47 protein-coding genes and 1 tRNA gene (1 of these 48 only partly in view) are annotated in these 56,979 nt (G+C 72.0%); 21 read left to right on the top strand and 27 right to left on the bottom strand.

Features of this window, described 5'->3' with window-relative positions:
• A protein-coding gene (locus L3K22_RS10945; protein ID WP_263311424.1) for a DUF1206 domain-containing protein crosses the window boundary here: on the top strand, window positions 1-790 show its 3' portion. Its footprint begins 65 nt before the window's first position; 790 of the gene's 855 nt are visible here — the last part of the coding sequence; the start codon falls outside the window, past its left edge; it ends in the stop codon at window positions 788-790.
• A gap of 403 nt (window positions 791-1,193) precedes the next feature.
• Here L3K22_RS10945 and L3K22_RS10940 read toward each other — a convergent pair whose 3' ends face one another.
• The 5 genes from L3K22_RS10940 to L3K22_RS10920 form a co-directional block, all read right to left on the bottom strand.
• On the bottom strand, window positions 1,194-2,483 hold the full coding sequence (locus tag L3K22_RS10940) for a D-arabinono-1,4-lactone oxidase (protein ID WP_263311423.1): 1,290 nt from the start codon (window positions 2,481-2,483) through the stop codon (window positions 1,194-1,196).
• Between the two features lie 318 nt (window positions 2,484-2,801).
• Window positions 2,802-4,310: an L-arabinose isomerase gene (gene araA / locus L3K22_RS10935; RefSeq protein WP_263311422.1), complete on the bottom strand. Its 1,509-nt coding sequence runs from the start codon at window positions 4,308-4,310 to the stop codon at window positions 2,802-2,804.
• A gap of 101 nt (window positions 4,311-4,411) precedes the next feature.
• A complete protein-coding gene (locus L3K22_RS10930; RefSeq protein WP_263311421.1) occupies window positions 4,412-5,131 on the bottom strand; it encodes an L-ribulose-5-phosphate 4-epimerase in 720 nt (239 codons plus the stop codon).
• Between the two features lie 191 nt (window positions 5,132-5,322).
• Window positions 5,323-7,047 carry a xylulokinase gene (locus L3K22_RS10925; protein WP_263311420.1) on the bottom strand — a complete coding sequence of 575 codons (1,725 nt, stop codon included), beginning with the start codon at window positions 7,045-7,047 and terminating at the stop codon, window positions 5,323-5,325.
• Between the two features lie 74 nt (window positions 7,048-7,121).
• The gene (locus tag L3K22_RS10920) at window positions 7,122-8,144 is read right to left on the bottom strand and encodes a LacI family DNA-binding transcriptional regulator (RefSeq protein ID WP_263311419.1); all 1,023 of its coding nucleotides are present in this window, start codon (window positions 8,142-8,144) and stop codon (window positions 7,122-7,124) included.
• 385 nt (window positions 8,145-8,529) lie between these two features.
• Between L3K22_RS10920 and chvE the strand changes: the two genes are divergently transcribed.
• The 7 genes from chvE (at window position 8,530) to L3K22_RS10885 (ending at window position 17,630) form a co-directional block, all read left to right on the top strand.
• A complete protein-coding gene (gene chvE, locus L3K22_RS10915) occupies window positions 8,530-9,681 on the top strand; it encodes a multiple monosaccharide ABC transporter substrate-binding protein (protein ID WP_263311418.1) in 1,152 nt (383 codons plus the stop codon).
• 82 nt (window positions 9,682-9,763) lie between these two features.
• On the top strand, window positions 9,764-11,308 hold the full coding sequence (gene mmsA, locus L3K22_RS10910) for a multiple monosaccharide ABC transporter ATP-binding protein (protein WP_263311417.1): 1,545 nt from the start codon (window positions 9,764-9,766) through the stop codon (window positions 11,306-11,308).
• Between the two features lie 9 nt (window positions 11,309-11,317).
• Window positions 11,318-12,499: a multiple monosaccharide ABC transporter permease gene (gene mmsB, locus L3K22_RS10905; RefSeq protein WP_263311416.1), complete on the top strand. Its 1,182-nt coding sequence runs from the start codon at window positions 11,318-11,320 to the stop codon at window positions 12,497-12,499.
• 247 nt (window positions 12,500-12,746) lie between these two features.
• Window positions 12,747-14,093 carry an extracellular solute-binding protein gene (locus L3K22_RS10900; RefSeq protein ID WP_373318033.1) on the top strand — a complete coding sequence of 449 codons (1,347 nt, stop codon included), beginning with the start codon at window positions 12,747-12,749 and terminating at the stop codon, window positions 14,091-14,093.
• Window positions 14,094-14,256: 163 nt separating this feature from the next.
• A complete protein-coding gene (locus L3K22_RS10895; RefSeq protein ID WP_263311415.1) occupies window positions 14,257-15,222 on the top strand; it encodes a carbohydrate ABC transporter permease in 966 nt (321 codons plus the stop codon).
• Between the two features lie 82 nt (window positions 15,223-15,304).
• On the top strand, window positions 15,305-16,228 hold the full coding sequence (locus L3K22_RS10890; protein ID WP_263311414.1) for a carbohydrate ABC transporter permease: 924 nt from the start codon (window positions 15,305-15,307) through the stop codon (window positions 16,226-16,228).
• A gap of 121 nt (window positions 16,229-16,349) precedes the next feature.
• Window positions 16,350-17,630, top strand: a complete 1,281-nt coding sequence (locus tag L3K22_RS10885; protein WP_263311413.1) for a hypothetical protein — start codon at window positions 16,350-16,352, stop codon at window positions 17,628-17,630.
• Between the two features lie 75 nt (window positions 17,631-17,705).
• On the opposite strand, the gene L3K22_RS10880 is transcribed toward L3K22_RS10885, so the two are convergent.
• Genes L3K22_RS10880 through L3K22_RS10870 form a run of 3 tightly spaced genes read right to left on the bottom strand, consistent with a single transcriptional unit; the run spans window position 17,706 to window position 20,235 of the window.
• Window positions 17,706-18,200, bottom strand: a complete 495-nt coding sequence (locus tag L3K22_RS10880; protein WP_263311412.1) for a dihydrofolate reductase — start codon at window positions 18,198-18,200, stop codon at window positions 17,706-17,708.
• A 35-nt stretch (window positions 18,201-18,235) separates the two neighbouring features.
• The gene (locus tag L3K22_RS10875; protein WP_263311411.1) at window positions 18,236-19,039 is read right to left on the bottom strand and encodes a thymidylate synthase; all 804 of its coding nucleotides are present in this window, start codon (window positions 19,037-19,039) and stop codon (window positions 18,236-18,238) included.
• A complete protein-coding gene (locus tag L3K22_RS10870; protein WP_263311410.1) occupies window positions 19,036-20,235 on the bottom strand; it encodes a LacI family DNA-binding transcriptional regulator in 1,200 nt (399 codons plus the stop codon). The genes L3K22_RS10875 and L3K22_RS10870 overlap by 4 nt, the downstream gene beginning before the upstream one ends.
• Window positions 20,236-20,582: 347 nt before the next feature.
• Here L3K22_RS10870 and arfA point away from each other — a divergent pair, with 347 nt between their 5' ends.
• The 6 genes from arfA (at window position 20,583) to L3K22_RS10840 (ending at window position 28,896) form a co-directional block, all read left to right on the top strand.
• Window positions 20,583-22,100 (top strand): arabinosylfuranosidase ArfA, encoded by a 1,518-nt coding sequence (arfA, locus tag L3K22_RS10865; protein ID WP_263311409.1) that lies wholly within the window; start codon window positions 20,583-20,585, stop codon window positions 22,098-22,100.
• Window positions 22,101-22,292: 192 nt separating this feature from the next.
• Complete coding sequence (locus tag L3K22_RS10860) at window positions 22,293-23,915, top strand: alpha-N-arabinofuranosidase (RefSeq protein WP_263311408.1); 1,623 nt, start codon at window positions 22,293-22,295, stop codon at window positions 23,913-23,915.
• Complete coding sequence (locus L3K22_RS10855) at window positions 23,902-24,918, top strand: dienelactone hydrolase family protein (protein ID WP_263311407.1); 1,017 nt, start codon at window positions 23,902-23,904, stop codon at window positions 24,916-24,918. The genes L3K22_RS10860 and L3K22_RS10855 overlap by 14 nt, the downstream gene beginning before the upstream one ends.
• A 280-nt stretch (window positions 24,919-25,198) precedes the next feature.
• On the top strand, window positions 25,199-26,887 hold the full coding sequence (locus tag L3K22_RS10850) for a ribonuclease J (protein ID WP_263311406.1): 1,689 nt from the start codon (window positions 25,199-25,201) through the stop codon (window positions 26,885-26,887).
• Window positions 26,888-27,316: 429 nt separating this feature from the next.
• The gene (locus L3K22_RS10845; RefSeq protein ID WP_263311405.1) at window positions 27,317-27,871 is read left to right on the top strand and encodes a hypothetical protein; all 555 of its coding nucleotides are present in this window, start codon (window positions 27,317-27,319) and stop codon (window positions 27,869-27,871) included.
• A 167-nt stretch (window positions 27,872-28,038) separates the two neighbouring features.
• Window positions 28,039-28,896: a sugar phosphate isomerase/epimerase family protein gene (locus tag L3K22_RS10840; protein WP_263311404.1), complete on the top strand. Its 858-nt coding sequence runs from the start codon at window positions 28,039-28,041 to the stop codon at window positions 28,894-28,896.
• A 48-nt stretch (window positions 28,897-28,944) separates the two neighbouring features.
• On the opposite strand, the gene L3K22_RS10835 is transcribed toward L3K22_RS10840, so the two are convergent.
• Window positions 28,945-29,112, bottom strand: coding sequence for a hypothetical protein (locus L3K22_RS10835; RefSeq protein ID WP_263311403.1), 168 nt, complete (start codon window positions 29,110-29,112; stop codon window positions 28,945-28,947).
• A 193-nt stretch (window positions 29,113-29,305) separates the two neighbouring features.
• On the opposite strand from L3K22_RS10835, the gene L3K22_RS10830 reads away from it, so the two are divergent.
• Window positions 29,306-29,788, top strand: coding sequence for a hypothetical protein (locus tag L3K22_RS10830; RefSeq protein ID WP_263311402.1), 483 nt, complete (start codon window positions 29,306-29,308; stop codon window positions 29,786-29,788).
• A gap of 14 nt (window positions 29,789-29,802) precedes the next feature.
• Here the strand turns inward: L3K22_RS10830 and L3K22_RS10825 are convergent, their stop codons facing one another.
• The 5 genes from L3K22_RS10825 to L3K22_RS10805 all read right to left on the bottom strand — a co-directional run bounded on the left by L3K22_RS10825 (window position 29,803) and on the right by L3K22_RS10805 (window position 35,310).
• Window positions 29,803-31,302, bottom strand: coding sequence for a hypothetical protein (locus L3K22_RS10825; RefSeq protein ID WP_263311401.1), 1,500 nt, complete (start codon window positions 31,300-31,302; stop codon window positions 29,803-29,805).
• Between the two features lie 115 nt (window positions 31,303-31,417).
• Window positions 31,418-32,071 (bottom strand): hypothetical protein, encoded by a 654-nt coding sequence (locus L3K22_RS10820; RefSeq protein ID WP_263311400.1) that lies wholly within the window; start codon window positions 32,069-32,071, stop codon window positions 31,418-31,420.
• Window positions 32,072-32,078: 7 nt separating this feature from the next.
• Window positions 32,079-32,945, bottom strand: a complete 867-nt coding sequence (locus L3K22_RS10815; RefSeq protein ID WP_263311399.1) for a carbohydrate ABC transporter permease — start codon at window positions 32,943-32,945, stop codon at window positions 32,079-32,081.
• Between the two features lie 73 nt (window positions 32,946-33,018).
• Window positions 33,019-33,969 carry a carbohydrate ABC transporter permease gene (locus L3K22_RS10810; RefSeq protein WP_263311398.1) on the bottom strand — a complete coding sequence of 317 codons (951 nt, stop codon included), beginning with the start codon at window positions 33,967-33,969 and terminating at the stop codon, window positions 33,019-33,021.
• A 69-nt stretch (window positions 33,970-34,038) separates the two neighbouring features.
• Complete coding sequence (locus L3K22_RS10805) at window positions 34,039-35,310, bottom strand: extracellular solute-binding protein (RefSeq protein ID WP_263311397.1); 1,272 nt, start codon at window positions 35,308-35,310, stop codon at window positions 34,039-34,041.
• Between the two features lie 534 nt (window positions 35,311-35,844).
• Here L3K22_RS10805 and L3K22_RS10800 point away from each other — a divergent pair.
• The 4 genes from L3K22_RS10800 (at window position 35,845) to L3K22_RS10785 (ending at window position 40,799) form a co-directional block, all read left to right on the top strand.
• On the top strand, window positions 35,845-37,008 hold the full coding sequence (locus tag L3K22_RS10800; protein WP_263311396.1) for a Gfo/Idh/MocA family protein: 1,164 nt from the start codon (window positions 35,845-35,847) through the stop codon (window positions 37,006-37,008).
• A 5-nt stretch (window positions 37,009-37,013) separates the two neighbouring features.
• Window positions 37,014-38,360, top strand: a complete 1,347-nt coding sequence (locus tag L3K22_RS10795) for a DUF993 family protein (protein ID WP_263311395.1) — start codon at window positions 37,014-37,016, stop codon at window positions 38,358-38,360.
• Window positions 38,357-39,238 (top strand): sugar phosphate isomerase/epimerase family protein, encoded by an 882-nt coding sequence (locus tag L3K22_RS10790; RefSeq protein WP_263311394.1) that lies wholly within the window; start codon window positions 38,357-38,359, stop codon window positions 39,236-39,238. The genes L3K22_RS10795 and L3K22_RS10790 overlap by 4 nt, the downstream gene beginning before the upstream one ends.
• 325 nt (window positions 39,239-39,563) lie before the next feature.
• A complete protein-coding gene (locus L3K22_RS10785; protein WP_263311393.1) occupies window positions 39,564-40,799 on the top strand; it encodes a multidrug effflux MFS transporter in 1,236 nt (411 codons plus the stop codon).
• Window positions 40,800-40,910: 111 nt separating this feature from the next.
• On the opposite strand, the gene L3K22_RS10780 is transcribed toward L3K22_RS10785, so the two are convergent.
• The 6 genes from L3K22_RS10780 to L3K22_RS10755 all read right to left on the bottom strand — a co-directional run bounded on the left by L3K22_RS10780 (window position 40,911) and on the right by L3K22_RS10755 (window position 46,881).
• Window positions 40,911-42,023, bottom strand: a complete 1,113-nt coding sequence (locus tag L3K22_RS10780; RefSeq protein WP_263311392.1) for a LacI family DNA-binding transcriptional regulator — start codon at window positions 42,021-42,023, stop codon at window positions 40,911-40,913.
• Between the two features lie 223 nt (window positions 42,024-42,246).
• Window positions 42,247-43,239 carry a hydroxyacid dehydrogenase gene (locus tag L3K22_RS10775; protein ID WP_263311391.1) on the bottom strand — a complete coding sequence of 331 codons (993 nt, stop codon included), beginning with the start codon at window positions 43,237-43,239 and terminating at the stop codon, window positions 42,247-42,249.
• Complete coding sequence (locus L3K22_RS10770; protein ID WP_263311390.1) at window positions 43,236-44,018, bottom strand: sugar phosphate isomerase/epimerase family protein; 783 nt, start codon at window positions 44,016-44,018, stop codon at window positions 43,236-43,238. Before L3K22_RS10770 ends, L3K22_RS10775 begins: the two co-directional genes overlap by 4 nt.
• A gap of 154 nt (window positions 44,019-44,172) precedes the next feature.
• Window positions 44,173-44,622: a YciI family protein gene (locus L3K22_RS10765; RefSeq protein ID WP_263311389.1), complete on the bottom strand. Its 450-nt coding sequence runs from the start codon at window positions 44,620-44,622 to the stop codon at window positions 44,173-44,175.
• Between the two features lie 187 nt (window positions 44,623-44,809).
• Window positions 44,810-45,544, bottom strand: a complete 735-nt coding sequence (locus L3K22_RS10760; protein WP_263311388.1) for a CE1759 family FMN reductase — start codon at window positions 45,542-45,544, stop codon at window positions 44,810-44,812.
• Between the two features lie 179 nt (window positions 45,545-45,723).
• The gene (locus L3K22_RS10755; RefSeq protein ID WP_263311387.1) at window positions 45,724-46,881 is read right to left on the bottom strand and encodes an LLM class flavin-dependent oxidoreductase; all 1,158 of its coding nucleotides are present in this window, start codon (window positions 46,879-46,881) and stop codon (window positions 45,724-45,726) included.
• A gap of 218 nt (window positions 46,882-47,099) precedes the next feature.
• On the opposite strand from L3K22_RS10755, the gene L3K22_RS10750 reads away from it, so the two are divergent.
• Window positions 47,100-49,139, top strand: a complete 2,040-nt coding sequence (locus tag L3K22_RS10750; protein WP_263311386.1) for a S9 family peptidase — start codon at window positions 47,100-47,102, stop codon at window positions 49,137-49,139.
• Window positions 49,140-49,176: 37 nt separating this feature from the next.
• Here the strand turns inward: L3K22_RS10750 and L3K22_RS10745 are convergent, their stop codons facing one another.
• The 4 genes from L3K22_RS10745 to L3K22_RS10730 all read right to left on the bottom strand — a co-directional run bounded on the left by L3K22_RS10745 (window position 49,177) and on the right by L3K22_RS10730 (window position 52,320).
• Window positions 49,177-50,130 carry a MetQ/NlpA family ABC transporter substrate-binding protein gene (locus L3K22_RS10745; RefSeq protein ID WP_263311385.1) on the bottom strand — a complete coding sequence of 318 codons (954 nt, stop codon included), beginning with the start codon at window positions 50,128-50,130 and terminating at the stop codon, window positions 49,177-49,179.
• 128 nt (window positions 50,131-50,258) lie between these two features.
• Window positions 50,259-50,936: a methionine ABC transporter permease gene (locus L3K22_RS10740; RefSeq protein WP_263311384.1), complete on the bottom strand. Its 678-nt coding sequence runs from the start codon at window positions 50,934-50,936 to the stop codon at window positions 50,259-50,261.
• The gene (locus L3K22_RS10735; RefSeq protein ID WP_263311383.1) at window positions 50,933-51,664 is read right to left on the bottom strand and encodes a methionine ABC transporter ATP-binding protein; all 732 of its coding nucleotides are present in this window, start codon (window positions 51,662-51,664) and stop codon (window positions 50,933-50,935) included. Before L3K22_RS10735 ends, L3K22_RS10740 begins: the two co-directional genes overlap by 4 nt.
• A gap of 107 nt (window positions 51,665-51,771) precedes the next feature.
• Window positions 51,772-52,320: an OsmC family protein gene (locus tag L3K22_RS10730; RefSeq protein ID WP_263311382.1), complete on the bottom strand. Its 549-nt coding sequence runs from the start codon at window positions 52,318-52,320 to the stop codon at window positions 51,772-51,774.
• Between the two features lie 92 nt (window positions 52,321-52,412).
• Here L3K22_RS10730 and L3K22_RS10725 point away from each other — a divergent pair, with 92 nt between their 5' ends.
• Complete coding sequence (locus tag L3K22_RS10725) at window positions 52,413-53,477, top strand: Rv2578c family radical SAM protein (RefSeq protein WP_263311381.1); 1,065 nt, start codon at window positions 52,413-52,415, stop codon at window positions 53,475-53,477.
• Between the two features lie 125 nt (window positions 53,478-53,602).
• On the opposite strand, the gene L3K22_RS10720 is transcribed toward L3K22_RS10725, so the two are convergent.
• From L3K22_RS10720 to L3K22_RS10710, 3 genes are all read right to left on the bottom strand, one after another.
• Window positions 53,603-55,078, bottom strand: coding sequence for a hypothetical protein (locus L3K22_RS10720; protein ID WP_263311380.1), 1,476 nt, complete (start codon window positions 55,076-55,078; stop codon window positions 53,603-53,605).
• Window positions 55,079-55,152: 74 nt separating this feature from the next.
• Window positions 55,153-56,169 (bottom strand): neutral zinc metallopeptidase, encoded by a 1,017-nt coding sequence (locus L3K22_RS10715; RefSeq protein WP_263311379.1) that lies wholly within the window; start codon window positions 56,167-56,169, stop codon window positions 55,153-55,155.
• A gap of 505 nt (window positions 56,170-56,674) precedes the next feature.
• A tRNA-Ser gene (locus tag L3K22_RS10710) sits at window positions 56,675-56,759 on the bottom strand.
• Window positions 56,760-56,979: the final 220 nt, after the last annotated feature.

Below are 56,979 nucleotides of genomic sequence, written 5' to 3'. Positions count from 1 at the left end.
CGAGACCGTGACCGATCATCCCGTCTTCGAGGGCATCGCCCGCGGCGGCTTCGTGATGAGCGGCCTGGCGCACGTGCTCATCGGCTGGTTCGCGCTGCGCGTCGCCCTCGGCGACTCGGGGCAGGACGCCGACCAGTCCGGCGCGCTGAACACCGTCGCCGCCGCTCCCGGCGGGAACGTGCTGCTGTGGATCGGTGGCCTGGCGATGCTCGCGCTGACAGTCTGGCATCTCGCCGAGGCGTACTTCGGCGCGAGATGGGCCGACGACGACCGCCGGCGCCTCACCCATGTCGTGAAGACGCTCGGCAAGGCCGGGGTGTACGGGGCGCTCGGGGTGACCGCGCTGCGCTTCGCCGCGGGCGGCGGCAACGACTCCGGGCAGCAGACCTCCGAGCTCACCGCGGGACTGCTCGGCAGCGCGGCAGGTCGCGGGGCGGTGATCCTGATCGGTCTCGTCGTCCTCGCGATCGGCGGATACCACGTGGTCAAGGGAGCGGGCTGGGGCTTCGAGGACGATCTCCGCCCGCCCGGCGACCAGCGGATCAGCATGGTCGTGATCGTCACCGGCGTGATCGGCTACATCGCCAAGGGCGGCGCGCTGATCGTCGTCGGGATCCTGTTCGGCTGGGCCGCGATCGGCTCGGACCCCGAGAAGGCGACCGGCCTGGACGGCGCGTTCCAGACCATGGCGAGCCTGCCCGCGGGTGCTGTGCTGCTGGTCGTCGTCGGCATCGGGGTGATGCTCTACGGCGTCTACGCGGTGCTGCGCTCGCGCTACGCGCCGCTCTGAGCGGTCCGTGCGCGGGCGGCAGCCCTGCCTGAGCGCCTCGGCGGGCGAGCAGGCGCGCCGGTTGCGTGGCGCCGCGGCGGCCGACGATCACTGCGCCGGCTGCATGCCCTCCAGCACAGTGAGGAGCTCCTGCGCCGTCGCCTGCGCGTCCTTCGACCCGACGTAGAACTCCTGGCTGATCCGGGTGAACTCCTCGCCGAAGCCGACGGCGTCCGCAGGGGTGACCAGCGGCGCGGGGGAGACCTCCGCCTGCAGGTCACGGGCGGCGATGTGGAGCTCGGGGCCCTGGTGACCGCGCGAAGCGTCGTCTTCGGCGTCGTCGCTCTCGCAGCGGGAGTCCTGGCCCTCCTCGGAGGGGGCCTGGCCCTTCTCCGGTCCCGCAGGATCCGCTGACCTCTGCCGCTCACGCCCCGAGCAGCCGGTCCACGTATCCGTTGCGGAACACGCGGCCCGGGTCCAGCCGGTCCCGCAGCGCCCGGAAGCGCTCCAGGTCCGGATAATGCGCCTGCACCACCTCCGGGTCCAGCGTGAACACCTTCCCCCAGTGCGGCCGAGGCGCGAAAGGGGCGAGGCGCTCCTCGATCTCGGGCAGCAGCGCCGCGACCTCGGCGGGCCGCTGCTTCCAGGTGAAGTGCACGCAGGCGCTGTCCCGGTGCTGGGCGGGGGAGAGCCACAGCTCGTCGGCCGCGACGGTCCTCACCTCGGAGGCGTGCAGCAGCGGACGGATCCGCTCCCCGAGCGGCATCACCGCCGCGAGCGCCTCGCCGATCCGCTCACGCGGCACGAAGTACTCCGACTGGATCTCCTCGCCGCTGGACGGGGTGAACTCGAGCCGGAAGTGGGGCAGGCGCTCGTGCGCCGGACCCGGCTCCCCGGTCTGGTCGGTGCAGAAGTCGGCAGGCATCCCCGGTAGCGGGTGCACGGGTCCCGGCGCCCGTCGTCCCCCGAGCCAGTGCTCCGGCAGCGCCGCGTCCTCGTCCACGCGCTGCTTCACCCAGGCCTGGGCGATGTGGCCGTCCCAGTGGTGGAACAGGCTCACGCTCGCGCCCGCCCCGAGCATCTCCGCGAGGCTGCCCTCGTCCATCCGCTCGGCGGGGACGTCGAGGTGGACCGTCTGCCGCATCGGCGCGGCCGGCACCAGGTCGAGGGTCAGGTGCGTGAGGATCCCGAGCATGCCGAGGCAGAGGACCGCCCCGTCGAACACGTCCGGGTCGGCCTCGCGCGAGAGCGTCAGCAGATCCCCGCACGCCGTGACCAGCTCGATCTCCCGCACCGAGGAGGCCAGGGCGCGCAAGCGGTTCCCGGAGCCGTGGGTGCCGGTCGCGCTCGCCCCTCCCACCGAGATGTGCGGCAGCGATCCCATGTTCGGCAGCGCCAGCCCGGCTGCATGGGCGGCGACGGCGAGCTCGCCGTAGCGCACCCCGGCGCCGACGCGGACGGTGCGCGCCTCGGCGTCGATCCCGATCTCCGGCGGCATCGCCGTGAGGGTCACCAGCGGCCCGTCCGACGCCGCGACCTCGGAGAAGGAGTGCCGGGTGCCGAGCGCCCGCAGCCTCGTGCTGCCGGCGACGAGCTGTTGCAGCGCGGCGAGAGAGGTCGGCGCGTGCAGCGGCCCCGGCCCGTAGTCCACGGTGCCCGACCAGCTGAGCCCGGGGGCGTGGAGGGCGGGGTCGGGGGTGCTCGAGGTGGGCATCATCGCTCCGAGGTGTCGAGAGACGTGGTCACGGGGTGCCGGACGGCGCACGGGCCAGGCCGTGCGCGGCGCGGCTGGCGGGCGTGTCGGGCCGGCATGGCAGGAAATGTACCGCCAGGACCCATGGGGGCCTCCGCATGAGTCCTGGCGCCAGCAAAAACTGTTGACCACCGGCCGACGGGGCCCGCCGGCCGGGCCCTGCCGCACGGACGGGGCCGGGCCCGCACGGCAAAAGGGGGCCGTCACCCGGGCCCGCGCGGCCGACGGAACCGGCAGCCCTCCCGTCGGCTGTTCCGCCCGCGCCGTCGGCCGGGGCGCTCAGAACCCCTGGGCGAGGCGGTGGAAGACCTGGTGGGTGCGCAGCTCCTGGGCGAAGGAGCGCACGGTCGTGGACTCCTCGATGATCGCGAGCTCGATGTCCGCGATCGTGGCGAGGTCCTCCCACACCTCCAGGTCCACAGCCGTGGTCATCACGGTGTGGTGGGCGGCGCCGGCGGTCAGCCAGCACTCGGCGGAGGTGGCGAAGTCCGGCTGCGGCTCCCACACGGCGCAGGCGACCGGCAGCTTCGGCAGCTCCTCGTCGGGTTCGACCACCTCGACGACGTTCGCGACCAGGCGGAACCGCTCGCGCATGTCGGACAGCGCCACGACCACCGCGGGGCCCGCGTCGGCCATGAACTTCAGGCGCACCGGGTCCTCGCGGTCCCCGATCCCCAGCGGGTGGATCTCCAGCGAGGGCCTGCCGGTGGTGAGTGTGGGGGAGACCTCGAGCATGTGCGCGCCGAGGATCTTCTCGCTGCCCGGCGTCATGTCGTAGGTGTAGTCCTCCATCAGGGAGGCGCCGCCGGGCAGGCCGTAGCCCATCACTGCGGCGACCCGCACCAGGATCGCGGTCTTCCAGTCGCCCTCGGCGCCGAAGCCGTAGCCGTCGGCCATCAGGCGCTGGACGGCCAGGCCCGGCAGCTCGCGCAGCCCGCCGAGGTCCTCGAAGTTCGTGGTGAACGCGCCGAAGCCGCCGTCCTCGAGGAAGCGGCGCAGGCCCAGCTCCTGCCGGGCGCCGTAGCGCAGCGACTCGTGGCGCTCGCCGCCGCGGCGCAGCTCGGGCACCACGTCGTAGAGCTCCTCGTACTCGGCGACGAGCGCGTCGACATCTCGGTCGTCCACCGCATCTACCACTGCGACGAGGTCGTTGACGCCCCAGGTGTTCACGGAGACTCCGAGCCGCAGTTCGGCCTCGGTCTTGTCGCCCTCGGTGACGGCGACGCCGCGCATGTTGTCGCCGAAGCGGGCGAGCTTGAGGGAGTGCATCTCCGCCCAGCCGGTCGCGGCGCGGGCCCAGCGACCGATCTTGAGCTGCACCGTCTCGTCCGAGGCATGGCCGACCACGGTCTTGCGGTCCACGCCGAGCCGCGTGGCGATGTACCCGAACTCGCGGTCGCCGTGCGCGGCCTGGTTGAGGTTCATGAAGTCCATGTCGATCGTGGACCAGGGCAGCTCCACGTTCGCCTGCGTGTGCAGGTGCAGCAGCGGGGTGGCCAGCGCGTCGAGGCCCTGGATCCACATCTTCGCGGGGGAGAAGGTGTGCATCCAGGTGATGACGCCGACGCAGGCCGGGTCCGCGTTCGCGGCGAGCGCCCTCTCGCGGATCGCGTCGCGGTCGGTGAGCACGGGCTTCCACACGATCCGCACCGGGATGTCGGAGGCGGCGTCGAGGGTCTCGGCGATCTCGCGGGACTGGGCGGCGACCTGCTCGAGGGTCTCGGGGCCGTACAGCCCCTGGCTGCCGGTGAGGAACCAGATCTCGCGGGTCTCGAAGGGGTTGTGCATGGTGCGTCCTCGTCTCTGAGTGGGATCGGTGCGCCCTAAGGGCGGCGGGTCGGTGGGAGAAGGTGGCGCAGGCGGCGGGGCGTACGCCGGGTGGGCCGGTGTCAGCGCTGGCCGTAGACGTTCTGGTAGCGGTCGAAGAGGGAGTCGACGAGCGACTGCTCGATGGGCAGCGGCTCGCCGAGCTGGCGGGAGACGTGCACGGTGCGTGCGACCTCCTCGCACATCACGGCGGCCTTCACCGCGGCGCGGGCGTCCTTGCCGATGGTGAAGGGGCCGTGGTTCTGCATGAGCACGGCGGGGGAGCGGGAGCCCTCCAGCGTCTCGACGATGCCGCGGCCGATGGAGTCGTCGCCGATCACGGCGAAGGGGCCCACGGGGATCGGGCCGCCGAACTCGTCGGCCATCATCGTCAGCACGCAGGGGATCTCCTCCCCGCGCGCGGCCCACGCGGTCGCGTAGGTGGAGTGGGTGTGCACCACCCCGCCCACGTGGTCCATGTGCTCGTAGACGTAGGCATGGGCGGCCGTATCCGAGGAGGGGGAGAGCGCATCGGGGGTGCCGTCGACGATCTTCGCGCCGTCGAGGGTGCACACCACCATCGTCTCGGGGATCAGGTCGTCGTAGGAGACGCCGGAGGGCTTGATGACGAACAGGCCGGGGACGCCCTCCGGCAGATCCGGGACGCGCTCGGAGACGTTCCCGGCGGTCCACACCACCAGCTGATTGCGGGGCAGCTCGGCGTGCAGGGCGGCGACGCGCTCGCGCGTCGCGGCGACGGCGTGCTGGGCGGCGTCGGGCAGGTCGGTCAGGACCAGGGTCATGGGACTTCCTTCCGGTGCGGGGTCGGCAGTGCTGTCAACGTTCACAGATGGAGCCGAGCGCGATGCCGCTCGGTCGGCGGGCGAGGTCGCAGGCTTCCCGACGTGCCGATCTGCTGGGATCGTGAGGCGGTCGTGACGGTCGCGCGGGCGGTCGGCCGACGGGCTGCTCCTGCGCCGCACCGGTCGCCGGATCAGCGAAGCAGGTCCCCGGCCCGGCGGGCGAGCGGGAGCCCGCCGCGGTACGCGTCCAGCCAGGTAGTGTGGCCCTCGCGGCCGGCAGCGTCGGGGGAGCGGGTGGTGATGTCCTGGCCGGCGAAGACGACCTCGTCGAGATAGGCGCTGAGGGACTGCGCGTCACCCGCGGCGGTGGCACCCGATCCGTCGGCCGCTCCGCCGTCTGCTCCGCCGGCGGCCCCGGCGGCCCCGTCGGCCGCGGTGGTGCGGGCGGTGTGTGCGGCGAGCAGCGCCATGCCCCAGGCGCCGCCCTCGCCGGCCGACTCGCCGAGCGCGACCGGCACGCCGAGCGCGTCGGCGAGCACCTGCTGGGCGACGCCCCGGGTGCGGAAGATGCCGCCGTGGGCGTACATCACGTCCAGCCGCACGCCCTCGTCCTTCAGCAGCGCGTCCATCCCCACGGCGAGGGCCCCGAAGGCGCCGTAGAGCTGGGCGCGCATGAAGTTCTCGAGCGTGAAGCGGGCGGACTGCTCGCGCACCAGCAGCGGGCGGCCGGAGGCGACGCCGGTCTGGTGCTCGCCGGAGACGTAGTTGTAGGTCAGCACGCCGCCGGCGTCGGCGTCCCCGTCGGCCCCCGCGGAGAACAGCGTCCCGTAGAGGTCCTCGGCGGACTGCGGTGCGCCGAGGAGCTCCGCGAACTGCGAGAACAGGCCCAACCAGGCGTCGAGGTCGGTGGTGCAGTTGTTCGTGTGGATCATCGCGACCGGGTGGCCCGACGGCGTGGTGACCAGGTCGATCTCCTCGCGCGGCCCGGACAGCGGGCGCTCGAGGACGACCATCGCGAAGGCGCTGGTGCCGGCCGAGACGTTGCCGGTGCGGGGCTCGACGGCCTGGGTGGCGACCATGCCGGTGCCGGCGTCGCCCTCAGGCGGGGCGGTGATGGCCCCGGGCTGCAGCGTCCCCGTCGGGTCCAGGAGGGCCGCGCCCTCCTCTGTGAGGTGCCCGGCGTCCTGCCCGGCGACGAGCACCTCGGGCAGCAGGTCCGGCAGCGACCAGGGCATCGCGGCGATCGGGTCGAGAGCGGCGGTGCGCTCGAGCAGCTCGGCGTCGAAGGAGTCGCCCGAGGCGCCGATCGGGAACATGCCGCTCGCATCGCCGACGCCGAGCACCTTCTTCCCGGTGAGCTTCCAGTGCACGTAGCCGGCGAGGGTGGTGAGGAAGTCGAGGCGCTCCACGTGCTCCTCGCCCTGCTGCACGGCGTGCAGGAGGTGGGAGATGCTCCAGCGCAGCGGGATGTTCTGCGAGAGCGTCTCGCTGAGCAGCGCCGCGGCCTCAGTGGTGAAGGTGTTGCGCCAGGTACGGAACTCGGCGAGCTGCTCGCCGTCCGCGTCGAGCGCGAGATAGCCGTGCATCATCGCGGAGATGCCGAGGCCGCCGAGGGTCGTGAGCTCGACGCCGTGCTGCGCGCGCACCTCGCGGGCGAGGTCGGCGTAGCAGTCGCTGATCCCCGCCCACGCCGCGTCCAGCGAGTAGGTCCAGATCTCGCCCACCAGCTCGTTCTCCCAGGCATGGGAGCCGGTGGCGAGCACCGCGCCGGTGCCGTCGACCAGGGCGGCCTTGATGCGGGTGGAGCCCAGCTCAATCCCGAGGTGGGCGCCGCCCTCGGCGATCAGGGCCGCGGCGTCCTCCCCTCCGGGTGCGGGGGAGGAGGACTGGGCGGGGGACACGTCAGCGTGCGTCATGGGATCACTGAACCAGGTCTTCGACCGCTCTGTCAACGTTCACATCGCAGAGCCCGACTCCCGGACAGCGGCGCTCAGTGGGTCCGCTCGGGGCGGGTCGAGCGGCGCACCACCAGGCGCGGCGACAGGGGCGGCGGGGAAGGGCCGGGATCCTCCGGATCCTCCAGCAGCTCCAGCAGCCGGTGCAGCGCGAGCCGGCCCAGCTCCGCGAAGGGCTGGGAGACCGTGGTCAGCGAGGGGAGCAGGTACTCCGCGCCGACGGTGTCGTCGAAGCCCGCCACGGCGACGTCCACCGGCACGCGCGCGCCGTGCTCGTGCAGCGCGTGCAGCGCCCCGATCGCCATCATGTCGTTCGCCGCGAAGATCGCCTCCGGCACGCCGCCCGCGAGCAGGGCGCGCGTCAGCTCGTACCCGGACCTCGGCGTCCAGTCGCCGGGCGCGGTCGTCGTCCCGTCCAGGCCCAGCTCCGCGGTCGCCTCGCGGAAGCCGTCGAGGCGGGCGCGGGCGTCGTACCAGTCCGTCGGGCCGGCCAGGTGGGCGACCGAGCGCACGCCCGTGCGTGCGAGGTGCTCGACCACCGCATGCGCGCCGAGGCGCTGGTCCACGCCCACGACCTGGGTGGACGCGGTCGCAGGGGGCTGCGCGGAGACGGCGAGGACGGGAATCGTGGAGGCCGCCGCCGCGACCACCGGCTGCATCCCCTCGTGCGCCGCGACCACGAGGATCCCGTCGACGCCCGAGCCGATCAGCTCGGCGCCCGGCGTGGCCCCCGCAGGGTCCCCGGGGCGGACCGTCGTCAGCAGCACCGAGTAGCCAGCCTCGCGGGCTGCGGCCTCGATCGCGGTGACCGTCTCGGAGGGGCCGAACAGCGAGGAGCCATCGGTGAGCAGGCCGATCTGCGAGGAGCGGGTGGTCTTCAGGGCGCGGGCGGCGCGGTTCGGGGTGTAGCCGGTCTCCGCGATCGCCGCGAGCACCCGCTCCCGGGTCTCGGGGCGGACGATGCCGGGCTGGTTGAGCACGCGGGAGACCGTCTGGTACGAGACCCCGGCGCGGCCTGCGACGTCGGCCATCGACGGGCGGCGCGTCGCTGGACTCATGGCGTCCTCCTCGCGGACGGTCGGTGGAGCGGCACTCTACAGGGCGATGACCTGCGCGGATCGCCCGGTCCGAGCTCGGCGGGCAGTGGTGACGGGCGCTCCCGGCAAGGTGCGGCGCGGGGCGCGATCGGCGGCGTTGCGGCATCGTGACCCGCGGCGCGGCCGGTGTCGGTTGACACGCGACTCGATGTGAACGTTATCATCCTGGCGACCGATGCCATCGAGGGCATCGGTCGAATCGGACGCGGGGCCGCTGTCGGCCCGACGTCCACGCCGACGAACGGCCGGTCCCCACGGCGAAGGTGCCCGAGGGAGCCGATGTGCCGCACGCGGTGTCCCGCTCCCGATGAGGGGAGCGGGCGGAGATTTCGACGAGGAGAGATCCATGCACAACCGCAGAAGCTTCATCCTGGGCGGCACCGCCGCCGCGGCAGCGCTCGGCCTCGCGGCCTGCGGCGGGACCGGCGCCGGCTCCGGCGGCCCCGACCCCGACGCCGCCCCCGAGGACCAGACCGTCGGCGTCGCCATGCCGACCCAGACCTACGAGCGCTGGGTCGCCGACGGGAACAACATCAAGAAGGGCCTGGAGGACAAGGGCTTCACCGTCGACATGCAGTACGCCGACGACGACATCCCCACCCAGCAGCAGCAGATCGACCAGATGATCAACTCCGGCGTCTCCGTGCTGCTGATCGCCTCGATCGACGGCGCCTCGCTCTCCTCGCAGCTCGACGCCGCCGAGGCCGCGGGGATCCCCGTGATCGCCTACGACCGCCTGCTCACCGACAACGAGAACGTCGACTTCTACGTCACCTTCGACAACTACAAGGTGGGCGTGAACCAGGCCAACGCGCTCCTGTTCGGCCTGGGAATGCTCGACGAGTCCTTCGAGCCCGCGGCCGATGCTCCCGAGGGCCCGCTGAACGTCGAGCTGTTCGCCGGCTCGCTGGACGACAACAACGCCCACCTGTTCTGGAAGGGCGCGATCGACACCCTGCAGCCCTACTTCGACGAGGGCACCCTGAAGGTCCTCTCGGGCCAGATGGACATCGAGCAGGCCGCTACCCAGCGCTGGGAGCAGGAGACCGCGCAGAAGCGCATGGAGAACCTCCTGACCACCCACTACAACGGCGGCGAGGAGCTCGCCGGCGTGCTCGCCCCGGCCGATCCGCTCTCGCGCGGCATCATCAACGCCCTGCAGAACGCGGGCCTCGGTCCCACCATCGAGGAGGGCCTGCCGATCGTCACCGGCCAGGACGCCGAGATCGCCTCGATCAAGCTGATCGCCGACGGGGTCCAGTCCTCCACGATCTTCAAGGACACCCGCAACCTCGCCGAGCAGGCGATCGTCGCGGCCGAGTCGATCCTGAACGGCGAGGAGCCCGAGGCGAACGACACCGAGACCTACGACAACGGCGTGGTGGTCGTCCCCTCCTACCTGCTCGAGGTGCAGATGGTGCTGAAGAGCAACTACGAGGAGATCATGGTCGACTCCGGCTACTACACGGCGGAGCAGGTGGAGTCCGGCCAGCTCTGACGCAGGCGAGAAGCACCGAACCACCGGTGGGGTCCCGGCGCGCCGTCGTGCCGTCGGGACCCCCTGCCCGAAGGAGGTCCCCGTGGCCGAGAACATCCTCGAGATGCGGTCCATCACCAAACGCTTCCCCGGCGTCGTCGCCCTGAAGGACGTGTCCCTGACCGTCGGCGAGGGGGAGATCCACGCGATCTGCGGCGAGAACGGCGCCGGCAAGTCCACGCTCATGAAGGTCCTCTCGGGCGTCGAGCCCGCCGGCACCTACGAGGGCGAGATCCACTACCGCGGACGCCCCGTCAGCTTCGCGAGCATCAACGACTCCGAGGCCGAGGGGATCGTGATCATCCATCAGGAGCTCGCGCTCATCCCCCACCTCTCCATCGCGGAGAACATCTTCCTCGGCAACGAGCAGAGCCGCGGCGGCGTCATCAGCTGGCACGAGACCAACGCCCGCGCCGCCGAGCTGCTCGAGCGCGTGGGGCTGAAGGAGAAGCCCGTCACCCCCGTCGGCCAACTGGGCGTGGGCAAGCAGCAGCTCGTCGAGATCGCCAAGGCGCTCTCGAAGGACGTGAGCCTGCTGATCCTCGACGAGCCCACCGCCGCCCTGAACGACGACGACTCCGAGCACCTGCTCGGGCTGATCCGCGACCTGCGCGAGAAGAGCGGCGTCACCAGCATCATCATCTCCCACAAGCTCGGGGAGATCGCCGCGGTCGCCGACGCCACCACCGTGATCCGCGACGGCTCCACGATCGAGACGATCGACATGCGCGTGCCCGAGCAGGAGCGGGGCACGCTCGTCCCGCGGATCATCCGCGGCATGGTCGGGCGCGACATCGACAGCCTCTACCCCGAGCGGAATGCCGAGATCGGCGAGGAGATCCTGCGGATCGAGGACTGGCACGTCGGCCACCCCACCCAGCCCGGCCGCGTCGTCGTGGACGGGGCGTCGCTGACCGTCCGCGCCGGCGAGGTCGTCGGCATCGCGGGGCTGATGGGCGCCGGCCGCACCGAGCTCGCCATGAGCGTGTTCGGCCGGTCCTACGGCCGCGTTATCTCCGGCCGCGCCCTCATCCACGGCAAGGAGGTGCAGCTGCGCTCGGTCGCCGACGCGATCGACGCCGGCATCGCCTACGTCTCCGAGGACCGCAAGCGGTACGGGCTGAACCTGATCCAGGACATCCGCACCAACATCACCGCCGCCGCGCTGAAGAAGATCCGCACGGGCGGCTGGCTGAACGGCAACGAGGAGATCGCGGTCGCCGAGCGCTACCGCTCCTCGCTGAACATCAAGACGCCGACGGTCATGGCGACCGTCGGCAAGCTCTCGGGCGGCAACCAGCAGAAGGTCGTGCTCAGCAAGTGGCTGTACACCGAGCCTGACCTGCTGATCCTCGACGAGCCCACCCGCGGCGTCGACGTCGGCGCCAAGTTCGAGATCTACACGATCATCAACGAGCTCGCCGAGGCGGGCAAGGCCATCATCGTCATCTCCTCGGAGCTTCCCGAGGTGATGGGGCTGGCCGATCGCATCTTTACGCTGTCCGCGGGCCGGGTCACCGGCGAGGTCGCCGCCCAGGACGCCACCCAGGAGCGCCTCATGGAGCTCATGACCATGGAGAGGGAGTGAGCGCGGCTCATGGCCGGGACTTCTGACATCAAGGAGCTGCTCACGCGCAACCTGCGCACCAGCGGCATCTACATCGCGTTCGTGTTCATCATCCTGCTGTTCACGATCCTCACCGGCGGCCAGCTGCTCAGCCCCGGCAACCTCACGAACCTCGTGCTGCAGTACTCCTACATCCTGATCCTCGCCATCGGCATGGTGCTGATCATCGTGGGCGGGCACATCGACCTCTCCGTCGGCTCGGTGGTCGCGCTGACCGGCGCGGTCGCGGCCGTGGTGGTGATCGGCAACGGCCTGCCCTGGTGGCTGGGCGTGCTCGCCGCGCTCGGGACCGGCGTGCTGGTGGGGATCTGGCAGGGCTTCTGGGTCGCGTACGTGGGGATCCCCGCGTTCATCGTGACCCTGGCCGGCATGCTCATCTTCCGCGGCCTGACCATGCAGGTGCTCGGCAACGTGTCGCTCTCGCCGTTCCCGCGGGAGTACCAGTTCATCTCCGGCGGCTTCCTCAACGGGCTGCTGGGCGGCAACGGCTTCGACGCCTTCACCCTGTTCCTCGCCGCGGCGCTGGTGGTCGTCTTCGCGATCCAGGAGTACCGCAGCCGTCTCGCGAAGCTGAAGTACAAGCAGCAGGTCGAGGCGTTCCCGCTGTTCTGGGTGAAGATCGCCGTGGTCGCGATCGTGGTCATGGCCTTCGCCTGGCAGCTCGCGCACTCGCGCGGCCTGCCGGTGGTGCTGATCCTGCTGGCAGCGCTGGTGCTGGTCTACGGCTTCATCAGCCAGCGCACGATCGTCGGCCGGCACATCTACGCCATGGGCGGCAACCTCCAGGCCGCGAAGCTCTCCGGCGTGAAGACCACGCGCGTGAACATGTGGCTGTTTATCAACATGGGCCTGCTCTCCGCGGTCGCCGGCATCGTCTACTCGGCCCGCTCGAACTCGGCCCAGCCCGGCGCGGGCAACATGTTCGAGCTCGACGCGATCGCCGCGGCCTTCATCGGCGGCGCCGCCGTGACCGGCGGCATCGGCAAGGTGCACGGTGCGATCATCGGCGGCCTGATCATGGCGGTGATGTCCAACGGCATGCAGATCATGGGCATCGACCAGTCCACCCAGTCCGTGGTGCGCGGCGTGGTGCTGCTGATCGCGGTGGCCTTCGACGTCTGGAACAAGAAGCGCTCGCAGGCCGGCGCCTGAGCCGCAGCCGGCGAGAGCGGACTCGAGCCGCCGCGCGTCCCCTCACCGGAGGGAGTGCGCGGCGGCTCTCTCGTGTGCGGGCGCGGGCGTGACCGCAGCCGCGGCGCCCGAGCCGCACGGCAGTTCGGTCGGAGGAGTGTTGACGCTCACGTTACAACGATGTAAATTCGGGAGCAGCACACGAAGACCCGGGCCGGGAGCCCGCGGCAGCGCCGCCCGCCCCGCCCACCACGAAGAGGTGGCCCGCATGATGCATGGTTCTTCCCGCGCTCCCCGCGCCGGTGCCCGGACGGGCCCCGTGCTGGGCAGGCGCTCCCTGATGCAGGGCGCCGGGGCGCTCGCCGCACTCGGCGCGCTCGCCGGCTGCGCCGGCGCGTCGGCCCGACCCAGCGACGACATCGCCTTCTGGCACCTGCTCTCCGGCCCCGACGGGGTGACGATGGGCGAGCTGCTCGACGGCTACATGGCCACCGACGGCGCCGCGAAGGTCACCCAGACCGTCCTGGCCTGGGGCGCGCCGTACTACACGAAGCTCGCCATGGCCTCGGCCGGCGGCCGCGCCCCGGACCTCGCGGTCATGCACGCCGCGCGCGTCCCCGGCTACGCGCCCGGCGGGCTCCTGGACGAATGGGACCTCGACCTGCTGGGAGAGTTCGGGATCCGCCAGGAGGACTTCCCGGAGCTGATCTGGGAGAAGATGGTCGTCGACGACAAGCTCACCGCGATCGCGCTGGACTCCCACCCCTTCGTCCTCTACTACAACACCGAGATCGCCGAGGCCGCCGGGGTGCTCGGCAGCGACGGGCTGCTGCTGCCCACGGACACCCCCGAGGACTTCCGCGCCCTCGCCCTCGAGCTCGGCGGGAAGGCGCCCAGCGGCTTCGGGCTCAGCTGGGGCTATCTCGGCGACGGCTCGAACCAGTGGCGCATGTTCTCCACCTACTACTCCCAGCTCGGCGGCACGATCGAGCTGCCCGAGGGCGGGACGATGCAGTACCAGGAGGAGCTCGTCGTCCAGGCGATCGAATGGATCCTCTCCCTCATCGACGGCGAGGTCGGCAACGGCGGCCACGACGGCGGCACCGCCATCTCCGAGTTCGCCACCGGCGGCTCCGGCGCCTTCTACGGCGGCGTGTGGGAGACCGGCAGCTACAAGAACGAGGGCCTGCCCTTCGACATCACGATGATCCCCGGCGTCTTCGGGGAGCCGGTCGCCTACGCCGACTCCCACTCCTTCGTCCTGCCCCACCAGATGAGCCCCGACGAGGAGCGCCGACGGACCGTCCACGCCGTTGTCGCGCACCTGCTGAAGAACTCGATCGACTGGGCGGCGGCCGGTCACATCCCCGCCTACTCCCCGGTGGTCGAGGACCCGGGCTACGGGGAGCTGGTCCCGCAGTCCCACTACGCCGACGCCGTGGACCACCTGGTCTACGACCCGCCGGCCTGGTTCACCGGCTCCGGCAGCGACTTCCACACCTACTTCGGCAACGACATGCAGAACGTGTGGGCGAGGCGCACCGACCCGCTCGACGGGTGGAACGCCTTTGTCGCCCGGATCGACGCGCTGCTGCAGAAGCCCAGCCCGATGTGAGCGCGGAGCCCCTCATGCCCGAAGTCCTCGCCGCGCCCGCAGAGATCGCTGTGCCCGCGGCCGCCAACACCCTCGCAGCCCCCGTCGGCGTCCGCGCGCTCCGCGCCCCGATCCGTCGGCCCCGCCCGTCCCTGCCCCGTCCGCCCGTCGAAGGAGACGTTCGATGACCACCGCAGACGGCCTCGTCACCCCGCCGGGGAAGACCGCCGCCCCCTCTCCCGCGCTCACCCCGGCGCTGAGCCCCGCCCGGCGGCGCCGACGCCGCAGCGACAACCTCCGCGGCTGGCTCTACCTCGCCCCGTTCCTGCTCGCCTTCGGCCTGTTCCTCATCTGGCCGACGGTCTACGGGCTGTGGATGAGCTTCACCGGCACCTCGCTGGCCGGCACGAACACCCAGTTCGTGGGGCTCGCGAACTGGAGGGAGGCGCTCGGTGACCCACAGGTGTGGACGTCGCTGGGCAACACGGTGTGGTTCACCGTGCTCTCCACGATCCCGCTGGTGCTGGTGGCGATGCTGCTGGCGGTGCTGGTGAACATCGGCCTGCCGGGGCAGTGGTTCTGGCGGCTGAGCTTCTTCATGCCCTTCCTGCTCGCCTCCACCGTCGTCTCCCAGTTCTGGAACTGGATGTACAACCCGCAGCTGGGGCTCGTGAACACGATCCTGGGATGGTTCGGGATCGCGGGGCCCGCCTGGCTGCAGGACCCGAACACCGCGATGATCTCCGTGGTCATCACCACCGTGTGGTGGACCGTCGGCTTCAACTTCCTGCTCTACCTCGCAGCCCTGCAGAACATCCCCGACCAGCTCTACGAGGCCGCCTCCCTCGACGGCGCCGGCGCCTGGCAGAAGTTCCGCTCGATCACCCTGCCGCAGCTCGCGCCGACGACGGTGCTGGTGCTCGTGCTGCAGATGCTCGCCTCGCTGAAGGTCTTCGACCAGATCTACCAGATGACCGGCGGCGGCCCCGGCGGCTCCACCCGCCCAGTGCTGCTGTACATCTACGAGGTCGGCTTCACCGGGTACCGCCTGGGCTACGCCTCGGCGATCTCGTACATCTTCTTCTTCCTGATCATCATCGTCTCGATCGCCTACATGGTGATCTCCTCCCGACGGAGCGTGAAGGCATGACCCCGACCCCGACCGCCCGCCCGGCACAGGCCGCGATCCCGGCCCCCGCCCCGGTCCCGTCCACGTCGAAGGAGTCCCGCTCATGAGCGCCGCGAACCCCGTCGCCGCGCCCGCCGTGCCCGTGCGCGCCCGGGCCGCCGCGAAGGCACAGCCCGTGACCGTCGCCGGTCGACGCCGACGCGGCCCCGCCCTCGCTCGAATCCTCGCCTTCGTGATCCTCGCCGTGTTCGCCCTCGCCTGGCTCACCCCGGTGCTGTGGGCGGCGCTGACCTCCTTCAAGACGGAGGCGGAGGCCGCGGCGATGCCGGTGACGATCGTGCCGGAGAACGGCTTCACCCTCGAGGCCTATCTGAACGTGCTGCGCGAGGGGCTCGTGCCCCGCTGGGCGTGGAACAGCCTGATCACCTCAGCGGCGGTCACCCTGATCACCGTCGCGATCTCGGCGCTGGCCGGCTACGCCCTCTCCCGCCTGCGCTTCGCGGGGCGGCAGATGGTGGTGATGCTGATCGTCGCCTCGATCATGATCCCCGGCCAGATCCTCATCGTGCCGCTGTTCCAGCTGATGCTCTCGCTGAACCTGGTGGACACCTACTGGGGGATCATCCTGCCGCAGGTGGTCGCGGCCCCGATGGTGTTCATCCTCAAGAAGTTCTTCGACCAGATCCCCTTCGAGCTGGAGGAGGCCGCGCTGATGGACGGCGCGAGCCGGCTGCGGATCTTCTGGTCGATCGTGCTGCCGCTGTCCCGCCCGATCCTCGGCGCGGTCGCGATCTTCGTGTTCATCGGCGCGTGGAACAACTTCCTGTGGCCCTTCATCGTGGTCAACGACTCGAACCTGATGACGCTGCCGACGGGCCTGCAGACCGTGATCAGCGCATACGGCATCCAGTACGCGCAGAACATGGCCCAGGCGATGCTCGCCGCGCTGCCGCTGATCGTGGTGTTCATGTTCTTCCAGCGCCAGATCATCAAAGGCATCGCCACCACCGGCATCGCCGGCACCTGAGCGGCGGTGTCCAGCGGGGAGGCCGCATAGGTCACATGGGTTTGCCTCCCCGCGCTCACCTGGCCTGGGATGGAGGGACGGTCGCCGGCACGCGGCGGCCCCGTCCCGCAGGAGGCAGCCCATGACGACTCTCGAGCACTCGATCGTGATGGGCGGGAGCATGGCCGGACTGCTCGCCGCCGCGGCCCTCGCCCCGCACAGCGCCCGCGTCACGATCGTCGACCGCGACCCGCTGCCGGTCGACGGGCCCGACGCCTTCGCCCCGCGTCGCGGCGTGCCTCAGGGCGGGACCGTCCACCGCCTGCTCGCCCTCGGCGAGGAGCGGATGGAGGAGCTCCTGCCGGGTCTGCGCGAGGAGGTCCTCGCCGCCGGCGCCGTCCCGCGCGCCGCCCGCGAGGCGGACCCCGTGCTCGACGAGGCGACCCCGAACGAAGGCGCCCCCGCCGCCGACGACCCGCTCGGGACCGACGAGCACGATGCCCCGGACGTCGACGAGCCCGGCACCCTGTGGCTCACCCGCCCCGTCCTCGAGGGCGTGGTCCGTCGCCGCGTGCTCGCCCTGCCCGGCGTCGAGGCGGTCCAGGGCGCCGTCGGCGGACTCCTGACCAGCGACGACAAGCGCACCGTGCTCGGCGTGCAGCTCCGCGGCGGAGAGGACGACGAGCTGCACGGCGACCTCGTCGTCGATGCGGCCGGGCGCAGCAGCCGCGCCGCCACCTGGGTCGAGGGCCTCGGGTTCGAGCGTCCGCGCACCCTCGGCACCCGCGTCCACGTCGCCTACACCTCGCAGCGCCTGCGCCTGCGCGAGGGCGCGATGCCCGAGGGCGCCGAGTCTCTCGGGCAGCCGGCGACCGGCAACAGCCCCTTCACGATCGACCTCGAGCCGTGCGGGGCCGACGAGCACATCCTCTCCATCGCCGGCACCGCCCGCCACCAGCCGCCCACCGATCTCGAGGGCCTGCTGGACATGGTCGCGCTGCCGCCCGAGCGGGAGACCGCCGACGCCCTGGACAGCGCCCTCGAGGGCGCGGAGCCGGTGGGGGAGCCGTCCGGCGCCAAGGCCGCGGGAGCCCACCGCCAGCTCTGGGAGGAGACGACCGACGGACCCGCAGGCCTCGTCCACGTCGGCGACTCCGCCGCGATGTTCACCCCGCTGTACGGCCAGGGCATGGCCATGGCCGCGGTCGGCGCGGTCGCACTGCGGGACACGCTCGCGGACGACGGGGCCGACGGCCTCGCCGCCCGCTTCCCCCGCCTGCTCGGCGCCCTGCTCGACCGCGCCTGGGAGATCACCACCTCCCGCGACGCGCAGATCCCCGGCGCCGAGATGCTGGTCGACGGCGCGGTGGTCGAGGAGCTGCCGGCGGCCGGCTCGCTCGTCGGCGCCGCCTCGGGCGAGTAGACCACGGCCGAGGAGAAGGTCCCGGCTCCGCGCCGTGACGCGCCGCGATCGTGTCACTCGCCGACCAGGCGCGGCTCAGCGCGAGTAGGTAAGGAACCGGTAGCGCAGGCCGCTCGCGGCCTCGTGCCAGCCTTCTGCGGGATCGACGGAGGCGACTGTGAACTCCGAGGGGATCGCGGGGGCGAGGGTGTCCCCGTCGACCTCGAGGTCGATCTCGGTGACGACCAGCTGCTCGGCGACCTCGATCGCGTCGGCGTAGATCGAGCCGCCGCCGATCACCCAGGTGGTCCCTGTCGGGCCCGCCTCGGTCGCGGCGAGCTCGAGCGCCTCCGGCAGCGAGCGGGCGCGCACCGCGCCCGGCAGGTCGAGGGAGTCGTCGCGGGTGATGACGATGTTCGTCCGCCCCGGCAGGGGGCGGAACCTCGACGGGAAGGACTCCCAGGTGCGCCGCCCCATCACGACGGGGGAGCCGGAGGTGGTGCGCTTGAAGTGCTTCAGGTCCTCGGGCAGGTGCCAGGGCATGGTACCGCCCGCGCCGATCACCCCGCCGCGCGCCTGCGCCCAGATCATTCCGATCCGCGGTGCGCCCGTCCCGTCGGCCGCGCTCACACCGCCACCGGCGCCTTGATGCCCGGGTGGTGCTGGTAGCCGACGATCTCGATGTCCTCGGTCTCGTACTCGAGGATCGAGTCGGGCCGACGGTTCAGGCGCAGCTCGGGGTACGGGTAGGGCTCGCGGGAGAGCTGCCGCTCCACCTGCTCGACGTGGTTGTCATAGATGTGGCAGTCCCCGCCGGTCCACACGAAGTCGCCCACCTCGAGGTCCGTCTGCTGGGCGACCATGTGCGTGAGCAGCGCGTAGCTGGCGATGTTGAAGGGCACGCCGAGGAACAGGTCGGCGCTGCGCTGGTACAGCTGGCAGGAGAGCTTCCCATCGTGCACCTCGAACTGGAACAGGGCGTGGCAGGGCGCGAGCGCCATCTGCGGGATGTCCGCCGGGTTCCAGGCCGAGACGATCAGGCGCCGCGAGTCGGGGTTCGTGCGGATCTGCTCGACCACGTCGGTGATCTGGTCGATCACGCCGCCGTCCGGCGTGGGCCAGGAGCGCCACTGCGCGCCGTAGACCGGGCCGAGGTCGCCGTTCTCGTCGGCCCACTCGTCCCAGATCGTCACGTCGTGCTCGTGGAGATAGCCGATGTTCGTGTCCCCGCGCAGGAACCACAGCAGCTCCACGATGATCGAGCGGGTGTGCACGCGCTTGGTCGTGACCAGCGGGAACCCCTGCGAGAGGTCGTAGCGGATCTGCTTGCCGAAGAGGCTGCGGGTGCCGGTGCCGGTGCGGTCGCCCTTGGCGTGGCCGGTCTCCAGGACCTCGCGCAGCAGGTCCTCGTAGGGGGTCGGGATCGTCACCGGGGGAGCTCCTCGTTCTCGGGGCGGGCAGTGGGATCGGGGCCGGGCAGGACGGCGCCCGGCGGCGGGGGAGCGGCCGACGGGGCGGCTCCAGCGGCGGCCGATGGGGCGGGGATCGGCGGCGACGCCTCGACGGCGCCCGGCGCCGTGGACTCCCGCACGACCAGCGAGTACGGCGTGTCGATCGTGCGGGGCGGGCCGTCGTAGCCCTGGATCCGCTCGGCGAGCAGATCCAGCGCGGTCGCGGCGAGCGTGTGCTTGTCGGGCGCGATGGTGGACAGCGACGGGATGGTGAAGGGGCTGTCGGGGGTGTCGTCGTAGCCGATCACGGCGACGTCCTCGGGCACGCGCCGGTTCAGGCGGCGCAGCATGGCGAGCGCGCCGGTGGCCAGGTCGTCGTTGCCGCACACGATCCCGTCGACCTCCGGATGGCGCGCGAGCAGCTCGCGCGCGCCGGCGAAGCCGTCCTCGCGCCGCCAGTCGTCCACGACCTGGATCCGGGCGGGCTCGCCGCCGAGGTCGTGCGCTGAAAGCGCCGCGAGGAAGCCGTCGCGCCGCATCGTCCCGGAGGAGTGGGGCTGCTTGCCCTGGGCGGTGTCGATCGCGCCGATGAACGCCAGGCGCCGACGGCCCTGCGCGATCAAGTGCGAGGTCGCCTCGTACGCGGCGTCGACGTTGTCGATGCGCACGTAGTCGCTGCCCTGCGGGAGGGTCTCGGGCAGGTGCTCGCCGATGAACACGGTGGGCTGGCTGGTGCGCTCCATCCGCGCGAACAGCTCCTCCTCGAGCATCAGCGGGTTGAAGATGACCCCGTCGCCGAGCACGCGCTTGAACCCCTCGAGCACGGTTCGCTCCGCCTCGCGCCCGGCCGAGGTCGAGTGCAGCAGGATCGTCTGCCCGCGCTCCTGCGCCACCTCGATGAACTGCTGGGCGAGGTTCGAGAAGTAGGAGAAGTCCAGCGAGGGGACGGCGAGGGTGATCATGCCGCTCGCCCCTGTGCGCAGCTGCTGCGCCGCGACCTGTGGACGGTAGCCCACCTGCAGGATCGCCTCGCGCACCTTCTCGCGGGTGGAATCCTTCACGTGGGGGTAGTCGTTGACCACGTTGGAGACGGTCTTGATCGAGACGCCGGCGAGCTCGGCGACGTCGCGCAGCGACGGCGGACGTCGGCGGCGGGTCGCGGGGCTCGAGGGCATGAGGTCGATTCTCGCACCGTCCTGCGCGGGCGGGGCGCGCCGTGACCGAGGTCGTGTCGAGAGTGCCGGGGCAGGGTGTCAGCAGAAAGGGGACTGCAGCGGCATGCCGCGCGGCTGAGCGGCTCAGTGTGCCGATGGAGTCCCGTTTCTGCAGAAGCCCGGGAGCGGCGGGACGCCGTTGACGGGGAGGCAGGCCTGTGGAAGCATGCTTGCAACGTTGTAGAAGTGGTCGTCGCGCCGGCGCACAGCTGCCCGGTGGCACGACCTCGCCGCTCCCTCGCTCCGCCGTCGATCGCCGCTCCGGCGCCGCATCGCCGGCCCGCCCCACTCCAAGGATGCCGACACCGATGTCTTCGCCCGTCACCCTCACCCTGCACCCGTCCTTCCAGGTCGCGCCCGTGCGCCGCCGCACCTTCGGCGCCTTCGTCGAGCACCTCGGCCGCTGCGTCTACACCGGCATCTTCGAGCCGGACCACCCGTCGGCCGACGAGGACGGCTTCCGCACCGACGTGCTCGCCCTGACCCGCGAGCTCGGCGTGAGCTCCGTGCGCTACCCGGGCGGCAACTTCGTCTCCGGCTACCGCTGGGAGGACGGCGTGGGTCCCGTCGAGGAGCGCCCCGCCCGCCACGACCTCGCCTGGCACTCCACCGAGCCCAACGCCGTCGGGCTCGACGAGTTCATGGCCTGGGCGGGCAAGGCCGAGGTCGAGCCGATGTACGCGGTGAACCTCGGCACCCGTGGGATCGAGGAGGCGCTCGACGTGCTCCAGTACGCGAACGCCCCGCAGGGCATCGCGTACTCGGACCAGCGCGCCGAGAACGGCCACGCCGAGCCCTACGGCATCCGCATGTGGTGCCTGGGCAACGAGATGGACGGCCCCTGGCAGGCCGGGCACAAGACCGCCGAGGAGTACGCGCGGATCGCCGCCGAGGCCGCCCGCCTCATGCGCCAGGAGGACCCCGACCTCGAGCTGATCGCCTGCGGCTCCTCCAGCTCGCAGATGGAGACCTTCGCGGCCTGGGAGAACACCGTCCTCACCGAGTCCTACGACCTGGTCGACATGATCTCCGCCCACGCCTACTACTCGGAGAAGGACGGCGACCAGGCCTCCTTCCTCGCCTCGGCCGACGACATGGACCACTTCATCGACTCCGTCGTCGCGACCGCCGACCATGTGCGCGCCAAGCTCAAGCGCGACAAGCGCATCATGATCAGCTTCGACGAGTGGAACATCTGGTACCAGCACCGCGCCGAGTCCCGTCCGCCCAGCGGTGATGACTGGCCCGTCGCGCCCGTGCTGCTCGAGGACACCTACAGCGCGATGGACGCCGTCGTCTTCGGGAACCTGCTGATCTCCCTGCTGCGCCACAGCGACCGCGTCGCCTCCGCCTCCCTCGCCCAGCTCGTCAACGTCATTGCCCCGATCATGACCGCACCCGGCGGGGAGGCCTGGAAGCAGACCACCTTCCACCCCTTCGCCCTCACCTCCCGCCACGCGGCCGGGCAGGTGCTCGACGTGCGCGTGACCGCGCCGAGCTTCGAGAACACCCGCTTCGGGAAGAGCTCTGCGGCCGATGCGGTGGCGACCTGGGACGAGGAGTCCGGCGCGCTGACCCTGTTCGTGGTGAACCGCGGGCCCGAGGGCGAGCAGGCGCTGGACGCGGACCTGAGCGGCTTCGGCGATCTCGAGCTGGTCGAGGCCGTCACCCTCCACCACGAGGACCCCTACGCCGCGAACACCCAGGACGCCCCCGAGACCGTCGTGCCCGCGCCGAACGACTCGGTCGCCCTCGACGGCGGCCGGCTCGTCGGCGCGCTGCCCGCGATCTCCTGGTCGATGATCCGTCTGGCCCGCCGGGCCTGACCCCCTGACACGGTCCGGCCGGGTGGAGCGACCCCGGCCGGGCCGCCACCCACCCACACCCACCGACCGCGTCTGCAGATGTGGGCTTCCAGCGGCACGCTGAGCCGCTGAGCGCCGCAGCGTGCCGCTGGGATCCCCTTTCTGCAGACGTTCCGCCCCGTCGTCCCGCCCTACGTCCCCGAGGAGCCCTCGATGACCGCCCGCACCCTGACCACCGGCCTCGTCGGCGCCCTCGCCCCGACCTCGACCGGCACCCGCCCGCTCGCCCCGCGCACCGGAGAGACCGACGGGCCCGCCCGCGTCGTGATCGACCTGGACCTGCCCGGCGCCACGATCTCCCGCCACCTCTACGGCCACTTCGCCGAGCACCTGGGCCGCTGCATCTACGGCGGCTTCTACGTGGGCGAGGACTCCGAGATCCCTAACGTGCGCGGCATCCGCACCGACGTGGTCGAGGCGCTGCGAGCCCTGCGGATCCCGAACCTGCGCTGGCCCGGCGGCTGCTTCGCCGACGACTACCACTGGCGCGACGGGATCGGCCCGCGCGAGGACCGTCCCCGCATGGTCAACTCCCACTGGGGCGACATCGTCGAGGACAACTCCTTCGGCACCCACGAGTTCATGGACCTCGTCGAGCTGCTCGGCACCGAGGCGTACGTCAACGGGAACGTCGGCTCCGGCACGGTGCGCGAGATGAGCGACTGGATCGAGTACCTCACCCGCGCCGACGACTCGCCGATGGCGGCGCTGCGCCGCGAGAACGGCCGGGACGAGCCGTGGACCGTGCCGTTCTTCGGCATCGGCAACGAGGCCTGGGGCTGCGGCGGGAACATGCGCGCCGAGGACTACGCCGCGCTCGCCCGCCAGTACGCCACCTACGTGCGCGACCACGGCGACAACCAGGTCACCCGCATCGCCGCCGGCGCCTCCGACGGCGACTACGCCTGGACCGAGGCGCTGATGCGCGCGATCGACGGCCTCGAGGGCCGTGACGGCCGGCCCGGCCCCTTCCAGGCGATCTCCCTGCACTACTACACGATGTCCGGGCCGTGGGAGGACAAGGGCAGCGCCACCGAGTTCAGCAACCAGGAGTGGTACCGCACCCTCTCCCGCGCCGTCCGCGCCGAGGAGCTCGTGGCCCGCCACGCGACCGTCATGGACCGCCACGACCCGCACAGGAAGGTCGGCCTGGTGTTCGACGAATGGGGCACCTGGTGGAACGTCGAGCCCGGCACGAACCCCGGATTCCTGTACCAGCAGAACACCGTGCGCGACGCGCTCGTCGCCTCGCTGCACTTCGACGGCTTCCACCGCCACGCGGACCGGCTGATCATGGCGAACATCGCCCAGACCGTGAACGTGCTCCAGGCGATGATCCTCACCGACCCGGACTCCGGCGCGCTCGTGCTCACCCCGACCTATCACGTCTTCGCCATGAACGCCGGGCACCAGGACGCCGCCGCGCTCGACGCCCACCTGCTGCTGCCCGAGGAGATCGCCGAGGTCGACGGACGGCCGCTGCCGCTCGTCTCCGCCTCCGCCTCGCTGCGGGCCGACGAGGGCACGGCGCTCGTGTCCCTGTCGAATCTCTCGGCCGACGAGCCCCGCACCCTGGTGCTCGACCTGCGCGGCCGTTCGGTGACCGGCCACGAGGCGACCGTGCTGACCGGCGCGTCGACCGCCGCGCACAACACCCCCGAGCGGCCGGAGGCGGTCGCCCCGGCGCCGCTGACGGACGTGCGCGAGCACGAGCGCGGGCTCGAGGTGACCCTGCCGCCGCACTCCTTCGCGACGGTGCGGCTTGACCTCGCCTGACCGCGGCGCCGACCAGCCCCGGCAGGGCGCGAGAGTAGAGAGGCACGGTGCGTCGGCCGGTGGTGCGGAGGAGCGCCGCGAGCGCCTCCGCACCCTGCTGGGCCTCGACCTCGCCACGACGGAGGGACGCCTCGCCGACGTACCGCCGGCCCCGTTGGACGACTGCCCGGTCGAGGTGCAGCTGCTCGCGCCGTGCGGGGAGCCCGGCGTGGAGCCGGATGCCGATCCCGACGTGATCCCGGCGTTCCTTCTGCGTCCCGGGCCCGAGCGCGACACCGGCGCCGGCGTCGTCCTGATCGCCGGGCACGGACGCGGCATCGACGACCTCATCGCCACCGATCCGGCTGACGAGTACCACGACGCCCTCGCCCACAAGCTCGCCCGCGCCGGGCTGACGGTGCTGTGCCCGGAGACGGTCAGCTTCGGCCGTCGCCGCGTCCCGCCCCCGCCGGGCGGCGTCCCCTGGGCGCCCGGGGAGAAGACCTGCGAGGTCGACGCCGCCCGTCATCTGCTGCGCGGCCGGCCGGTCATGGGCCGCCGCGTCGCCGACGCCCGCGCAGCGGTCCAGGCGCTGCGCGCCCTGCCGGGCGTGGACCCAGAGCGGGTCGCCGTCGCCGGCGGCTCCGGCGGAGGAGCGGTCGCGCTGATGCTGGCCGCGGCCGACGAGACGATCTCCGCGGCGCTCGTCGCGACCTACTTCTGCACCTTCGACGCGAGCATCGCCTCCATCCGGCACTGCCCCTGCAACATCGTCCCCGGTCTGCTGCCCGAGCTCGAGATGGCGGACATCGCCGCGCTGATCGCCCCGCGCCCGCTGGTGATCGAGGCGGGGGAGCGCGACCCCCTGTTCCCGATCATCGCGACCCGCGAGGCCTTCTCCCTTCTCCCACCGGTGTGGGAGGCGCGGGGTGCCGTCCCTCCCGAGCTCGTCGTCACCCCGGGCGGTCACGCCTTCCGCGCCGAACGCTCCCTCGAGGCGCTGTGCGAGCACCTCGCCGGCTGAGGGTGCCGCCGTCGGTCGCCGGGCGGCCGAGGTCTCCGTCGGTCGCGGGATGCGCCGCGAGCGAGCGTCCGCCGGCCGCCCCGGTCACCGGCCCCGCCCGTCGGCCGCTCCCGCGCACGCGCTGTCAGAGTGACAAGATCGAGTGTTTGCGCCCAGGGGTGGGGGAGATGTCCTCTTCTGCCGTACGGTGAACCGTGTGCTGATCGCTGCACCCCGCGAGGGGACGCGCGCGGCGCCCGAGACCTCAGTCCCTGTCCCTTCGACGATTGTGAATCCCCTTATGCAGGTAGCTGCCCGCAACAAGCTGTCCGCTCCTCCTCGCCTGGCCAAGAACGGCCTGCGCATCACCCCGCTCGGCGGCCTCGGCGAGGTCGGCCGCAACATGACCGCGTTCGAGCACCACGGCAAGCTGCTCATCGTGGACATCGGCGTGCTCTTCCCCGAGGACCACCAGCCCGGCATCGACGTGATCCTGCCGGACTTCACCTCGATCCGCGACCGCCTCGACGACATCGTCGGCATCGTGCTCACCCACGGCCACGAGGACCACATCGGCGGAGTCCCGTACCTCCTCAAGGAGCGGGCCGACATCCCGCTGTACGGCTCGGAGCTCACCCTCGCCTTCATCACCGCGAAGCTCAAGGAGCATCGCATCACCCCGAAGACCATGCAGGTCAAGGCCGGGGACCGCCAGAAGGCTGGGCCGTTCGACCTCGAGTTCGTCGCGGTGAACCACTCCATCCCGGACTCCCTCGCGGTGTTCATCCGCACCTCCGCCGGCTCCGTGCTGCACACCGGCGACTTCAAGATGGACCAGTTCCCGCTGGACGGTCGCATCACCGACCTGCGCGCCTTCGCGCGCCTCGGCGAGGAGGGCGTGGACGTGTTCCTCACCGACTCGACCAACGCCGAGGTCCCTGGCTTCACGATGTCCGAGCGGGACCTCACCCCCGCGATCGACCGGGTCTTCGCGACCTCGCCGCGGCGCGTGATCGTCTCGAGCTTCGCCAGCCACGTCCACCGCATCCAGCAGGTGCTCGACGCCGCCCACGCCAACGGCCGCAAGGTCGCCTTCGTGGGCCGCTCGATGGTGCGCAACATGAAGATCGCGCGCGAGCTCGGCTACCTCTCCATCCCGCGCGGCCTGGTCGTCGACTTCCGCAAGATCCAGTCGATGCCCGATCACAAGGTCACCCTGATCTGCACCGGCTCCCAGGGTGAGCCGATGGCGGCGCTGGCGCGCATGGCCAACGGCGACCACCAGATCCAGGTGGGCGAGGGCGACACCGTGCTGATGGCCTCCTCGCTGATCCCCGGCAACGAGAACGCGATCTACGGGATCATCAACAAGCTCATCGACCTCGGCGCGAACATCGTCCACAAGGGCAACGCGAAGGTGCACGTCTCCGGCCACGCGAGCGCCGGCGAGCTCGTGTACTGCTACAACATCGTGGGGCCCAAGAACGTGCTGCCGGTGCACGGCGAGTCCAAGCACCTGCACGCCAACGCCGATCTCGCCCGGAAGACCGGTGTGCCCGAGGACCGCGTGGTCGTCGGCTTCGACGGCGTGGTCGTGGACCTCGTGGACGGGAAGATCAAGGTCGCCGGCAAGGTCGACGCGGGCCTCGTCTACGTGGACGGCCAGACCATCGGCACCGCCACCGAGGACACCCTTGCCGAGCGCCGCATGCTCTCCGGCGGCGGCGTGGTCACGGTGGTCGCGCTGATCGACCCCAAGACCCACAAGCCGGTCGAGCCGGTCGAGTTCCTCACCAAGGGCTTCGTGCACGACAAGAAGACCTTCGAGGACGCCGCCGCGCAGGTCGAGAAGGCGCTCGCGCAGTCGAAGACCGACAAGATCGACGACATCGCCGAGATCGAGCAGATCGTGGTCGACACCGTCAGCAATCACCTGCGCCGCACCTACCGCCGCGAGCCCGCGGTGATGGCGGTGGTGATCGACTCCTGAGTCCCGGCCCATCCCGGCGCGGCCGACGTCCGTCGTCGGCCCCGCACGACGGCCCCTCCGGCCCGCGTCACAGCGGTGCGGGAGGGGCTGTCGGCTCAGCCGATCCAGATCTGGCAGATGTTGCTCCGGGTGAACGTGACGACTCGATCGACATGGAGGAGCCCCTCGAGGGCCACTGGATCATTGTCGAGCACCTCGGTGAAGCGCGAGCCGTGCGTCGGCCACCTCAACCCGACAGGTTGCGTGACGGCGGGTCGAGTGAACCCGCTTCACGTGCCCGTACGTGCCCGCCGCCCTGGACCCGCCGTTGAACAGCTTGCGCCCACCGAGCCTGGTCGTGTGGGACTCTACGGCGGTGCCGGCCGACGGGGCGGGGTGGGCGGAGGGACGGGTGATGACAGCAACGAACACGGCTCTGAAGGTGGGGCGATGACGGCCGTCGGCGGATCCGGCGCCCGCGACGAGCCGAGCCTTGCGGGCGGGCGCGCCCCGCTGCAGCTGCTGGTCGGCGGGGCGAGCAGCGAGGAGCTGCACACCCGGCTCGCGAAGCTCGGTATCCAGCTGAACGACGGCGCGCGCACGCTTCTCGAGGATTCGTGCTTCGACACCCGCGCACCGGAGACGCTCGAGGTCGTGCAGCGCAGCCTCCACCAGCTCGGCCTCGCCTCGGGCGGCACCTTCCCGCAGATCACCGCTGCGGCACGGGCGCGGGGTCTCGCCCCGCTGCCGCCGGATGCCGGCCCCTACCTCCGCCTCGCCATCACGGACCAGGGGCAGGCCCCGGACTCGATCCTCTCCGCCGGGAGGGCACCGACCGGTGCCGTGCACGTCCACGCCGCACCTCTCCGCGCGGACCACGACTACCCCAAGGGCTTCTACCTGCGTGTCGTCGACGGCGTCACCTGGTTGCGGGGCTTTCGCTGCGACGACGAGTACGTGTGGCCGGCCGACGCCGTCCTCGCCCTGCGGGCCCCCGAGGGGTGAGGGGTCCCCGCGTCATCTGACCGCGAGGCGGTGCCTGAGTGCTGAGCGCACCGCGGCGTCCGACCGAGCGGCGGCGCCCGAACGCACCGCGGCACCCCGCCGTCCCACCCCGTGGACGAAGTGGCCCAGATCACCGCCTGGCGACGTTCCGCCCCTAGGCTTCGAGAATGTTCTCCTGCCTGTCGCCCGGAGCGCTGGGGCTCCCCCTCGACCACACCGCCGCCATCGATCTCGCGCTCGCGCACGGCTTCGGGGGCGTGGACCCCGACCTCGAGCACTTCCGCACCCTCCTGGCCGACGGCGGCCTCGAGGCCGTCTCCGCCCACGGCAACGCCGTGCGGGCGAAGGGCCTGCAGTGGGGGATGGCCGGCCTCCCGATCGCGCTGGACTCGCCGGCCGAGGAGTTCCGCGCCGCGCTCGAACCTCTTCCCGACGCCCTCGAGCTGCTCACCGCCGCCGGGGTCACCGCCGTCGGCACCTGGATCCGCCCCATGCACCAGACCCTCGACCATGCCGCGAACTGGCGCCTGCACGCCGGACGTCTGTCGCTGGTCTCCGAGATCCTTGCCGACCACGGCCTGCGGCTCGGGCTGGAGTACATCGGGCCGAAGACCTTCTGGTCCACTGAGCGTCACCCCTTCGTCCACGACATCACCGACGCCCGCGCCCTCATCGCCGAGACCGACGCGAGCAACATCGGCCTGATCCTCGACAGCTACCACTGGTTTACCGCCGGGGAGACTCCCGAGGACCTCACGGGCCTCGGCGCCTCCGACATCGTCTCCGTCGACATCAACGACGCCCGCCCGGACCGGGCGCGCGACGAGCAGATGGACCTCGACCGCCGCCTGCCCTACGACACCGGGGTGATCGACCTCGACGGGTTCATGGGCGCGATCCGCGCGGCCGGTTACACCGGCCCCGTGAAGGTCGAGCCGTTCATGAAGAGCCTCGCCGAGCAGCCCGTCGACGAGGTCCTCGCCGACATCTCCACCCGCCTGGACCGGGCGATCACCGGCGCCTGAGCGGGGGCGCGCCGAAGGGCGCGCCCGTCGGCGCCGAGACCCGTGGACTCACGCCCAGGGCTCGAGCTCGTCCTCGCGGAAGTAGAGCTGCTGGCTGCCGCCGAAGCGCACCAGGATCGTGCCGTCGTCCTCGCGGAAGTACACGACGGTCCCGTACTGGTGCTGCATGGGGCCGCCCGTGGTGCGGACCCCGTCCCCGATGCTGAAGCTCGACATGGTGCTCTCCTCCGTGGTCGCGCGCCCGTCGGCCGATGCGCGGGCGCGTCGTGCTCCCAGCCTCTCGTGGCGGACACGATCCCGGTAGGGCGGAATATCACCGGCTCGCAGGATCTGAGCCGGGGCGAGCCCTGCGCCACATCCGGCCGCTCCCGAGCGACATGGGCTCGGCGGGCAGGCGCAGGATGGGGGCATGACCGAGCCCGCCGCCTCGACGACCGCGCGTCCTGCCCGCGCTGACCTGCCCTTCCGTGTGCTCGCCCTCGTCTGGGTGCTCACCGGCGGGCTCACCGCGGCGGTCACCGGACCGCTCGGCCTCGAGCACGGCTCCTGGTCCGCGGCCTTCCAGGTGCTCGTCGGCGGCGTGCTGCAGGGAGTGCTCGGCATCGCGCAGCACGGCCTGACCGCCCGGGCCCCCGGCCGCGGCGTGCTCCTGGCGGAGCTGCTCACCTGGAACCTCGGCGGCCTCGCCGTGATCGGCGGGACCGTGCTCGGGGCGCCGCTGCTGGTCGACGCGGGCGGCGCGCTGCTGGTGGTGACGATGGTGCTGATGCTCCGCGCCGTCGGACACAGGGCCGACGGGCCCACCTGGCTGCTGTGGGTGTTCCGCGCTGCGCTGGTGCTGACCGCGGTGTCGATCCCCGTCGGGCTCGTCCTCGCCCACCTCCGCGCCTGACGCGGACGGCGCCCTCACTGGTACGAGACGAACCAGGGGCGCGGCTCCAGGGTGAAGGTCTCCTCCGGGGTGAACATCGGGGTGTCCTCGTCGTGGAAGTTCTTCCACGCCATGAAGATCCCGCCCGGCAGGTCCTGCTGGAGCGCGTTCCAGGTGGCGAGCTTGTCCTCGGGGGTGCCGTGCCCGTCGGCGTGCAGGGTGATCGCGAGCTCCGGGCGGGAGGTGTCCACGTCCTGACGGTCCGAGATCATCGAGAGGTTGAACTGGTGCAGGATCAGCACCTTCTGCGGCAGGCCGTGCTCCGCCGTGAGGTCCGCGAGCCAAGTGGAGACCTCGTTGATCTCCGCCGCGGTGACCGAACCGATCTGCTCGAGATGCTTCTGCCCCGGTTCCAGCCGCCACTCGGCATCCAGCGCCAGACCGACGTGCGGGGCGGTCAGCAGCTCCTCGTAGAGCTTCGCCTGGGTGAGGAAGTCGGTGGTGCCCGGCTGCAGGTCCAGCACCACGTACACCCCGGCCTCGCCCGCCGCATCGACCCACTCGCGCAGGCCCTCGACGCCGAGCTCGGAGGAGAAGTCCCCGTCGCCGCCCGGCTCCGAGGAGGCGATCGTCGTGATGATCTCGAGCGCGGGGACGATCGGCTCCTCGGCGAGCCCCTCGTACTCGGCGACCATCTCCTGCACCCGCTCTAGGGTCAGCTCGAGGTCCTGCTCGCCGAGGATCCCGAGCGAGGGAACGGCGGGCGAGCCGTAGGCCGCGATCATGCGCCGGCCGGGGAAGGCGGTGATGCCGCCGCCGGGCAACTCGGTCGTGGTCGCGGCCCGTCCCATCGCCTCCACCAGCGCCGAGGCGTCCCCGAAGGAGTCGCCGAGCGCGAGCACGCCCGCCGAGGCGTCCTCTCCGGCCGCCTCCTTCGCCGCGGCGACGCTCTCGCTGCTGCGGCCGACGTCCCCGCCGGGCGTCTCGACGACGGTGCCGCCCGCGGCGGTGACCACGGCGCTCGCGAGCGCCTGCGCGGGCGAGGCCGCCTCGGGGTCGACCAGCAGCGTCACAGCGGTGGTCGCCTCCCCGGCGGAGACGTCCGGGAGGTCGGGGTTCTCGGCGGAGAGGTCGATCTCGACGACCTCGCGCCCGTCCCCGAGATCGCCGGGGTCCATGCCCGCCGGGACGACGAGGGTGCCCGCGCCGAGCCGCTCGATCTCATCGGCGACCGCCTGGTCGATGCCCGCCAGCACCGGGGCGGGGAAGCCCTCGAGCGTCGGCAGCAGCGCCTCGAGCGAGGCCTCGTCGGCGAGGACGGCGACGTCCGAGGAGGTGAAGAGCGCCGCGCTCAGGGCGGCGGACGCCGCGGGGAGATCGTCGCCCGGCAGCACCGTGGTCTCGGGCGACTCGGTGCGCTCGACGGAGAGATCGCCCCCGGTGCAGGCCGCGAGGCCTCCCGCGAGCGCGAGCACCGTCGCACCCGCGAAGGTTCGCCGGGTGATGCTCGCCGGTCGTCGGTCTCGTGCTGTCACGGTCTCACGCACCTCTTCCGTCGTGCCCTGGCGGTCCGGAGCAACGTCCCATGTCCCTGCCATGGTGGCACCGATCGGCGACTGGGGCGCGCACCGCACGCCGCAGCGACGGCGGTCAGACGAGGAGCGCGTCGACCCGTCCCCAGAAGCGGGCCACCAGGAACGGCGTGAGGCTGAACCCGATCGCGATAGTCAGCGGGGCCAGCACCCACAGCGGGCAGACCGCCACGATGACTGCCGGGACGAGCAGGGCCTGCAGCGGCTTGCGGGTCATCAGGACGAGGGCGCGACCGGCGATCTCGCGTCGGCCGGCCGCCGGGTCGGAGCCCGCGGCGAGGACGACGTAGGCGCTGAGGAAGGAGGCCACCAGCCAGGTCGGCGGCACCGCGAGCCCGGCGAGGAACACACGCACACCGCCGCTCGCGAGCTCGGACAGGATCAGCGCGTCACCCGCCGCGACGGCCAGCAGCGCCCACACCGCGAGCGAGACGATCCAGTCCCTGCGCAGCAGCGCGACGCCTGAGCGCAGCGTCTCGCGGAAGGCCCGATCGGCATGGCAGCGGAGATCCGTGGTGGTCCTCGTGGCCGCCGTCAGCGCCGGGATCAGGCCGACGACGGTCAGGGCGAGCAGGATCGCCGCCCAGTTCGTCGCGACGAAGGCCGCCGGGGTCGCGAGGAAGCGGACGAGAGGACTCGGGTACTCCGCCCCGATCCGAGCCGAGGCAGGGCGATCGGCCCCGGCACGGAGCGCCGGAGCCGATCGGGTCATGGCCGGGTCACTTGATGCCGGAGCTGACGAAGCCATTGACGAAGTACCTCTGGAAGATGGCGAACAGGATGATCATGGGCACCGCAGCGACCGTCGTGCCGGCCATGAGCAGATGGAAGTCCGTGCCGGCCTCCTGCCGGAAGACGGACAGGCCCAGCTGGATGACGCGCAGCTCCTCCGAGGCCGTCACCAGCAGCGGCCACAGGAAGTTGTTCCACCCCTGCTCGAAGCTGAGCAGCGCCACGGTGAGCAGTCCGGGCTTGACCAGCGGGGTGACGATCCTGGCGAAGATCCCGAACTCACCCACCCCGTCGATCCGCGCCGCCTCGATCAGCTCGGTCGGCGTGGACACGTAGAACTGGCGCAGCAGGAAGATGTTGAAGGCGCTGATCGCTCCGGGGACGATCAGGCCCCACCAGGTGTCGACCCAGCCGCTGCCGCCCTGGCCGAGAATGCTGTTGCCGCCGAACAGGGGCATGAACCGCACCATGAGGAACTGCGGGATGACGGTGGCGTAGAACGGGATCATCATCGAGGCGAGGATGCCTCCGAAGATCCAGGGAGCGGCGCGGAAGCGCATCTTCGCGAGCGCGTAGCCGCAGGCGGCGCCGACCGTGACCGAGGCGAGGGTCTGCCCGAGGGCGAGGATCAGGCTGTTGCGGGCATAGATCGCGAAGGGCGCCTGCTGCATCGCCTCGACGTAGTTGCCCCACTCCCAGGTCTCCGGGAGAAGGCCCATCTCGCTGCTCGCGAGCTCCTCGGGGGAGCGGACAGAGGTGAGGAACATCCAGATGAACGGAGCGGCCATCAGGAGCGACACGATCGCCAGGGCGACGGTCGTGATGATCTCGCCGGTCCGTCGGCGGCTGCGCATGCTCCGCCGCGGAGGACGAGCGGGCCCCGCTGCCGAGGGCTGGGGTGCGCTCGGCGGTGTGGTGACGGCGGTGTCAGTCATTGTCGGTCCCTCCGACGAGCTTGCGGGAGATGATCGTGAGCACCACGAGGATCAGCAGCAGCACCACGGACTGCGCGGTGGCCAGGCCCATGCGGAACTGCTGGAAGGCGGTCTGGTAGATCTCGTAGGTGACGACGGTGGTGGAGTTGGCCGGGCCGCCCGAGGTCAGGTTGTAGACCAGGTCGAACACCTGGAAGTTCGCGATGATCGAGGTGACCAGGACGAAGAACGTCGCGGGCTTCAGCATCGGCACCGTGATGCGGAAGAACTTCTGCACCGGCCCGGCGCCGTCGATCTCCGCGGCCTCGTACATCTCCTGGGAGATGCCTTGCAGGGAGGCCAGGTAGATGAGCATCTTCAGGCCGATGCCCTGCCAGATGGTCACGACGATCACGGCGGGCAGAGCGAGGTCCGCCTCGGTCAGCCAGTCCAGCGGGCCGATGCCGAAGACCGACAGCGCCATGTTCGCCAGGCCGTTGCCGGTCGGGGCGTAGATCCACAGCCAGATCATCGCGACCGCCACGGTCGCGGTGACGTGGGGCAGGAACACCAGCGTCCGGAACAGGCCCTCCCCGCGCAGGCCGCGGTTCAGCAGCACGGCGAGCACGAGCGCGATCAGCATCGAGATCGGGATCCCGATCACGGCCATGATCAGGTTGTTGAGGATGCCCTTCCAGAAGATCGTGTCGCCCAGCAGCTCGATGTAGTTGCTGACCCCGATGAACGAGGGGCGCTCGATCATGTCGTAGTCGGTGAAGCTGAGCACGAAGGCCGCGAGGACCGGGATGCCGGTCCACACCAGGATGTGCAGCGCCGCGGGTGCGGCGAGCAGCAGGCCCCAGCGGGACTCGGAGCGGCGCGGGCCCGAGCGGCCCGGCTGCTTCGGCGGTCGTGTCGGTGTCGATTCCGTCGTGGTGGACGGCGGTGTCCGAGTGAGGGTCATGGGGTCTCCGATTCGTGGGGGCGGCGGCGAGGAGGGTCCGTCCGCGTGATGTCGGCGTCGTGCGCGGGGTCAGATGCGCTGGAGTGCTTCCTCGGTCATCCGCTTGAGCTCGGCGATGGTCTCGGCGGGGCTCTGCGCCCTGGTGACCGCGGCCTCGACCTGGGGGCCCACCTGATCGCGGATCTCCATCCAGGCCGGGCTGCCGCCTTCCGCGGCGCCTGCATAGTCGAGGTTCTCGAGCGTGTAGCTGGTGAAGCGGTTGGCTCCGACGACGTCGTCGTCCGGGAGCTCGGTCACGCCGGGGGCACGGCCGCCGTGGCGCGAGGCGGCGATGAGGGATTCCGGCGTGAGCGCGTGGTGGAGGAACTCCTGGGTGACCTCCGGCTTGTTCGTCGTCCCGGACATGCTGATGAGCGTGCCTCCGAGGAACATGACCGGATCCATGCCGGCGTCGCCGGGGAGCAGGAACAGGCCCATGTTCTCCTCGTTGACCAGCTCGGGGGTCTGCTCCGAGAGGGTGGGCCACACCGAGTTGTTCAGCAGCTCCATCGCCACCCGCTCCTGCTGGATCGGGCGGGGCTGGCCCTGGGCCCAGCGCAGACCGAACTGGGTGGATCCGTCCTCGATGAGCGTGATCAGGTACTCGATCGCCGCCTCTCCGGTGCCGTCGTCGAAGGCGACCTGGGTGCCGTCCTCGGAGAACAGGGATCCGCCGTACGCCGCCATCAGGTGGATCCAGGTCTGGCGGATGTTGTTGGAGAACAGGTCGAAGGGGACGAGGTCCCCGCCCTGCAGCTCCTTGCCCATCTCGCGCAGCTCCTCGAGGGAGGTGGGCAGCTGGTCCTCGGAGATCCCGCGCTCCTCGAGCGGTGCGCGGCGGTAGGCGAGGAAGCGTCCCTCCATCTGGAAGGGGAGCGCGAACAGCTTCCCGTCGAAGCGGCAGGCGTCCAGCAGTCGCTCGTGCACGGCGAGGTCGTCCAGGACGTCCTCCGGCAGCTCGCCGAAGATCCCCTTCTCGGCGAACGGCGGGGTCCAGCCCACGCCCGACATGATCACGTCGGGCACGAGTCCGCCGGCGAAGGCCGTGGAGAGCTTCTCGTTCAGGCGGTCCCAGGGGATGTAGTCGACGCTCATCTCCAGGTCGGGGTGGCTCCCGAGGAAGGGCCCGGCGATGGTCTGCTCGAGGGCGACCTTGCCCTCGGCGTCCTCGAAGAGGGGTGTGATGAGCGAGAGCTCGTTGCGCTCCGCGGCGCCGATCCCGCTGAATCCGCAGGCGCTGAGCGCCGCGGCGACTCCGGTGGCGCCGCCGGCGGCGAGCAGTCCTCGTCGGGAGAGTGGCATGGTGCAACCTTCCTCGGAGCATCCATTGCTCCGTGCTGGGCCGGTGGGAGGCGGCGGGAGCAGATCGATCCTGCGGCCCCACGTCGTCGTGCGAAGCCGGCAGGCTCGGGCCGAGCACTGCTCCGTCGCGGTGGGTCTCGTTCCCTGTGTGGGGGGCGGCCCGGCCGGCGCCGTCCCGAAATCGTCGGGTAAGTGCTTTCCTATTCGCCCCTGCAAAGAACGGACACGAGTTGCCGCCAGTTGCCTGCGCTGAGGGGTTCACGTGCGTCGGGCCAGCAAGGTTGCATCGTTGCAGGTCGAGACTCCGGGAATGTCACCGATGGTTCGTGCGGACCTCCGCCGCTGGCGTTCCGTGACATGCAACGGCCGCCTCGTCCTGTCGCTCCCGGCGAGGAGGCGGCGGGCGGCGGGGTGGACGCAGGTGTGCGCTTGCCTGGCCGCACGCCTCCGTGGTCTAATCGATGAGAACGGAAAGCGGTTACCACCGCGGCGGGCCGCGACTGCGGCCCTGTGACCTCGAAGGAGAGCAGCCACATGGCAGAACGCAGGATCGGCATCATCGTCAACGGCGCGACCGGGCGCATGGGCTACCGCCAGCACCTGGTCCGCTCCCTCCTCGCGATCCGCGACCAGGGCGGCGTCGAGCTCGAGGGCGGCGACCGGCTCATGCCGGACCTGCTGCTCGTCGGCCGCAACGAGGAGAAGCTGCGCACGATCGCCGAGCGCCACGGCCTGAAGAACTGGACCACCGACGTCGACGAGGCGCTCGCGAACCCGGACTACGAGGTCTACTTCGATGCGCTGGTGACGAACCTGCGCGTGGCGAACCTCAAGAAGGCGATCTCCGCCGGCAAGGCGATCTACACCGAGAAGCCCACCGCCGAATCCTTCGAGGACGCCCTCGAGCTCGCCCGCCTGGCCAAGGCGGCCGGCGTCGTCAACGGCGTCGTCCACGACAAGCTCTATCTCCCCGGCCTGCTCAAGCTGCGCCGCCTGATCGACTCCGGCTTCTTCGGCGAGATCCTCTCCGTGCGCGGCGAGTTCGGCTACTGGGTCTACGAAGGTGACTGGCAGACCGCCCAGCGCCCCTCCTGGAACTACCGCTCCGAGGACGGCGGCGGCATCGTCGCGGACATGTTCCCGCACTGGAACTACGTCATCGAGGAGCTCTTCGGCCGCATCGAGGATGTCTACGCCCAGACCGCCACCCACATCGGCACGCGCTGGGACGAGAAGGGCCAGGAGTACACCGCCACCGCCGACGACGCCGCCTACGGCGTCTTCCGCCTCGAAGGCGGCACCGTCGTGCAGATGAACTCCAGCTGGGACGTGCGCGTCCACCGCGACGAGCTCGTCGAGTTCCAGGTCGACGGCACCAAGGGCTCCGCCGTCGTCGGGCTCCACGGCGCGCACATCCAGCCGCGCGAGGCGACCCCGAAGCCCGTGTGGAACCCCGACGTCAAGGATCCCCACAACTACTACGACGACTGGATCGAGGTCCCCGACAACGCCGGGCCCGACGGCTTCGACAACGGCTTCAAGGTGCAGTGGGAGGACTTCCTCGCCAGCTACGCCGAGGGCCGCGCGTACCCCTACGACTTCCTCTCCGGCGCCCGCGGCGTGCGCCTGGCCGAGACTGGTCTCGCCAGCTCCGCCGAGGGCCGCCGCATCTCCCTCGACCCGCTGACGGAGGTGTGAGCGCCATGAACGACCTGCAGCTGGCCCTCCTCGACGAGGACGGCGCCCTGCGCCGCATCCCGCTCGCCGAGACCCCCGCCTTCGCTCGCCCCACCGCGCCGCTGCGCTCCCGCGTCGTGTACGCGGCGGTGCACGTGGTCCCGCTGGTCCACGGCGACAACACCCCCGGCGCCCCGGCGCAGATCGACTGGGACGCGACCCTCGCCTTCCGCCGCACCATGTGGTCGCGCGGGCTCGGCGTGGCCGACGCGATGGACACCGCCCAGCGCGGCATGGGCCTGGACCCCGCCGCGACCCGCGAGCTCATCGCCCGCACCGCCGACGCCGCCCGTGCCGCGCTCGAGGACCCCGAGATCGCCGCCGTGTTCCCCGCGGGCGCGACGGTGAGCGACCTCGTCGTCGCCGGGGTCAGCACCGATCAGCGCGCCGAGCAGGACCTCAGCCTCGACGAGATCGTCGAGGCCTACGTCGAGCAGCTCCGCGCCACCGAGCAGGCCGGCGCCGGCGCCGTGCTCATGGCCTCCCGCCACCTCGCCCGCACCGCGCGCTCCGCCGCGGACTACGAGGACGTCTACCGCCGCGTCCTCGCCGAGGCGACCGCCCCGGTGGTCCTGCACTGGCTCGGCACCGTCTTCGACCCGCAGCTCGCCGGCTACTTCGGCAGCGACGACCCCGCTGCCGGCGCCGACACGCTCCTGCGCATCATCGAGGCCGATCCCTCCCGCATCCGCGGCGTGAAGATGAGCCTGCTGGACGACGCCGCCGAGATCGCCGTGCGCGAGCGTCTCCCCGAGGGCGTGCGCATGCTCACCGGCGACGACTTCCACTTCTCCCACCTCATCGTCGGCGACGGCACCGTGACGACCGCGGCCGACGAGCAGCAGGTGCGCGGGGAGTACTCCGACGCGCTGCTCGGCGCCTTCGCCGCGACCGCTCCCGCCGCCTCCGCCGCCGTGCAGGCGCTGGATCGCGGCGACGTGGACGAGGCGCGGCGCATCCTGGACGCCGCCGAGCAGCTGGGGCGGCACGTCTTCTCCGCCCCGACCTACCACTACAAGACCGGAGTCGCGTTCCTGGCCTGGCTGAACGGCCACCAGCAGGCGTTCACCATGGTGGGCGGCATGCACTCCGCCCGCAGCCTCCCGCACCTCTCGCGCACCGTCGAGCTCGCCGCCACCACCGGCAACCTCGAGGACCCGGCGCTCGCCGCCGAGCGCTGGCACGGGATGCTGCGACTGGCCGGCTACGAGATCGACTCCGCCACCGACAGCGCGGCGGACTCGGGCGGGGCGACCGCCGCGAGCGAGGACGCCGCCGCATCGCGGACCGCACGGACGGGAGACGCCGCATGACCACACAGGCCAGCTCGACCGCCATCGACGCCGAGGCTGCCGCCACGGTGCCACGGCTGTCCCTGAACCGCTGGACCTTCCGCACCACGCCGGTGCAGGAGTTCCTCGAGGCGACGACCTCCCGCGGCATCGAAGCCGTCGGCCTTTGGCGTCAGGACGTCGAGGAGGTGGGGTTGGACGCGCTGCGCCGCCGCGTGGACGATGCCGGGCTGCGTGTCAGCTCCCTGTGCCGCGGCGGGTTCCTCACCGCCTCCGCCGAGGCGGACCGTGCCGCGGCGCTCGCCGACAACCGACGGGCCATCGACGAGACGGCCGCGCTCGGCGCCCCCACCCTGGTCATGGTCGTCGGCGGCGTGGACCGTGCCGACAAGGACATCGTCGGCGCCCGGTCCCGGGTCACGGAGGCGATCGCCGAGCTGGCCCCCTACGCCCAGCAGCGCGGCGTGAGCCTCTCTCTCGAGCCGATGCACCCGATGTTCGCCGCCGACCGGGCGGTGCTCTCCACCATCGATCAGGCCCTCGACATCGCCGAGGCCTCCGGCAGCTCCGCCGTCGGCGTCGTCGTGGACACCTACCACGTGTGGTGGGACCCGTACCTCGAGCGCGCCATCCAGCGCGCCGCGGCGTCGGACCGTCTGCTCGCCTACCAGGTGTGCGACTGGAACCTGCCGCTCGCCGCCGAGCCGCTGCACTCCCGCGGCTACATGGGCGACGGCTTCATCGACTTCCCGGCGATCACCCGCATGATCGCCGCGGCCGGCTACACCGGCGACATTGAGGTGGAGATCTTCAACGAGGACGTCTGGGCGACCCCCGCCGAGGAGTCCGCACGGATCATCGCCGAGCGGTACCAGGAGCTCGTGCTGCCGTACGCGTGAGGCAGTGCTTGTCCGGGGCGCCTGGAACCGGGCCACCGGGAACCGGGGTGGCCGGGCCGTGTCCTGGACGGGCGCTGGGCAGCACGATCTGGCGATATTGCCACGTCGTGCGGCTATGCGCCCGTGCAGGACCGGATGACTCCGGAGCGCAGCGTCGGCGCGCCGACGGCGGGGGGAGGGGCTGGCAGGAGCGGGCAGGTGCACGACCAGGTGCGCGGGCCCTTGTCGCCGCCGGGGTGCCCTGCCAGGGCCTGGCTCGCGGGACCAGGGGGTGGTGGACTCGATCCGTCCCCATCGCCTGCGCGAGGAAAGGTCCCCGCCTGCCGTGACCGCCACCCGTCCCGCCCCGTCGGTGCCTGCTGTGTCCCAGGCCCTGCCCTGGATCCTGCTGCTGCTGACGGTCTTCGGGCCCATCTCGATGGATCTCTACCTGCCGGCGCTGCCCGCGCTGACCCGGGGGCTCGAGGCCACCACCTCGATCGCCCAGCTCACCGTGACCGCCTGCCTGCTGGGCCTCGCCGCCGGGCAGCTGCTCGCCGGTCCCGTCTCCGATCAGCACGGACGTCGCCGCATTCTGCTGATCGGAGTCGCCGCCTATGTGCTCACCTCGACCCTGTGCGCGCTGAGCCCCAGCATCGAGGTGCTGGTCGCGGCCCGCTTCGTACAGGGCCTCGCCGGCGGCGTCGGCATCGTCATCGCCCAGGCCGCAGGGCGCGACATCTTCGACGGTCGCGAGCTGATCCGGTTCTACGGCCGCCTCGCGGTCGCCGGTCCCACCGCCGCGATCGTCGGCCCGATGGTCGGCGGGCTGCTGAACACGTTCATGGACTGGCGCGGCCTGTTCGGGTTCCTCGCCCTCGTCGGCCTCGTCCTGCTGCTGATGTCCGCGACGCTGTTCACCGAGACGCTCCCGCCCGAGCGGCGCACCGCGGGCGGGCTGCGCCGCACCGGCTCCGCGCCGCGGATCCTCGTCGCGGACCGGGTGTTCGTCGGCGCCGTGCTCACGCAGGGCTTCGTCTTCGCGGCGATTTTCTCGTATCTCGCGGGCTCCACCTTCGTGCTCCAGGAGATCTACGGCTTGTCCCCGCAGTGGTACGCGGCGGCGTTCGCGCTGAACTCCGCGGGCGGGGTGCTCTTCGGCTGGCTCGGCGGCCGCACCGCCGGGCGGTGGAACGTGCACGGCGCGCTGTTCCTCGGGATCGGACTGACGGGCGCCGGATGCATGGGCCTGCTCCTGGCCGGGGTGGTGCCGATGCCGCTCGCCGTGGTGATCGCCTCGCTGTTCCTGCTCGCCTCCGGAGCCCAGTTCGCCTCCCCGGCGGGGACCACACTCGCACTGGAGGAGTACCCACAGATGGCCGGGACCGCCAGCTCGATCCTGGGCACCGCCCGCTACGGCTTCGGGAGCCTCGCGGCCCCGTTCGTCGGGATCGCGGGCTCGCAGAGCATCCTGCCGCTGGGCGTGATCACCACCGGCGCCGCGGTGCTCGCCGCGGCGGCCGCGCTGCTGACGCTGCGCCGTCGCGTCCCCGAGGCCGAGGGCCACGCCTCGACTGCCTGACGTCGGCGGTGCTTCCCGTCGGCTTATTCGTGGCGTGTGCCGGGCGGGCGGGAGCGAACTTCGGGGCCGAGGACCGGGGGCGGTGCCCGGAGGCGGTCTCGTGTCTCGCGGTCAGCGGGGTGCGATCTTCGTCGATTCGCGCAGCGCCACATCCCCGCGCACCCGCACCTCGCGCACCGGGTCGGCCGCGCCCTCGGCCGATGGCTCCTCGTCGGAGCCGCTCGCGGCCTCCGCCCCGTCCCCCGACCGGTGCGCGGGGGCGACGCCCTCGAGCGCCCACGCCGTCGCCTGTGCGGCCATCTCCGACAGCGGCAGCGCGATCGTGGTCAGCGAGGGATTCGCGTCCGCCGCGGCGGTGACCCCGCCGAAGCCGGCGACCGCGACCTGGCCGGGCACGTCCAGGCCGCGACGGCGCAGCTCGCCGAGCGCGCCGAGGGCCATCACGTCGGCCGGCGCGAACAGGCACAGCGGGCCCTGGCCGGTGCCGACGGCTCCCTCGAGATGCTCCTGGACGCGGGCGGCGAGCTCGAGCCCGCCGTCGCGGGTGAGGTCCGCGGCGATGCTCAGCTCGGGCTCGATCCCCGCCTCCGTCAGCGCGGCGATGAAGCCGCTGGTGCGGGAGCCGGCCGAGGGGATCCCGGCGATGCCCTCGACCACGGCGAAGCGCCGATGACCCTCGACGACCAGGGCGGTGGCGAGCTCGTGGGAGTCCGCGGCGTCGTCGGAGATGATCGTGCGGCCCACGCCGAGGGACTGGCCCAGGCCCACGACCTTCCCGCCGTTGCGCTCGAAGCCCTGCAGCAGCGTGCTGATCGCGGTGTCGTCCTCGGTGCCGTAGCGGTGCGTGCCGACCAGCACGAGCGCGTCGACCTGCTGGGCTATCAGGGAGCGCAGCGCCCGCACCTCGGTGTCGATCCGGCGATCGGTCTGCGTGAGCAGCACCTGGGACTGCGAGGCGAACAGCTGCTGCTGGATCTCGCCCGCGATGGTCGCGAAGTACGGATCGGCGAGGTCGTGCACGACCAGGCCGATCAGCCCCGAGCGGGAGCGGGCCAGGGCCTGGGCCTGGGCGTTGGGGACGTAGCCGAGGCGGTCCGCGGAGGCGCGCACCCGTTCGGCGACCTCCTTGCCGGGCACGCGGGTCGAGCCGTTGAGGACGCGGGAGGCGGTGGCGAGCGAGACGCCCGCATCCTGGGCGACGTCGCTGAGGCGCACGGCGGGCATCGGGGGCTCCTTCGTGGTGAGGCGGTCCTCCCGTCGGCGATCGTCCGGGCGGTGCGCACCGGAGCGGTCCGACGGGTCCGACGGGTGGGTCCGGCAGGGCTGCCAGGGAGGGTCGACGAGTGGGGTGGGAAACGCTGTCCCGGGAGGGCCAGCATAACGAGGCGATCACGGCCGCGAGGCCGGCACGGCAGGTCGGGGAACGTGATCCCGGTCGGGATGCGGGTCAGGCCATGGAGTCCCGGCGGCTCCCGTCCACGGGATAGCGCGGCGGCTCCCCGGCGGAGAGGCGTCGCAGCTCCTCGAGCGCGGCCTCGCCCATGCGGTGCAGCTCGTTGCCCTGGGAGCCCGCGATGTGCGGGGTGAGCTGCGCGAGCTCCGCCTCCCACAGCGGGTCGTCGTCGGCGAGGTCGTCGTGCACGTCCAGGACCGCGCTGAGCCGTCCCGAGAGCACCTCGTCCCGCAGCGCGTCGATGTCCACCAGCGCGGGCCGGGCGGTGTTGAGGAAGGTGGTGCCCTCGCGCATCAGGCCGAGCAGCTCGCGGGTGACCATGCCCTGCGTCGAGGGCACGCCCGGGGCGTGCAGGCTCACCACGTCGCTGCGGGCGTAGAGCTCCTCCGGCTCGGCCTTCCTCGCGCCGAGCTCCGCGATCCGCTCGGCGCTCGCGAAGGGGTCGGTGATCAGCACCTCGAGGTCGAAGCGGCGCAGGTGCTCGGCCACCAGCGTTCCGATCCGGGAGGCGCCGATCAGGCCGACCACCCCGCCGTGGTTACCGATCCCGGGATCGGCCGCCGTGGCCGTGCCGACGGTGCGCTCGCGCCGGTAGCGGGCCTGCTGGGCGAGGGTCCGCTTCCCGGCGAGCAGGATCTGGGCGAGCGCGTACTCGGCGACCGGGACGGCGTTCGCCTCGGTCGCGGAGGTCACCACGATGTCGCCCCTGTCCCACACGGCGTCGGTGACGACGGAGCGCACGGTGCCGGCCGTGTGCACGATGGCGCGCAGGCGCGGCATCCGCGCGAGCGCCGCGGCGTCGACGGCGGGAGAGCCCCAACCGGTGACCAGCACCTCCACCTCGGCGAGCTCCTCGCCCGGCGCGGCGGCGAGGTCGGGGACGGTGCGGGAGACGTCGATGCCGGTGATCTCCGCGAGACGCTCCCGCTGAGCGGGGGAGAACATCCTGTCCTGCAGACCCTCGGGCATCGCCAGCCGGGTCCTCATCGCGCGAGCTCCTCTCCGGCGGTGATCAGGGTGCGCAGGGTGTCCGCCTCGCGGGGCAGCAGCGCGGGGTCGTCGCCCGGCACGAACTCCAGCATCGCATCGCGGTCCGCACCGTTCGCGGCGAGGACCGCGAAGGCCGGCTCCCACAGGTCCGAGCGCTCGGCGAGCGGCAGGCGCTCGTGGCCCGGCCACCAGGAGAAGACGTGGATCGTGGAGGTGCGGGGCAGCGCTCGGCGCAGCGTGTCCAGCGCCGGCTCGACGGGCATGTCCTGATGGGGCTGCCAGTAGGTGAGCACGTTCGCCCGTCCCACCTCGTCCAGCAGGCGCAGGGTCGAGCCGATCTCGTCAGTGAGGGTGCCGCCGTGGAACTCGAGCCCGAGCTCCAGGCCGTGGGCGGCGACGCGGTCGGCGAGCTCCCGGATCCGGCCGACGGTGACGGCGCGGTCCTCGGCGGAGGTCTCCGCCGAGCCGGTGCGGGTCGCCCACACCCGGATCCGCGGGGCGCCGAGCGCGCGGGCCGCGGCGATCACCGCCCCGCCCGCGGCGTGCACCTCCTCGTCGGAGCCGACGAACGTGAGATAGGAGCCGTAGGAGGTGACCGCGAGGCCCGCCTCCTCGGTGACGGTGCGGGCGTGGGTGGCCGCGTCGAGGTCGCCGGGCGGGACGTGCGCGTCCCCGGCCCACTCGATGCCCTCGAGTCCGGCGGAGGCGGCGTGGCGCACCACCTCCTCGACCGGCAGGGAGCGGAAGGTGACGGAGCACAGGCCCGGGCGGATCATGGCGATCCCTCCGATCTCGACGAGACGGGAAAGCGGTTGCTATCAGGCTATCGCAGTTCCGCGAAGTGCCCGACGGGTCACCTGTGGGGTCCGGTCCGACGCGGCCGGAAGGCAGGCGCCCGACGGGTCGGAACCGAGGGGCCGGCCGCCCGGATCAGCCCTCGCGCTGCGCCCGCTCGGCCTCGTCCTGCCGCCAGACCTTCTCCTTGGCGAGGTACTCGTTGTCCTCCGAGACGAGCTCCGCGATCTCCTCGTCGCCGTGGATCCGGCGCACCTCGAGCTTCATGCCGGGGCCGAGCGGGCAGCGCTCCGCCCACTGCCGGGCCTCATCGCGCGAGGCGACCTGGAGGATCCAGAACCCGTTGAACAGGGACTCCGTCGGCCCGTAGGGCTCCTCGGAGAGGGTGGGCGGGGTGGAGGAGAAGTCGAGCACGAAGTTCTCCTCCGCGCCCGCGTCGGTGAGTCCCTCGCCGCCTGCGAGCACTCCCGCATCGTGCATCGCCTCGTTGTAGGTGCCCATCTGGTTGACGACCTCCTCGAAGTCCACCTCGGCGCTCGCGGCGAGGGCGGCATCGGTCGCGCGCATGATCAGCATGTACTTCATCGGGGCTCCTCCCGGTGGGGTTCGCGGCGATCCGCGGGCCGTCTGCGCTCAGCGTAGGGCCGCCTCGATCTGGGCACGCGGCGAACGGGCGGATCAGGTCAGCCGAAGCCCGTCGCCTCACCGCCGGCGAGACGCAGACCGGCCCGGGGCCGTGACGGTCCCGGGCCGGTCGAGGTGCCGTGCCGGATCAGCGGCGGGGCAGCAGGTCGCCCATCGGCACGAAGTCGGCGAACTCGGGGTCCAGGGCGGGGCGTGCGGGAGCGGCGTCGGCCGACGCGTCCTCGACGGCCTGCGTCTCGGCGGAGCCGTCGGCCGCAGCGCCGTCGGCCACGAACCTGGCGGCCGGGAGCGCCGTCCCGCCACTGGTCCGCAGCATCGTCGCGAGCTCGTCCGCCGCGCGACGCACCCGCGCCGCGAGGGGCTGCTCGTCGGCCTGGCCCTCGGTGTCCGCGCCGAAGTCCGCCGAGGCCGCGAACACGGAGGTCGGCACGAGATCCGCCTTCAGGTAGCCGAACATCGGGCGGACCGCGTAGTCGATCGCGAGGGAGTGGCGGGCGGTGCCGGCGGTCGCGCCGAGCAGCACCGGCTTGTCCTTCCACAGCTCGATGTCCAGCGCGTCGAAGAACGTCTTGAACAGCCCGGCCGGTCCCGCGTTGAAGATCGGGGTGACCGCGATGACGGCGTCGGCCGCACGGACCTTCTCCCTCGCCGTCGAGAGGCGCTCGCTGGGGAAGCGGGTCAGCAGCGCATCGGTGAGGTCGTGCGCGTACTCCCGCAGCTCGACGGTGGTCACCTCGACCGCGGAGCCGTCGGCCCCGAGCGCGGCCGACGCCTCACGGGTCAGCTGGTCGGCGAGCATGCGCGTGGAGCTCGGAGTGGACAGCCCTGCGGACAGGGCGAGCAGGCGGAACGTGTCGGTCATGGGGAGTCCTCTCGGGGAGCGCCGGGCGGCGGGGGGCATGGGGCGGAGCGTGGCGGGAGCTTTTGCGCCCGGGAGGACCGATGGCGGGCCGAGCATCGGTCCTCCGGGCAGCAAAAGCTGCGTGGACGGCGGCCCGGGGTCGACCGCAGGGGTCGTCGGGCCCGGATGGCCGCGCCCGGTCAGCGGCGGGCGTCCTCGGCGCGCAGGCCGGTCCAGTTGTCGCCGGTCTCGAACTTGTAGCTGTCGTCGAAGGCGCCTCGCTCGGCCTCGGCGGCGGCGACCCGGGCGGCGTGGGTGGGCGCCTCGGGGACGTCGGCGGGCTTGCGGGCCTCGAGCTCGCGGCGCAGCACGGGGACGACCTCGGTGCCCAGCAGCTCGATCTGCTCCAGGACCGTCTTCTGCGGCAGGCCCGCGTGGTCCAGGAGGAACATCTGGCGCTGGTAGTCGCCGACGTGGTCGGCCATGGTCAGGTAGCGCTCCACGACCTGCTCGGGGGAGCCGACGGTCAGCGGGGTCTGCGCGGTGAAATCCTCCATCGAGGGGCCGCCGCCGTAGACGGGGGCGTTGTCGAAGTAGGGGCGGAACTCGTTCCACGCGTCCTGGGAGTTCTTGCGCATGAACGCCTGGCCGCCGAGGCCCACGTAGGCCTGGTGCGCCTTGCCGTGGCCGTAGTGCTCGTAGCGCTCGCGGTACAGCTGCACCATCTGCTTGGTGTGGCTCATGGGCCAGAAGATGTTGTTGTGCAGGAAGCCGTCGCCGTAGTACGCGGCCTGCTCGGCGATCTGCGGGGAGCGGATCGAGCCGTGCCACACGAAGGGCGCGACGCCGTCCAGCGGGCGCGGGGTGGAGGTGAACTGCTGCAGCGGGGTGCGGAACTGGCCCTCCCAGTTCACGACGTCCTCGGTCCACAGTCGGCGCAGCAGGTCGTAGTTCTCGATCGCGATCTCGATGCCCTTGCGGATGTCCTGCCCGAACCAGGGGTAGACCGGGCCGGTGTTGCCGCGGCCCATCACGAGGTCCATGCGGCCGCCGGTGAGGTGCTGCAGCATCGCGTAGTCCTCGGCGATCTTCACCGGGTCGTTGGTGGTGATTAGTGTGGTCGCGGTGGAGAGGATGATCTTCTCGGTCTGCGCGCCGAGGTAGGCGAGGGTGGTGGTGGGGGAGGAGGTGACGAAGGGCGGGTTGTGGTGCTCGCCGATCGCGAAGACGTCCAGGCCCACCTGCTCGGCGAGCCTGCCCATCTCGATCATGTTCCTCAGGCGCTCGTTCTCGGTGGGCACCTTCCCGGTCATGGGATCGGGGGTGATGTCGGCGATGGTGAAGATTCCGAACTGCATGGCAGGCTCCTTGAGGTGCGTCGCGGGCATCCGGGAGGGCAGTGGCGAGGTTCCGCCGGACCCGCCGAGAAGATGCTGCAAATTTAAACTATCTCGGACGAGCTGGCAAGGACGGGGTGATCCCGGTCGCCTCGGAGCGGGCCCTGTGGACCCCGGCGAGCCCGCGGTCTGCGCGTCAGTGCCCACCGGACGACGGGCAGGTGCGAGGATGGCGAGCCATGACCTCCACGAGCATCGAGACCCTGCTGGACGCGACCCGACTGGCCGCCCTCGAGACCACCGAGGGAGGCAGGATCGTGGCGAAGGTCTCCGGCCTAGACCAGAAGGGCACCTCCTATCGCGGCTCCCTGGTCGAGATCGACGGGGACCGCCTGCTCCCGCTCACCCGCGGAAGCGCCTCCGTCGGCGCCGTGGCCCTCGCCGAGGACGGCACCACCTACTTCACCGCGAAGCGCGCGGGCGAGGACGGCGAGGAGTCCGAGGACCCGCAGCTCTGGGCGCTGCCCGCCCGCGGCGAGGCGCGCGAGCTCGCGAACCGTCCTGGCGGATTCGGCGGCCTCGTCGTCGCCGGACGCCACCTGGTCACCGAGCTCGAGATCCACTCCCAGGCGGCCGACGAGGCCGAGCACGCCGAGCTCACCGCGACGCGGAAGAAGGCCAAGGTCAGCGCCGCCTTCCACACCGGCTTCCCGACCCGCTACTGGGATCACGACCTCGGCCCCACCCGCCCGGTCCTCGCCATCGCCGCCCTGCCCGAGGACCTCGCCGACGCCGAACGCACCGCCGCGCCCTCGGCCGACGGGGCCGACGCGGACGAGGACGCCCCCACCCAGGTCCTCCACTTCCGCCACGTCACCATGCCGCCCGGACGCCTCGAGGCCTGGACCGCGGACCGCACCGGTGAGCAGGCCCTCGTCGCCATGGCCGACTCCCGCGACGACCGCCTCGCCGTCACCGACCTCTACCTCCTCGACCTCGTCGGTGCCCAGCCACCGCGACTGCTGCGGGAGGGCTCGAACGAGATCGAGTACGGCCCCGGCGAGTTCAGCCCCTCCGGCGACCTGGTCCTCATCGGCCGCCACCGCCACTGGACGCAGGCCGCCTCGCTCCACGCAGGTGTCGAGCTGCTCGACCTCGCCACCGGCGAGTCCGCTCCCGTCTGGCCCGAGCTGGACCACTGGGTCGACCCCGTCTGGCTGGACGAGAACACCCTGGTCGCCACCTCCGACGACACCGGTCGCGGCTCCGTCTGGATCGGTGACGTCAGCGACGCCGCGCCGCGCCGCCTCGCCGGCGGCCCCGGCCAGGACCTCGCCTTCTCCGGTCTCTCCATCGCCGGCGGCGAGATCATCGCGTCCGCCTCCGGCATCAGGGTCGCCCCGCACCCGGTGCGGATCGACCGCGGCAGCGGCGCCGTCGAGGAGCTGCCGAACCCGGCCGACGCCCTCGTCCAGTCGGGCACGCTCACCGAGGTCACCGCGCAGGCCGAGGACGGCACGGCGCTGCGCGCCTGGCTGCGCGTGCCCGACGGCAAGGGGCCGTACCCGCTGGTCGTCTTCGCCCACGGCGGCCCCTGGGGCTCCTGGAACGCCTGGACCTACCGCTGGAACCCCGGCCCCTTCGTCGATGCCGGCTACGCGGTGCTGCTGCCGGACCCCGCGATCTCCACCGGCTACGGCCAGTCCATGATCGACCGCGGCCAGCACGAGCTCGGCGGCGCCCCGTTCACCGACATCATGGCGCTCACCGACCGGGCGATCGCGCGCGAGGACATCGACGAGGCCCGCACGGCCTTCGCCGGCGGCTCGTACGGCGGATACATGGCCAACTGGGTCGCCGGGCACACCGGCGACCGGTTCCGCTGCATCGTCACCCACGCCTCGCTGTGGGACACCGAGTCCATGGGCCGCACCACCGACAACGCCGCCTGGCACCGGCCGATGCTCGCCCAGAACGCGCGCTTCAACCCGCGCGACTTCGTGGGCGAGATCGTGGCGCCGATGCTCGTCATCCACGGCGACAAGGACTACCGCGTCCCGATCGCGCAGGGTCACGCCCTCTGGCACGACCTGCACGAGTACTCCGCCACCCCGCGCGACGCGCAGGGCCGCAGTCTCCACCGCTACCTCTACTTCCCCGACGAGGGGCACTGGATCCAGGGGCGCGGCAACGCGCAGGTCTGGTACGAGACCTTCCTCGGCTTCCTCGATACGCACGTGCGCGGGACGGCCTGGGAGCGCCCGGCGACGCTGGGCTGAGAGGCGTGATGACGACGAGCCTGATCCCCGGCACCGGTCAGAACGAGGGGATCAGCGTGGCGCTGTGCTCGTCCTCGAGGAAGGTGCGCACCGCATCGGAGGTCATCGCCCGCTGCAGCGCCTGGATCTTCGCGGAGTCCCTGTTGTCCTCGCGGGCGACGAGCGAGATCGCGAAGCGCTGGTCCACCGTCTCCTCGAGCAGCAGGGCGTCGGCCGGGGTCAGGCCCACCTTCGAGATGTAGGTGGGGTAGTTGTAGACGAGCGCGATCCCGTCCTCGTCATAGGCGGAGGCGAGGTTCAGCAGGTCCACCTGCACGAACTCGAGCGCGAGGGGGTTGTCGACGATGTCGGCGACCCTCCCCTCGAAGCCGGCGTCCTCCGGGAGGGAGAGCAGGCCGTGCTCGTGCAGGATCGCGAGCGCGCGCCCCTCGTTGGAGACGTCGTTCGGGATCGCGACCTTCGCGCCCTCGGGGATCTCCTCGGTGCTCGTGTACGCCTTGGAGTAGTAGCCGACCTTCGCGTCGTAGATCGCGGCGAGCTTCACCAGCTCCGTGCCGTTCTCCTCGTTGAAGGTGGTCATGTACGGCTCGTGCTGGGCGAAGTTCGCATCGACCTCTCCGTCGGCAAGCAGCCGGTTGTACTGCACGTTGTCGCTGACCTGCACGAGCTCGACGGTGTAGCCCTCCTCCGTGGCGACGGTCGCGGCGGTGGTGACCACGTCGGTCATCGGCGGGAGGTGCGAGGCGACCTTGATCAGGGTGTCGCCGCCGCCGTCGGACGCGCCGCCCTGACCGGAGTCGGAGCCGCCGCCGACTCCGCAGGCCGCGAGGCCCAGCGCCGCGCCACCGGCGAGGGCCGACAGGCCGACGGCGCGGCGGGTCGGCAGGCCGCCGGACGGGCGGACGGCGCTGCGAGAGAAGGGGGAGGGGCTGCCGACGGGCCGGGGCGCCTCGGCACGGCGGGAGGGGGAGCGGCGAGCGGAGGGAGCCACGGGATGTCTCGTTCCTGGAGGTGGGGGTCGGGGGAGGTGAGGCCGGGGCCTGCGGGACTGCGGGCTGCTCGGCTGTCGGGCACGAGCGCTGCGGTCGTCGGGCGGACCCGTCGGCCGGAGGGGCGCGGTCAGCGCCCCCGTTGGTCCAGGGCTCGGGAGAGCAGCGTCCCTGCGCCCTGGATGATCATCACCGCCACGATCATCAGCACGATCGTGGCGTACATGAGGTCGTACTCGTAGGTCTGGTAGCCGTAGCGGATCGCGAAATCGCCCACTCCGCCGCCGCCCACGACGCCCATGATCGTGGAGTAGCTGACCATCGAGATCGTCACCGTGGTCAGGCTCAGCACCAGACCGGAGCGCGCCTCGGAGTACAGGAAGCGGGTCACCAGCTGCAGCGGGCTCGCACCGAGGGAGCGGGCGAGCTCCACGGTCTGCTCGGGCACGTCCAGCAGGGTCTGCTCCGAGAAGCGGGCGTAGAGCGCGGCGGCGACGAAGGCGAGCGGCACGGAGGCGGCGGTGGTGCCGAAGGAGGTCCCCACCAGCCAGCGGGTGAAGGGGATCAGCGCGACCACGAACAGCAGGAAGGGCACCGAGCGCACCACGTTGACGTAGACGTTCAGCGCCGTGTGCAGCCAGCGCCGCTCGTACGGGCCGTCGGGGCGGGCCAGGTACAGCATCGTCCCCAGCGGCAGGCCGACGAGCACCGCCGCGAGCAGCGAGTTGCCGATCATGTACCCGGTCTCGACGATCGAGGTGATGATCTCGCCCCGGTACTCGGAGAGGCGCGCGAGCAGGTCGTTCATGCGAGGAACTCCGCGGCGCGCTCCGCGTAGCTGCCGGTGCGCTCGCGCGGTGGCGGGGGAGTGATGTCGGTGAGCGCGGCGATCCGGCCCCGCTCGAGCACGACGGCCCGCTCGCAGGAGCTCTTCACGGTCTCCAGCTCGTGGCTGACCAGCACGATCGTGGTGGAGAGCTCGTCGCGCACCGCGCGCAGCACGTCCATCACCTCGCCCGTGTGGCCGGAGTCGAGGGCCGAGGTCGGCTCGTCGCAGAGCAGGATCCGCGGCTGGGTCACGAGGGCCCGCGCGATGGCGACACGCTGCTTCTCGCCGCCGGAGAGGCGTGCGGGATGCGTGTCCCGGTGGCCGGTCATCCGCACGAACTCGAGCATCTGCATCGCCCGCTCGCGGCCGCGCCGGCCCTGCATGTGCAGCGGGAGGGCGACGTTCCCGAGGACGGTCGAGTTCGCGAGCAGGTTGAACTGCTGGAACACCATGCCGATGTCCCGCCGCCGCTCGCGCTGCGCGCGGGCCGACAGGGCGCCCTGGTCCTCGCCGTCGACCAGGACGGTGCCGGAGGTGGGCGCCTCGAGATGGTTGATCAGCCGCAGCAGGGTGGACTTGCCGGAGCCGGATTCGCCCACCACTCCGACCATCTCGTTCTCCGCGATCGTCAGGTCGATGCTGTACAGCGCGGTCACGGTGGTGCGGCCCTGGGTGAAGGTCTTGCTGACCTGGCGGAACTCGATCATCGGCTCTCGGGGGAGGGGGCCCGTGAGCGGGCTCGACATGGAGAGCGCCCGACGGGAAAGGTGAATCAAGCCTATCCAGCCGGCGGGTCAGCGCGTTATGCGGTGCGTCACGGAACCCTCGTCACCGAGACGTCCCCGCCGCCGGCGAGCAGCTTCGAGACCGGGCAGCGGGCATGCGCCGCCTCGATCAGTGCCTGCGCCTCCTCGGCGGGCAGTTCGTCGATCCCGATCTCCGCGCGCGGCGCGAAGCGGTAGCCGCCGGCGGGATCGCGCAGCAGGTCCACCTCGACGCTCACCCGGCTCGCCACCCGGTGCCCGTGCTCGCGCAGCACCACCTTCAGCGTCTCGCCGAGACAGGTGGACCAGGAGGCCGCCAGCAGCTGCTCGGGGTCGAACCCGGCCGCCTCGGCCGACGGGCCGCCCGTCGGCAGCGTGATCGCGCCGTCCGGGCCGGCCGCGGTCGCGGCGAGCTCGACGGCTCCGGCGCCCTCGATGACCACCTCTCCCGCAGTGCCGCCGCGGTTGCGCACGTGTGCGGTGTACAGCGCCTCCTCGGCGGCGCTCGGTGCGGGCGGAGCGGGCGGTGCCTGCGCGGCGTGCGGCGCGGGGCCGTCGGCCGTGGGCGCTCCGTTCTGCGGGGTGGGATCGGTCGCCATCGTCCCAGGCTAGTCCCGCGGGGAGGGGCGGCGGGTGGTCGCGGTGCGCGTCGGCCTTGACTGCAGTTCGAACGCATGTTCGACTATCGGGCATGCGGTGGAGCGGACAGGAGATCGGCCCGGGGCCGGAGCGGCAGGCGGGTGCGCCCGCGCTGCTGGGCCTGTCGGGCCTGGTGCGCAGCGTGACCACGCCCGAGTTCCAGGGCGTCACCTTCCACGAGGTCACCGCGAAGTCCGCGCTGAACCGCGTTCCCGCCGCCAGCTCGATGCCCTTCGAGTGGACGGTGAACCCGTATCGCGGCTGCTCCCACGCCTGCGTGTACTGCTTCGCGCGCAGCACCCACCGCTATCTCGACCTCGACGCGGGCGCCGACTTCGACCAGCAGGTGATCGTGAAGGTCAACGTCGCCGAGGTGCTGCGGGCCGAGCTCGCCCGTCGCTCCTGGAACGGGGACCTCGTCGCGCTCGGCACCAACACCGACCCCTACCAGCGCGCCGAGGGCCGCTACCGGCTCATGCCCGGGATCATCGACGCGCTCGCCGAGTCGCGCACGCCGCTGTCGATCCTCACCAAGGGCACCCTGCTGCGCCGTGACCTGCCGCAGCTCGAGCAGGCCGCCCGGCGCGTCCCCGTGGACCTCTCGATGTCGATCGCCGTGTTCGACGACGCGCTGCAGAAGGCCGTCGAGCCCGGCACCCCCACCACCGCGGCCCGGCTCGCGACCGTGCGCGCCGCGGCCGACGCCGGCTTCGCCGTCACCGTCTTCCTGATGCCGATCATGCCCTGGCTGACCGACTCGGACGCGCAGCTCGACGACGCGCTCGCCCGGATCGCCGAGGCGGGCGCCTCTCGCGTCGTGTTCGGGGCGCTGCATCTGCGGCCGGGGGCGAAGGAGTGGTTCCTCGAGTGGATCCAGCGCGAGCACCCGCACCTGGCCACCGGGTACCGCCGCTTCTACGGCAGCTCCTCCTACGCCCCGGCGAGCTACCGCGCCCAGCTGGCCCGGCGCATGCGGCCCCTGCTGCGGCGGCACGGCCTGGACGCGCGGGAGGACGAGGACCAGCCGGAGCAGCGTCGCCTCGCCTGGGGGTCCGCGCGTCGGCCCACCTCGCCGCCGTCCGCCCTCGACCCGATGCCGCAGCCGGCCCTGTTCTGACGGAGGCGACCGTCTCGGCGCGCCTCGGCAACTCTCCCCGCTCCGCACTCGGCCCCGAAGCCCCGGCCCGCACTGTGCACGGCCACGGATCCTGCGCCGCAGCGGCGGCGCGCCGGCCGGTCGACTCAGGCGACGGCGTCGGGCGCGGCGGACCAGGTGTCGCAGCTGCGCAGCACGCCCTCGCTGTTCTTCCCCTGCCCCACCCACACCGCACGGGCCTCGGGGCTCGGCTCCCCGGCGGTCGCGGGCGCGGCCTGTGCATCGACCGAGGTCACGAAGCCCTCCACCCTGCCGGCGGGACGGATCCCCTCGGGCATCCGGTAGACGGCCGCGGAGGCGAGGCACGAGACCTGCAGGTCGTACCGGCGCTGGGACTCCTCGGCGCGCTCCGGCTCCTCGGCCAGGGAGATCAGCAGCATCCCGAAGTAGTCGTCCAGCGAGACGGCGCTCATCGCGAACAGCGCGTAGGAGTAGGAGAGGTGCCACATGTACAGCTGCGGCACCTCCTCCGCGGCGGTATTCGAGAAGCCGGGATCCCACGCCGCGGGCCAGTACAGGGTGTTGTCGGCCTGGCACACCACGGGCGTCGCCTCGGAGAAGCGCGCCGGATCACAGGCCGAGTCCTCGGGGAGCGCATCGATGGTGTAGACGACGACGTCGGGACCGGTGAACTCGACCCCGACCGCGCCGAGCGCCTCGCCCCAGCTGGACTCGAGGCAGGCGGCCCCGATCTCGAGATAGCCGGTCAGCTCCTCCGGTGCGAGTGCGCCGCCGTCGGCCGGCGGCAGCTCGCAGTCGGTGGGGGCCTGCAGCGTCGCCTTTTGCAGCGGGTTCTCGACGAGGACCTGCTCGAGGTCGTCGGCGGTGCCGGTGGGCTGCTCTCCCTCCTCGAGCGGCTGCCAGACGCCGGGCTCAGCCTGGGCGGAGCTGCTCGAGGACTCCGCGACGGGGTCGGGGTCGCTGTCGCGGTTGCCGAGCCATACGGCGGTCAGGCCACCGCCCACTCCCAGCAGCAGGAGCATCGCGCAGCCGAAGGCGATCGCCGGCACCAGCAGTCCGCGCCGGCGCGTACCGGTCGCGTCGATGCCCGGCGGGGCGCCGGGCGGGGTGGGGGAGGAGGCCGACGGACTCCCGTCGGCCGGCTGCGCTCCCTGCGAGGGCGACCCCTGCGGCTGCGCGACGGGCGGCGGCGTGCCGGTCGATCGCGCGGCCGACGGCGTGGCGGTCGACGCGGCGGGGTATTCGAAGCGGGGTCGCTGGTCGAAGCGCTGGATCGGGCCGGTGTCGGGCAGGAAGGGTCTGCCGCCGGGGGAGGGGTCGAACAACCCGCCTCCGGGGCGGCGCACCACGGTGTCGTCGTCGGAGTCCGAGAGCGGGACCTCGTGGACCAGCGCGTTTCCGTCGGCCTCCCGGGGTGGTTCCTCGCGCAGCATGGTGTCGTCCTCGGGCAGGTCCTCGCCGGAGCCGACCGGGGCGGCCCGCGCGGCGTCGCCCGGGCGGTGATCGGTCGGGGCCCATTCCGAGGGTGTGCCTCGGATGGTGCCCTCGAGGTCGGGGTCCGCCGGGGAGCCGGTTCCGGCCTCGCCGCGCTGATCGCTCATCGTCCTCCTTCCCTCAGGGCCGGTGGTCGGCGGCTCCTCCGCCGGACGCCCGGCGCCGTGGCCGAGCCGTCCGCTCAGGAGACCGTCTCGGTCTCCGCCGTCCAGGTGTTGCACTTCGCGAGGTCGCCCCCCGAGTCGAAGCCCGCCGAGATCCAGCGCACCCGGTTCTCCGGCGTGATGTCGTTCGGCGGCTCCCCGGCTTCCCAGGCGTCGGGCGAGCCGAGCGCGTCCCGCAGCTCCTGGGTGGGCTGCGCGGCATCGGGGACCTGCATCGAGGCGGCCGAGGCCCAGCAGAGCCACTGCAGGGAGTTGCGGCGCCAGGCGTCGTCGAACGCCTCCTGATCGGTGTCCTCGTACTGGTTGCGCAGCTCGCCCTGGTAGAACACCAGCGTGCTGTTCCAGCCGGCGGCGTTGGAGTACATGTAGGCGAGGTCCCACTGGTAGGCGCCGGGGACGTGCGCCTCGTCCTCGAAGTCCGTCGCGGTGCCGTAGCCCACGGGCCAGTAGATCGTGGAGTCGAGGTTGCACATCCGCGGGAACTCCTCGTCGAAGGTGTCCGCCTCGCAGCTGGAGGACGAGGGGACGTCCGGCCAGGTGTAGACCACCACGTCGGGTGCGGTCCAGGGCAGCCCGCGGTCGGAGCTCGCGACCGACCACACCTGGTTCAGGCAGCCGGAGGCCGCATCGAGCACGGCCTGGAGCTGCTCCTTCGAGGGGGCGGTCGGGGTGGCGGGGAGCTCGCACTCGCCCACGTCCGGCAGGCCGCCCTCGGTGAGGGGGTTGTCCTGCATGACGCCCAGGAGCTCCTCGGGCGTCGCCTCCGGAAACTCGCCCAGGCCCAGCACATGGAACTCCGAGTAGTCCGATGCCTCGGTGGTCTGGGTCTCCTCGGCGGAGGTGGCCTCGGAATCGTTGGGCTCGACCGACTCCGACGTCGCCGTGGGATCGGAGGCGACGGGCTCCGGGCCCCCGCGGTTCAGCGCGAGGAAGGTGATCCCTCCGCCGACCACCAGGATCATCGCGAGGATGCAGCTGGCCGCGACGGCGAGAAGCGCCCACGGCCGCTTCCGCTGCGGGGCGGGAGGCTGCACGCCGGGGCCCTGCCCGTAGCCGGGGCCCTGGGACGGCTGCGACGGCGGCTGCTGCCACTGCGGCGACTGCCACGGGCCCTGGGGCGGGCCGCCCGACGGCGAGGCGGCGGGCTGCTGCGGGCCGGGAGCCGACTGATGCGGAGGCTGGGCCCACGGTGGTGTGTTCTGCGGCTGACCGGCGCCGCCCTGACCGGGGGAGTTCTGCGGCCCGCTCGGATGCCCGGAGCCGTCCTGGGGACCGCCCGACCCCTGTCCGTGCTGGCCGGCCCCGTCTCCCGGGCCGCCCCATCCTGCGTTCGACATCTGGTTCCCCTCGCCTCCGCCGCCGCACTGCCACCGCGCCGCTGGTGTGCAGGATATCCGGGCAAGTCGCCAGGGGAGAGCGTTCCACGAGCGGGGGAAGGGGCAGGGCCGCCGGTGCCCGGGCCGAGCGACCACGGCGGCCGCATATGCCGAAAGACCCCTGCCCGGCGAGCGTACTCGCTGGTCAGGGGTCTTTCTCCGGCGGAGGATGGGGGATTTGAACCCCCGAGGGCGTTAACCCAACACGCGTTCCAGGCGTGCGCCATAGGCCGCTAGGCGAATCCTCCAGCGCTCGTGAAGAGCGATTATCAGAGTACCCGACAGCCCAGGCCTGCGCGAACCGAGCGGGCACAGGTCACATTCGGCTCGTTCGCGACGGCGTCGCGGCGATGGTCAGGTACCGGCGCGTGGTGTGCCGATGCGCCTATAGGGCGGTTTCAGATGATCACTGCATCGGTGGTGATGATCTGGAGGAGCGATGAGCGGTAGGCGCAGGATTGCGACGCA

This window comes from Brachybacterium atlanticum (assembly GCF_025669985.1).
GTDB lineage: Bacteria > Actinomycetota > Actinomycetes > Actinomycetales > Dermabacteraceae > Brachybacterium > Brachybacterium conglomeratum.
This window is presented reverse-complemented; position numbering and strand designations above follow the sequence as displayed.

Coding starts and splice junctions, on each gene's coding strand:
- L3K22_RS10760 (WP_263311388.1), bottom strand. CDS start 45,544: ATGACCGACACGTTCCGCCTGCTCGCCCTGTCCGCAGGGCTGTCCACT.
- L3K22_RS10940 (WP_263311423.1), bottom strand. CDS start 2,483: ATGCCCACCTCGAGCACCCCCGACCCCGCCCTCCACGCCCCCGGGCTC.
- L3K22_RS10845 (WP_263311405.1), top strand. CDS start 27,317: ATGACGGCCGTCGGCGGATCCGGCGCCCGCGACGAGCCGAGCCTTGCG.
- L3K22_RS10815 (WP_263311399.1), bottom strand. CDS start 32,945: ATGCGCAGCCGCCGACGGACCGGCGAGATCATCACGACCGTCGCCCTG.
- L3K22_RS10750 (WP_263311386.1), top strand. CDS start 47,100: ATGACCTCCACGAGCATCGAGACCCTGCTGGACGCGACCCGACTGGCC.
- L3K22_RS10810 (WP_263311398.1), bottom strand. CDS start 33,969: ATGACCCTCACTCGGACACCGCCGTCCACCACGACGGAATCGACACCG.
- L3K22_RS10870 (WP_263311410.1), bottom strand. CDS start 20,235: ATGCCCTCGAGCCCCGCGACCCGCCGCCGACGTCCGCCGTCGCTGCGC.
- L3K22_RS10890 (WP_263311414.1), top strand. CDS start 15,305: ATGAGCGCCGCGAACCCCGTCGCCGCGCCCGCCGTGCCCGTGCGCGCC.
- L3K22_RS10830 (WP_263311402.1), top strand. CDS start 29,306: ATGACCGAGCCCGCCGCCTCGACGACCGCGCGTCCTGCCCGCGCTGAC.
- L3K22_RS10820 (WP_263311400.1), bottom strand. CDS start 32,071: ATGACCCGATCGGCTCCGGCGCTCCGTGCCGGGGCCGATCGCCCTGCC.
- L3K22_RS10725 (WP_263311381.1), top strand. CDS start 52,413: ATGCGGTGGAGCGGACAGGAGATCGGCCCGGGGCCGGAGCGGCAGGCG.
- L3K22_RS10840 (WP_263311404.1), top strand. CDS start 28,039: ATGTTCTCCTGCCTGTCGCCCGGAGCGCTGGGGCTCCCCCTCGACCAC.
- araA (WP_263311422.1), bottom strand. CDS start 4,310: ATGCACAACCCCTTCGAGACCCGCGAGATCTGGTTCCTCACCGGCAGC.
- chvE (WP_263311418.1), top strand. CDS start 8,530: ATGCACAACCGCAGAAGCTTCATCCTGGGCGGCACCGCCGCCGCGGCA.
- L3K22_RS10860 (WP_263311408.1), top strand. CDS start 22,293: ATGACCGCCCGCACCCTGACCACCGGCCTCGTCGGCGCCCTCGCCCCG.
- L3K22_RS10850 (WP_263311406.1), top strand. CDS start 25,199: ATGCAGGTAGCTGCCCGCAACAAGCTGTCCGCTCCTCCTCGCCTGGCC.
- L3K22_RS10835 (WP_263311403.1), bottom strand. CDS start 29,112: ATGTCGAGCTTCAGCATCGGGGACGGGGTCCGCACCACGGGCGGCCCC.
- L3K22_RS10770 (WP_263311390.1), bottom strand. CDS start 44,018: ATGATCCGCCCGGGCCTGTGCTCCGTCACCTTCCGCTCCCTGCCGGTC.
- L3K22_RS10885 (WP_263311413.1), top strand. CDS start 16,350: ATGACGACTCTCGAGCACTCGATCGTGATGGGCGGGAGCATGGCCGGA.
- L3K22_RS10720 (WP_263311380.1), bottom strand. CDS start 55,078: ATGAGCGATCAGCGCGGCGAGGCCGGAACCGGCTCCCCGGCGGACCCC.
- L3K22_RS10805 (WP_263311397.1), bottom strand. CDS start 35,310: ATGCCACTCTCCCGACGAGGACTGCTCGCCGCCGGCGGCGCCACCGGA.
- L3K22_RS10755 (WP_263311387.1), bottom strand. CDS start 46,881: ATGCAGTTCGGAATCTTCACCATCGCCGACATCACCCCCGATCCCATG.
- mmsB (WP_263311416.1), top strand. CDS start 11,318: ATGGCCGGGACTTCTGACATCAAGGAGCTGCTCACGCGCAACCTGCGC.
- L3K22_RS10880 (WP_263311412.1), bottom strand. CDS start 18,200: ATGATCTGGGCGCAGGCGCGCGGCGGGGTGATCGGCGCGGGCGGTACC.
- L3K22_RS10930 (WP_263311421.1), bottom strand. CDS start 5,131: ATGACCCTGGTCCTGACCGACCTGCCCGACGCCGCCCAGCACGCCGTC.
- L3K22_RS10800 (WP_263311396.1), top strand. CDS start 35,845: ATGGCAGAACGCAGGATCGGCATCATCGTCAACGGCGCGACCGGGCGC.
- L3K22_RS10795 (WP_263311395.1), top strand. CDS start 37,014: ATGAACGACCTGCAGCTGGCCCTCCTCGACGAGGACGGCGCCCTGCGC.
- L3K22_RS10925 (WP_263311420.1), bottom strand. CDS start 7,047: ATGACGCACGCTGACGTGTCCCCCGCCCAGTCCTCCTCCCCCGCACCC.
- L3K22_RS10765 (WP_263311389.1), bottom strand. CDS start 44,622: ATGAAGTACATGCTGATCATGCGCGCGACCGATGCCGCCCTCGCCGCG.
- L3K22_RS10790 (WP_263311394.1), top strand. CDS start 38,357: ATGACCACACAGGCCAGCTCGACCGCCATCGACGCCGAGGCTGCCGCC.
- L3K22_RS10900 (WP_373318033.1), top strand. CDS start 12,747: ATGATGCATGGTTCTTCCCGCGCTCCCCGCGCCGGTGCCCGGACGGGC.
- L3K22_RS10735 (WP_263311383.1), bottom strand. CDS start 51,664: ATGATCGAGTTCCGCCAGGTCAGCAAGACCTTCACCCAGGGCCGCACC.
- L3K22_RS10895 (WP_263311415.1), top strand. CDS start 14,257: ATGACCACCGCAGACGGCCTCGTCACCCCGCCGGGGAAGACCGCCGCC.
- L3K22_RS10730 (WP_263311382.1), bottom strand. CDS start 52,320: ATGGCGACCGATCCCACCCCGCAGAACGGAGCGCCCACGGCCGACGGC.
- L3K22_RS10740 (WP_263311384.1), bottom strand. CDS start 50,936: ATGAACGACCTGCTCGCGCGCCTCTCCGAGTACCGGGGCGAGATCATC.
- L3K22_RS10920 (WP_263311419.1), bottom strand. CDS start 8,144: ATGAGTCCAGCGACGCGCCGCCCGTCGATGGCCGACGTCGCAGGCCGC.
- arfA (WP_263311409.1), top strand. CDS start 20,583: ATGTCTTCGCCCGTCACCCTCACCCTGCACCCGTCCTTCCAGGTCGCG.
- L3K22_RS10775 (WP_263311391.1), bottom strand. CDS start 43,239: ATGAGGACCCGGCTGGCGATGCCCGAGGGTCTGCAGGACAGGATGTTC.
- L3K22_RS10780 (WP_263311392.1), bottom strand. CDS start 42,023: ATGCCCGCCGTGCGCCTCAGCGACGTCGCCCAGGATGCGGGCGTCTCG.